This window comes from Actinoplanes utahensis (genome assembly GCF_016862455.1).
Classification (GTDB): Bacteria; Actinomycetota; Actinomycetes; order Mycobacteriales; family Micromonosporaceae; genus Actinoplanes; species Actinoplanes utahensis.
In genome coordinates, this window is record NZ_BOMZ01000082.1 from 1 (window position 1) to 53,964 (window position 53,964).

At 71.9% G+C, this 53,964-nt stretch carries 60 protein-coding genes and 1 riboswitch (1 of these 61 only partly in view); of the genes, 30 read left to right on the forward strand and 30 right to left on the reverse strand.

The annotated features are described in order from the left end of the window. Window positions 1-310, forward strand: a 310-nt coding sequence (locus Aut01nite_RS28125; RefSeq protein ID WP_204037712.1) for a hypothetical protein, incomplete at its 5' end; no start/stop codon positions are given. 106 nt (window positions 311-416) lie between these two features. Here Aut01nite_RS28125 and Aut01nite_RS28130 read toward each other — a convergent pair. Further along, window positions 417-1,655 carry a low temperature requirement protein A gene (locus Aut01nite_RS28130; RefSeq protein ID WP_052163490.1) on the reverse strand — a complete coding sequence of 413 codons (1,239 nt, stop codon included), beginning with the start codon at window positions 1,653-1,655 and terminating at the stop codon, window positions 417-419. A 76-nt stretch (window positions 1,656-1,731) separates the two neighbouring features. On the opposite strand from Aut01nite_RS28130, the gene Aut01nite_RS28135 reads away from it, so the two are divergent. Further along, window positions 1,732-2,526: an alpha/beta fold hydrolase gene (locus tag Aut01nite_RS28135; RefSeq protein WP_052163491.1), complete on the forward strand. Its 795-nt coding sequence runs from the start codon at window positions 1,732-1,734 to the stop codon at window positions 2,524-2,526. Here the strand turns inward: Aut01nite_RS28135 and Aut01nite_RS28140 are convergent. Next, window positions 2,467-3,234 carry a GbsR/MarR family transcriptional regulator gene (locus tag Aut01nite_RS28140; protein ID WP_043524020.1) on the reverse strand — a complete coding sequence of 256 codons (768 nt, stop codon included), beginning with the start codon at window positions 3,232-3,234 and terminating at the stop codon, window positions 2,467-2,469. The two genes, Aut01nite_RS28135 and Aut01nite_RS28140, sit on opposite strands and share 60 nt — an antisense overlap. Window positions 3,235-3,434: 200 nt before the next feature. Here Aut01nite_RS28140 and Aut01nite_RS28145 point away from each other — a divergent pair, with 200 nt between their 5' ends. Then, complete coding sequence (locus tag Aut01nite_RS28145; protein WP_043524021.1) at window positions 3,435-4,103, forward strand: DUF4097 family beta strand repeat-containing protein; 669 nt, start codon at window positions 3,435-3,437, stop codon at window positions 4,101-4,103. A 95-nt stretch (window positions 4,104-4,198) separates the two neighbouring features. Next, complete coding sequence (locus Aut01nite_RS28150) at window positions 4,199-4,645, forward strand: lamin tail domain-containing protein (protein WP_043524022.1); 447 nt, start codon at window positions 4,199-4,201, stop codon at window positions 4,643-4,645. Between the two features lie 41 nt (window positions 4,646-4,686). Here Aut01nite_RS28150 and Aut01nite_RS28155 read toward each other — a convergent pair whose 3' ends face one another. From Aut01nite_RS28155 to Aut01nite_RS28165, 3 genes are all read right to left on the reverse strand, one after another. Beyond that, complete coding sequence (locus Aut01nite_RS28155) at window positions 4,687-5,727, reverse strand: ABC transporter permease (RefSeq protein ID WP_152628602.1); 1,041 nt, start codon at window positions 5,725-5,727, stop codon at window positions 4,687-4,689. Window positions 5,728-5,786: 59 nt separating this feature from the next. Beyond that, complete coding sequence (locus Aut01nite_RS28160) at window positions 5,787-5,960, reverse strand: CsbD family protein (protein WP_043524024.1); 174 nt, start codon at window positions 5,958-5,960, stop codon at window positions 5,787-5,789. A 63-nt stretch (window positions 5,961-6,023) separates the two neighbouring features. Then, on the reverse strand, window positions 6,024-7,079 hold the full coding sequence (locus Aut01nite_RS28165) for a LacI family DNA-binding transcriptional regulator (RefSeq protein WP_043524026.1): 1,056 nt from the start codon (window positions 7,077-7,079) through the stop codon (window positions 6,024-6,026). Between the two features lie 137 nt (window positions 7,080-7,216). On the opposite strand from Aut01nite_RS28165, the gene Aut01nite_RS28170 reads away from it, so the two are divergent. The 6 genes from Aut01nite_RS28170 to Aut01nite_RS28195 are packed head-to-tail and all read left to right on the forward strand — an operon-like array spanning window position 7,217 to window position 15,644. Beyond that, window positions 7,217-8,515 (forward strand): ABC transporter substrate-binding protein, encoded by a 1,299-nt coding sequence (locus Aut01nite_RS28170; protein ID WP_043524027.1) that lies wholly within the window; start codon window positions 7,217-7,219, stop codon window positions 8,513-8,515. A gap of 2 nt (window positions 8,516-8,517) precedes the next feature. After that, window positions 8,518-9,432: a carbohydrate ABC transporter permease gene (locus tag Aut01nite_RS28175; protein ID WP_083998714.1), complete on the forward strand. Its 915-nt coding sequence runs from the start codon at window positions 8,518-8,520 to the stop codon at window positions 9,430-9,432. Beyond that, the gene (locus tag Aut01nite_RS28180; RefSeq protein WP_043524028.1) at window positions 9,432-10,238 is read left to right on the forward strand and encodes a carbohydrate ABC transporter permease; all 807 of its coding nucleotides are present in this window, start codon (window positions 9,432-9,434) and stop codon (window positions 10,236-10,238) included. Before Aut01nite_RS28175 ends, Aut01nite_RS28180 begins: the two co-directional genes overlap by 1 nt. A 6-nt stretch (window positions 10,239-10,244) precedes the next feature. Continuing rightward, on the forward strand, window positions 10,245-12,116 hold the full coding sequence (locus tag Aut01nite_RS28185) for a glycoside hydrolase family 127 protein (RefSeq protein ID WP_052163492.1): 1,872 nt from the start codon (window positions 10,245-10,247) through the stop codon (window positions 12,114-12,116). Window positions 12,117-12,128: 12 nt separating this feature from the next. Continuing rightward, entirely contained in the window at window positions 12,129-14,609 is a 2,481-nt protein-coding gene (locus tag Aut01nite_RS28190; RefSeq protein ID WP_201775476.1) for a beta-L-arabinofuranosidase domain-containing protein, read from the forward strand. Between the two features lie 3 nt (window positions 14,610-14,612). After that, window positions 14,613-15,644 (forward strand): LacI family DNA-binding transcriptional regulator, encoded by a 1,032-nt coding sequence (locus Aut01nite_RS28195; RefSeq protein ID WP_052163493.1) that lies wholly within the window; start codon window positions 14,613-14,615, stop codon window positions 15,642-15,644. Here Aut01nite_RS28195 and Aut01nite_RS28200 read toward each other — a convergent pair. Continuing rightward, entirely contained in the window at window positions 15,586-16,524 is a 939-nt protein-coding gene (locus tag Aut01nite_RS28200) for a DUF1152 domain-containing protein (protein WP_043524159.1), read from the reverse strand. The two genes, Aut01nite_RS28195 and Aut01nite_RS28200, sit on opposite strands and share 59 nt — an antisense overlap. A 150-nt stretch (window positions 16,525-16,674) precedes the next feature. On the opposite strand from Aut01nite_RS28200, the gene Aut01nite_RS28205 reads away from it, so the two are divergent. Then, on the forward strand, window positions 16,675-16,905 hold the full coding sequence (locus Aut01nite_RS28205; RefSeq protein ID WP_043524029.1) for a hypothetical protein: 231 nt from the start codon (window positions 16,675-16,677) through the stop codon (window positions 16,903-16,905). 55 nt (window positions 16,906-16,960) lie between these two features. Here the strand turns inward: Aut01nite_RS28205 and Aut01nite_RS28210 are convergent, their stop codons facing one another. Both Aut01nite_RS28210 and Aut01nite_RS28215 read right to left on the reverse strand, forming a co-directional pair. Continuing rightward, the gene (locus Aut01nite_RS28210) at window positions 16,961-18,124 is read right to left on the reverse strand and encodes a CaiB/BaiF CoA transferase family protein (protein WP_043524160.1); all 1,164 of its coding nucleotides are present in this window, start codon (window positions 18,122-18,124) and stop codon (window positions 16,961-16,963) included. Window positions 18,125-18,149: 25 nt separating this feature from the next. Beyond that, complete coding sequence (locus Aut01nite_RS28215) at window positions 18,150-19,070, reverse strand: hypothetical protein (RefSeq protein ID WP_152628603.1); 921 nt, start codon at window positions 19,068-19,070, stop codon at window positions 18,150-18,152. A gap of 199 nt (window positions 19,071-19,269) precedes the next feature. Here Aut01nite_RS28215 and Aut01nite_RS28220 point away from each other — a divergent pair, with 199 nt between their 5' ends. The 3 genes from Aut01nite_RS28220 (at window position 19,270) to Aut01nite_RS28230 (ending at window position 20,630) form a co-directional block, all read left to right on the forward strand. Beyond that, window positions 19,270-19,443, forward strand: a complete 174-nt coding sequence (locus tag Aut01nite_RS28220; protein ID WP_173476653.1) for a hypothetical protein — start codon at window positions 19,270-19,272, stop codon at window positions 19,441-19,443. 39 nt (window positions 19,444-19,482) lie between these two features. Further along, entirely contained in the window at window positions 19,483-20,214 is a 732-nt protein-coding gene (locus Aut01nite_RS28225; RefSeq protein ID WP_043524031.1) for a CPBP family intramembrane glutamic endopeptidase, read from the forward strand. 116 nt (window positions 20,215-20,330) lie between these two features. Next, entirely contained in the window at window positions 20,331-20,630 is a 300-nt protein-coding gene (locus tag Aut01nite_RS28230) for a MerR family transcriptional regulator (RefSeq protein WP_268871696.1), read from the forward strand. Between the two features lie 92 nt (window positions 20,631-20,722). Here Aut01nite_RS28230 and Aut01nite_RS28235 read toward each other — a convergent pair whose 3' ends face one another. Then, complete coding sequence (locus tag Aut01nite_RS28235; protein WP_152628604.1) at window positions 20,723-21,076, reverse strand: hypothetical protein; 354 nt, start codon at window positions 21,074-21,076, stop codon at window positions 20,723-20,725. 121 nt (window positions 21,077-21,197) lie between these two features. Here Aut01nite_RS28235 and Aut01nite_RS28240 point away from each other — a divergent pair, with 121 nt between their 5' ends. Further along, on the forward strand, window positions 21,198-21,518 hold the full coding sequence (locus Aut01nite_RS28240) for a hypothetical protein (RefSeq protein WP_052163495.1): 321 nt from the start codon (window positions 21,198-21,200) through the stop codon (window positions 21,516-21,518). Between the two features lie 404 nt (window positions 21,519-21,922). Here the strand turns inward: Aut01nite_RS28240 and Aut01nite_RS28245 are convergent, their stop codons facing one another. From Aut01nite_RS28245 to Aut01nite_RS28255, 3 genes are all read right to left on the reverse strand, one after another. Next, window positions 21,923-22,246, reverse strand: a complete 324-nt coding sequence (locus Aut01nite_RS28245; protein ID WP_043524032.1) for an STAS domain-containing protein — start codon at window positions 22,244-22,246, stop codon at window positions 21,923-21,925. Between the two features lie 462 nt (window positions 22,247-22,708). Next, the gene (locus tag Aut01nite_RS28250; RefSeq protein WP_043524033.1) at window positions 22,709-23,683 is read right to left on the reverse strand and encodes a pectate lyase family protein; all 975 of its coding nucleotides are present in this window, start codon (window positions 23,681-23,683) and stop codon (window positions 22,709-22,711) included. Window positions 23,684-23,853: 170 nt separating this feature from the next. Beyond that, window positions 23,854-24,630, reverse strand: a complete 777-nt coding sequence (locus Aut01nite_RS28255) for an inositol monophosphatase family protein (RefSeq protein WP_043524034.1) — start codon at window positions 24,628-24,630, stop codon at window positions 23,854-23,856. A gap of 133 nt (window positions 24,631-24,763) precedes the next feature. Here Aut01nite_RS28255 and Aut01nite_RS28260 point away from each other — a divergent pair, with 133 nt between their 5' ends. Next, window positions 24,764-25,432, forward strand: a complete 669-nt coding sequence (locus Aut01nite_RS28260; protein ID WP_043524035.1) for an esterase/lipase family protein — start codon at window positions 24,764-24,766, stop codon at window positions 25,430-25,432. A 117-nt stretch (window positions 25,433-25,549) separates the two neighbouring features. Further along, window positions 25,550-25,978 (forward strand): PPOX class F420-dependent oxidoreductase, encoded by a 429-nt coding sequence (locus Aut01nite_RS28265; RefSeq protein WP_043524037.1) that lies wholly within the window; start codon window positions 25,550-25,552, stop codon window positions 25,976-25,978. A 28-nt stretch (window positions 25,979-26,006) separates the two neighbouring features. Here the strand turns inward: Aut01nite_RS28265 and Aut01nite_RS28270 are convergent, their stop codons facing one another. From Aut01nite_RS28270 to Aut01nite_RS28295, 6 genes are all read right to left on the reverse strand, one after another. Then, the gene (locus Aut01nite_RS28270) at window positions 26,007-26,177 is read right to left on the reverse strand and encodes an SDR family oxidoreductase (protein ID WP_161790603.1); all 171 of its coding nucleotides are present in this window, start codon (window positions 26,175-26,177) and stop codon (window positions 26,007-26,009) included. A 288-nt stretch (window positions 26,178-26,465) separates the two neighbouring features. Beyond that, on the reverse strand, window positions 26,466-27,602 hold the full coding sequence (locus tag Aut01nite_RS28275; protein ID WP_052163496.1) for a hypothetical protein: 1,137 nt from the start codon (window positions 27,600-27,602) through the stop codon (window positions 26,466-26,468). A gap of 305 nt (window positions 27,603-27,907) precedes the next feature. Further along, window positions 27,908-28,237, reverse strand: coding sequence for a hypothetical protein (locus tag Aut01nite_RS28280; RefSeq protein ID WP_152628605.1), 330 nt, complete (start codon window positions 28,235-28,237; stop codon window positions 27,908-27,910). A gap of 15 nt (window positions 28,238-28,252) precedes the next feature. Then, entirely contained in the window at window positions 28,253-28,894 is a 642-nt protein-coding gene (locus Aut01nite_RS28285; protein WP_043524041.1) for a nucleotidyl transferase AbiEii/AbiGii toxin family protein, read from the reverse strand. Beyond that, window positions 28,891-29,229: a hypothetical protein gene (locus tag Aut01nite_RS28290; protein ID WP_043524042.1), complete on the reverse strand. Its 339-nt coding sequence runs from the start codon at window positions 29,227-29,229 to the stop codon at window positions 28,891-28,893. Before Aut01nite_RS28290 ends, Aut01nite_RS28285 begins: the two co-directional genes overlap by 4 nt. A 71-nt stretch (window positions 29,230-29,300) precedes the next feature. Then, window positions 29,301-29,627, reverse strand: coding sequence for a hypothetical protein (locus tag Aut01nite_RS28295; RefSeq protein WP_152628606.1), 327 nt, complete (start codon window positions 29,625-29,627; stop codon window positions 29,301-29,303). A 56-nt stretch (window positions 29,628-29,683) separates the two neighbouring features. On the opposite strand from Aut01nite_RS28295, the gene Aut01nite_RS28300 reads away from it, so the two are divergent. Next, window positions 29,684-30,025 (forward strand): hypothetical protein, encoded by a 342-nt coding sequence (locus Aut01nite_RS28300; RefSeq protein ID WP_043524044.1) that lies wholly within the window; start codon window positions 29,684-29,686, stop codon window positions 30,023-30,025. 47 nt (window positions 30,026-30,072) lie between these two features. On the opposite strand, the gene Aut01nite_RS28305 is transcribed toward Aut01nite_RS28300, so the two are convergent. Further along, window positions 30,073-30,831 carry an SDR family oxidoreductase gene (locus Aut01nite_RS28305; protein ID WP_043524045.1) on the reverse strand — a complete coding sequence of 253 codons (759 nt, stop codon included), beginning with the start codon at window positions 30,829-30,831 and terminating at the stop codon, window positions 30,073-30,075. Between the two features lie 104 nt (window positions 30,832-30,935). Here Aut01nite_RS28305 and Aut01nite_RS28310 point away from each other — a divergent pair, with 104 nt between their 5' ends. Next, the gene (locus Aut01nite_RS28310) at window positions 30,936-31,781 is read left to right on the forward strand and encodes a helix-turn-helix domain-containing protein (RefSeq protein WP_201775477.1); all 846 of its coding nucleotides are present in this window, start codon (window positions 30,936-30,938) and stop codon (window positions 31,779-31,781) included. A gap of 67 nt (window positions 31,782-31,848) precedes the next feature. Further along, the gene (locus tag Aut01nite_RS28315) at window positions 31,849-32,310 is read left to right on the forward strand and encodes a nuclear transport factor 2 family protein (protein ID WP_201775478.1); all 462 of its coding nucleotides are present in this window, start codon (window positions 31,849-31,851) and stop codon (window positions 32,308-32,310) included. A gap of 12 nt (window positions 32,311-32,322) precedes the next feature. Here the strand turns inward: Aut01nite_RS28315 and Aut01nite_RS28320 are convergent, their stop codons facing one another. From Aut01nite_RS28320 to Aut01nite_RS28335, 4 genes are all read right to left on the reverse strand, one after another. Beyond that, window positions 32,323-32,574 (reverse strand): hypothetical protein, encoded by a 252-nt coding sequence (locus Aut01nite_RS28320; protein ID WP_052163497.1) that lies wholly within the window; start codon window positions 32,572-32,574, stop codon window positions 32,323-32,325. Between the two features lie 313 nt (window positions 32,575-32,887). Further along, the gene (locus tag Aut01nite_RS28325; protein WP_043524049.1) at window positions 32,888-33,469 is read right to left on the reverse strand and encodes a pentapeptide repeat-containing protein; all 582 of its coding nucleotides are present in this window, start codon (window positions 33,467-33,469) and stop codon (window positions 32,888-32,890) included. Beyond that, window positions 33,466-34,473 (reverse strand): aldo/keto reductase, encoded by a 1,008-nt coding sequence (locus tag Aut01nite_RS28330; protein WP_043524050.1) that lies wholly within the window; start codon window positions 34,471-34,473, stop codon window positions 33,466-33,468. The genes Aut01nite_RS28325 and Aut01nite_RS28330 overlap by 4 nt, the downstream gene beginning before the upstream one ends. A 59-nt stretch (window positions 34,474-34,532) precedes the next feature. Beyond that, on the reverse strand, window positions 34,533-39,698 hold the full coding sequence (locus tag Aut01nite_RS28335; protein ID WP_052163498.1) for a HEAT repeat domain-containing protein: 5,166 nt from the start codon (window positions 39,696-39,698) through the stop codon (window positions 34,533-34,535). 50 nt (window positions 39,699-39,748) lie between these two features. On the opposite strand from Aut01nite_RS28335, the gene Aut01nite_RS28340 reads away from it, so the two are divergent. Then, window positions 39,749-40,414, forward strand: a complete 666-nt coding sequence (locus Aut01nite_RS28340; RefSeq protein WP_043524051.1) for a polymorphic toxin type 27 domain-containing protein — start codon at window positions 39,749-39,751, stop codon at window positions 40,412-40,414. Between the two features lie 350 nt (window positions 40,415-40,764). Here the strand turns inward: Aut01nite_RS28340 and Aut01nite_RS28345 are convergent, their stop codons facing one another. The 4 genes from Aut01nite_RS28345 to mgrA are packed head-to-tail and all read right to left on the reverse strand — an operon-like array spanning window position 40,765 to window position 44,375. Continuing rightward, window positions 40,765-41,937 carry a serpin family protein gene (locus tag Aut01nite_RS28345; protein WP_043524052.1) on the reverse strand — a complete coding sequence of 391 codons (1,173 nt, stop codon included), beginning with the start codon at window positions 41,935-41,937 and terminating at the stop codon, window positions 40,765-40,767. Next, window positions 41,930-42,691 (reverse strand): nucleotidyltransferase domain-containing protein, encoded by a 762-nt coding sequence (locus tag Aut01nite_RS28350; protein ID WP_043524054.1) that lies wholly within the window; start codon window positions 42,689-42,691, stop codon window positions 41,930-41,932. The genes Aut01nite_RS28345 and Aut01nite_RS28350 overlap by 8 nt, the downstream gene beginning before the upstream one ends. Next, window positions 42,688-43,362 (reverse strand): nucleotidyltransferase domain-containing protein, encoded by a 675-nt coding sequence (locus Aut01nite_RS28355; protein ID WP_043524055.1) that lies wholly within the window; start codon window positions 43,360-43,362, stop codon window positions 42,688-42,690. The genes Aut01nite_RS28350 and Aut01nite_RS28355 overlap by 4 nt, the downstream gene beginning before the upstream one ends. A 17-nt stretch (window positions 43,363-43,379) precedes the next feature. Then, window positions 43,380-44,375 (reverse strand): L-glyceraldehyde 3-phosphate reductase, encoded by a 996-nt coding sequence (gene mgrA, locus Aut01nite_RS28360; RefSeq protein WP_043524056.1) that lies wholly within the window; start codon window positions 44,373-44,375, stop codon window positions 43,380-43,382. Between the two features lie 61 nt (window positions 44,376-44,436). Next, window positions 44,437-44,527: riboswitch (glycine riboswitch) on the forward strand. Between the two features lie 78 nt (window positions 44,528-44,605). On the opposite strand from mgrA, the gene gcvP reads away from it, so the two are divergent. Beyond that, on the forward strand, window positions 44,606-47,410 hold the full coding sequence (gcvP, locus tag Aut01nite_RS28365) for an aminomethyl-transferring glycine dehydrogenase (protein ID WP_043524057.1): 2,805 nt from the start codon (window positions 44,606-44,608) through the stop codon (window positions 47,408-47,410). 95 nt (window positions 47,411-47,505) lie between these two features. On the opposite strand, the gene Aut01nite_RS28370 is transcribed toward gcvP, so the two are convergent. Further along, the gene (locus Aut01nite_RS28370; RefSeq protein ID WP_043524058.1) at window positions 47,506-47,706 is read right to left on the reverse strand and encodes a DUF5999 family protein; all 201 of its coding nucleotides are present in this window, start codon (window positions 47,704-47,706) and stop codon (window positions 47,506-47,508) included. A gap of 119 nt (window positions 47,707-47,825) precedes the next feature. Here Aut01nite_RS28370 and Aut01nite_RS28375 point away from each other — a divergent pair, with 119 nt between their 5' ends. From Aut01nite_RS28375 to Aut01nite_RS28400, 6 genes are all read left to right on the forward strand, one after another. Further along, window positions 47,826-49,037, forward strand: coding sequence for a chorismate-binding protein (locus Aut01nite_RS28375; protein ID WP_052163499.1), 1,212 nt, complete (start codon window positions 47,826-47,828; stop codon window positions 49,035-49,037). 163 nt (window positions 49,038-49,200) lie between these two features. Further along, complete coding sequence (locus Aut01nite_RS28380; protein ID WP_236642625.1) at window positions 49,201-49,746, forward strand: sigma-70 family RNA polymerase sigma factor; 546 nt, start codon at window positions 49,201-49,203, stop codon at window positions 49,744-49,746. A 37-nt stretch (window positions 49,747-49,783) separates the two neighbouring features. Next, a complete protein-coding gene (locus Aut01nite_RS28385; RefSeq protein ID WP_043524060.1) occupies window positions 49,784-50,272 on the forward strand; it encodes a peptide deformylase in 489 nt (162 codons plus the stop codon). A gap of 221 nt (window positions 50,273-50,493) precedes the next feature. After that, on the forward strand, window positions 50,494-51,021 hold the full coding sequence (locus Aut01nite_RS28390; protein ID WP_236642626.1) for a class I SAM-dependent methyltransferase: 528 nt from the start codon (window positions 50,494-50,496) through the stop codon (window positions 51,019-51,021). A 69-nt stretch (window positions 51,022-51,090) separates the two neighbouring features. Beyond that, window positions 51,091-51,567, forward strand: a complete 477-nt coding sequence (locus tag Aut01nite_RS28395; protein WP_052163500.1) for a hypothetical protein — start codon at window positions 51,091-51,093, stop codon at window positions 51,565-51,567. Window positions 51,568-51,627: 60 nt separating this feature from the next. Next, on the forward strand, window positions 51,628-51,957 hold the full coding sequence (locus Aut01nite_RS28400; RefSeq protein WP_152628607.1) for a hypothetical protein: 330 nt from the start codon (window positions 51,628-51,630) through the stop codon (window positions 51,955-51,957). A gap of 21 nt (window positions 51,958-51,978) precedes the next feature. On the opposite strand, the gene Aut01nite_RS28405 is transcribed toward Aut01nite_RS28400, so the two are convergent. Beyond that, the gene (locus Aut01nite_RS28405; RefSeq protein WP_043524063.1) at window positions 51,979-52,371 is read right to left on the reverse strand and encodes a VOC family protein; all 393 of its coding nucleotides are present in this window, start codon (window positions 52,369-52,371) and stop codon (window positions 51,979-51,981) included. 82 nt (window positions 52,372-52,453) lie between these two features. Here Aut01nite_RS28405 and Aut01nite_RS28410 point away from each other — a divergent pair, with 82 nt between their 5' ends. Both Aut01nite_RS28410 and Aut01nite_RS28415 read left to right on the forward strand, forming a co-directional pair. Further along, window positions 52,454-53,173, forward strand: a complete 720-nt coding sequence (locus tag Aut01nite_RS28410) for an FKBP-type peptidyl-prolyl cis-trans isomerase (protein WP_236642627.1) — start codon at window positions 52,454-52,456, stop codon at window positions 53,171-53,173. A 222-nt stretch (window positions 53,174-53,395) separates the two neighbouring features. Continuing rightward, a complete protein-coding gene (locus tag Aut01nite_RS28415) occupies window positions 53,396-53,791 on the forward strand; it encodes a VOC family protein (protein WP_043524064.1) in 396 nt (131 codons plus the stop codon). Window positions 53,792-53,794: 3 nt separating this feature from the next. Here Aut01nite_RS28415 and Aut01nite_RS28420 read toward each other — a convergent pair whose 3' ends face one another. Continuing rightward, window positions 53,795-53,964 carry the 3' end of a DUF4240 domain-containing protein gene (locus tag Aut01nite_RS28420; protein ID WP_043524065.1) on the reverse strand. Its footprint extends 355 nt past the window's final position, so only the last 170 of its 525 coding nucleotides appear in the window; its start codon lies off the right edge, out of view — the gene reads right to left on this strand; the stop codon is at window positions 53,795-53,797.

Sequence of the window (53,964 nt, forward strand, 5' to 3'; positions counted from 1 at the left end):
CGAGGTCGACTTCGCGGGCGAGGTGGTCGAGGACGTCGAGGTCGACTTCGCGGGCGAGGTGGTCGAGGACGTCGAGGTCGACTTCGCAGGCGAGGAGGCCGAGGACGTCGAGGACGTAGAGGACGGCGTCGTGGCCGAGGCGGACGCCGCGGCCTCGCTCAGCTTCGCGTTCACCTTGTCGGTGCCGGTGCCGATCAGGGCCTTGGCCTTCTCCTGCGCCTGCACGACCGTGGGGTGCTCGCCGACCTTGCGGGCCGTGGCCGCGATGTTCTCGTACTTCTCGCGGCCCGCCCGGCTACCGAGCACGTAACCGACGGCGACGCCGGCAGCCAGCTTGAGAAATCCCATGAACACTCACTCCAATGTCGAGATCCGGGCGGAGGTACGGGCTTCGACTTGCCCGTACCTCCGTGGGGTCAAACCTTGGCGACCTTGATCTCACCCTGCCGGTGCTGGTGGATGCCGGTGACGACACCCGCGATCAGCACCGCCGCGCACAGCCCGACGAGCACCGGCGGCGCCAGATCCAGCAGCATGATCACGGCGACGGCCGGGATGCCGAGACCCGGCCAGATCAGGACCGCGTGGTAACGCCGGGACAGCACGCCCTGGATGAGGGCCGCGCTGATCAGGTATCCGGCCAGCCCCGCCCCGAGCACCCCGCGGGTCCCGGCGCTGAGATGGCCTTCCGAGCCGTGCACGATGGCGTGTTCCAGCCCGACCGCCACGGCCGCCAGGCTGACGGCGACCGGCAGGTGGGCGTACACGTAGAAGTCGTGGACCCCCTGCCGGGTCCGCTCGCCGCCCTCCTGCACCAGACGCCGTTTCGCGGCGCCGCCGGAGAGATCGAAGTAGGACCACCACAGCGCCGCCGACAGCAGGAACGCGGCGAGCGCGGTCACCACCACACCGCCGCCCCACTTGCCGTCGTGCAGCCCGTGGACGGTTCCGGCCACCGATTCGCCGAGCAGCAGGATGACGAAGAGGCCGAAGCGTTCCGGCAGGTGCTCCATGTGCAGCGGCGGCGCGTCCGGCACCCGGGCGGCCACGGTGGGCCCGATCAGGTCGACCAGCACGCCGACGGCCCACAGGACGTAGCGGCCGGGCGCGGCGACCATCAGGGAGATCAGCCAGAATCCGGCTCCGGCGGAGTGCCCGATCAGGTACGGCATGATCCCGGTCCGGGTCTCCGGCAGGTCCACCCAGACCCGCAGATAACCCACCACAAGCACGATCCGCAGCGTGACGTACCCGAGCGCGAACCAGGTCGCGCCCGAGCCGGTGACCTGGTCGGTGGAGGCGGCCATCACGATGACCCCGCCCATCCCGGTGAGGGTGAGCAGCCGGAAGATGGCGTCGTCGGTGTCGAACCGGTTCGCGTGCAGGGTGGTGCTGGCCCATGCCCACCACCCGACGGCGACGATCGCGGCGAACTTCAGCCCGCCGGCGACGGTCTCGTTCTTCGCCAGCACGTCCGCGCACTGGGCCACGAACAGCACGAACGCCAGGTCGAAGAAGAGTTCCAGCCGGGTGGCGGAGCGGTTGGACTCCTGGTTGACGTCGGGCTCGCGGACGAGTTGCCGTTCCTCCTGGTCCTCTTTATCGAGGCGGGCGCGGTCCTCGGGCGACGGCCCGGCTTTCGGTTCTGCTGACACGGCTTCGCCCTACCCGCGCACGTCTTTGGTCAACCTGGGTAAAGGCCGGTCTGTGAAACTGCGAAAGATCGCCCGCATGGGTACGGGTGACGAGCGCCTGGCCCTCGCGGCGCCCGCCCCGGCCCGCGGGTTCACCAGCCGGTTCCGTGACGTCGGCGGCCTGCGGCTGCACGCCCGGGTCCGGGACGGCTCCGGCGGCCCCGCACATGTGCTGCTGCACGGCCTGGCGGTGTCGCACCGCTATCTGATGCCGACCGCGGCCGCTCTCCCCGGCGACGTCCACGTCCCCGACCTGCCCGGTTTCGGGTTGTCCGCGCGTCCCCGGCGGGTCCTCGACGTCGGCGAGCACGCCGACGTCGTGGCCGCGTGGATGGACGCCGCAGGGCTGAGCTCCGCGACGCTGATGGGCAACTCGTTCGGCTGCCAGGTCGCCGTGGAGATCGCCGTCCGCCGGCCGGACCTGACCGCCGCCCTGGTGCTGGTCGGCCCGACCGTGGATCCGGCCGCCCCGACCCCGGCCGGGCAGGCGTTCCGGTGGCTGCGCGACGTCGCCTACGAGGATCCGCGGCAGGCCCGGATCATCGCCCGCGATCTGCGCGACGCCGGGATCCGCCGGGTGTACCGGACGTTGCGGCACAGCACCCGGCATGCGATCGCCGAGCGGCTGCCGCTGGTCGCCGCGCCGGTGCTGGTGCTGCGGGGCGAGCACGACCGGATCGCCCCGCCGGAATGGGTCGCCGCGCTCACCCCGGACGGCAACCGCGGCACCGTGCCGCTGGCCGCCCACAACGCGATGACCACGGCCGGGCGGTCAATCGCGGCTCTCGCCGTCTCCGCCGCTTCCGCCGGAGGCGTCGGGTACGGGGGGTGACGGCTGGGTGTAGAGCACCGCACGCGCCTGCTCGGCCGCGCGCAGCGTGGTCTCGCTGACGAAGGCGAGGAACCGGGCGATGTTCTCCAGGCGGTTGCCGGCCGGGGTTCCGGAGCCGAGCACGCCCACGCCCTGCCGGGAGGTCTCGACCACCCGGGCCAGGGCCCGGGCGCTGGCCAGGGTCGCCTGGTACCACACGTCGTCGTCGATCAGGTAGCGCTCGCGGCGGCGTTCGTCGCGCTCCCGCCGGACCATGCCCTGGCTCTCCAGGAAGGTGACCGCCTTGGAGATGGACGCCGGGCTGACCTGCAGCCGGGCGGCGAGCTCGGCGGCGGTGAGGCTGCCGGTGTCGGTGATGTAGAGGCACGCGGTCACCCGGGACATCATCCGGGGCATGCCGGACTGGATGAACACGCTGGTCAGCGTCTCCTCATAGGCCGCGACGGCGGCGGCGTCGCGGCCGTGCGCCGGCGGGACCGCGGCCGGTCCCCGGGCGGTGGGCTGCCGCCGGCGGCGGGCCCGGTGCTCGGTGGCGTGGTGGGCCAGGTCGGCACGGTAACCGGTGGGGCCGCCGTTGCGCATCACCTCCCGGGTCACGGTCGAGGTGGGTCGGTCGAGCCGCCGCGCGATCTCCGCGTAGGCGAGACCGTCGGCCAGGCCCAGCGCGATCTGCTGGCGTTCCTGCGGAGTGAGTCTGCCGCCCGGCATCGCAACCTCCCATGGAGCGTTCACCGTCAGTTCATTGCAATGCTATCAGACCCGTCGTTGCATTGAATTCCGAGCCGTTGCAACGATTGCACGCATATGAGCTGCAGCAATGGCTGGATAGTGCAACGAGTCTGTTGTCGATACTTGGAAAGCAACGTAGCTTTTCACTCATCGGAAACAACAAGCCGCAGGAGAGAACGATGCCGAACTTCAACACCCCCGCCGCCGTCGCCGCCGTCCTCGACCTCCCCGCCGGCAACATCCGGATCATCGCCGCGGACCGGGCCGACAGCACCGTCGAGGTCCGCCCCGCGGACGCCGGCAAGGACCGTGACGTGAAGGCCGCCGAGCAGGTCGAGATCGACTACCGTGACGGCGTCCTGCGGGTCACCGCCCCGGTGCGGAATCAGTACTTCGGCGCCTCCGGAGCCGTCGAGGTGACGATCCAGCTGCCCACCGGCTCCCGGATCGAGGCGAAGGCCGCGACCACCGACTTCCGGGCCGTCGGGCGTCTGGGCGAGGTGACGGTCGAGGCGCCGCAGGCCACCGTCAAGATCGACGAGGCGAGCGGAGTGCGGGTCACCGCCTCGGCCGGGGACATCGCGATCGGCCGGCTCACCGGGCCCGCCGAGATCAGCGTCGAGAAGGGCGACATCCGGATCGACGAGGCCGTCCGCGGTGACCTGGCCCTGACCACCACGTACGGCGAGGTGTCCGTCGGTGTCGCCGCCGGCGTCTCGGCGACCCTGGACGCGGGCGCCGCGCACGGCCGGGTGCACAACGCGCTGAGGAACACCGAGGGCGCCGGCGCCCCGGTCACCATCAAGGCCACCAACGGGTACGGCGACATCACGGCCCGCAGCCTCTGACGGCCGACACCCGGGCGTGTGGATTTCGGGCGCGAGAGACGACCGGAGTCCACACGCCGGGTCTACTGGGGGCACCGAGACAACGAGGAGTTCACGTGCGCCGTCTTCTTCCCGCGATCACCGCCGTCACGATCGGGGCCGTCACCGGGCTGGCCTCGCCCGCGCAGGCGGCGCCCGCCCTGCGGTTCCACAGCGCCCAGTACGACTCGCCGGGCACCGACACCCGTACCGTCGCCAGCCTCAACGCCGAGTGGATCTCGCTGGTGAACTCCGGCTCCACCGCCGTCGACCTGACCGGCTGGCGCATCCACGACAAGTCCCGGACCTACACGTTCGGCAAGGTGCGCATTCCGGCCAGGGGTGGCCGGCTGTGGCTGCACACCGGCAAGGGCGCTGACAGCGGAACCCGCCTGTACTGGAACTCCGGCAACTACGTCTGGAACAACACCGGCGACACGGCCACCCTGCTGACCAGGACCGGCGCCACCCATCACACGTGCACCTGGGCCCAGCGAGCCGGCCGCACCGTGGTCGGCTGCTAGATCCGGTGTGGTGGGCCTCGCCTCGCTCCCGAACGCAGGACCTACGGGAGGCCGGCGAGGCTCTTGCGGTGGCGGTAACCGGCGATCAGGTTGACCGCGCCGAGGACCAGGGCGCCGGTTCCGGCGTAGAGAGCCAGCGTCAGGATCGGGGTGCCGATCGGGGCGTCGGGGAAGTAGAGGACGCGGCGGAGCAGGGTGGCGCCGGCGCCGGGTGGCAGGGCCTGGCCGAAGTCGTGCCAGAAGGCCGGCATCAGCGGGCCGGCGGTGGCGGCGCCGCTGATCGGGGCGCCGATCAGGAAGTAGAGGAGGCCGCCGATGCCGGCGCCGGCGGTGCCGATCAGGGACACCAGGGCGCTGGTGGAGGCGGTCGCGGCCAGGTTGATCAGGGCGAGGCCGAGCATCAGTTCGAGGAAGTCGACGTGGTCGCCGACGCCGAAGCCGCGGGCCAGGCCGGCGATCCCGGCGCCGACGCACAGCGCGTAGAGGATCAGGAAGATCAGGGGGAGTTCACCGCGGGCCCAGTCGGCGCGGTAACGGGGGACGAGGCGGCCCAGGCCCATCGAGCCGATCGTGCCGCCGAGGATCACCACCTGCAGCATGATGCCGAGGCCGCCGCCGGCCGAGTCGCCGGACGGCAGGGGAGTGGTCTCGGTGACCGTCGGGGTGGCCCGGCCGGCGAACGCGGTGGTGACCAGGCCGGTCAGTGTGGCGGCGACCTGCGGGGACGCGGCGGTGGACTTGAGCAGTTCGACGCCGGTGGCGGTGACGATCAGGGCGCCGTAGACGTCCAGGCGGCCGATGCCGGTGAGCGCGGCGTCCCGGCTGTCGTACGTGGTGACGTCGAGCGCGTCCCCGGCCTGCTGTTCCAGGCTCTGCCGGGTGCTGTCGGCGCCGACGTAACCGAACGGGATGTGGTGCGGTGTCGGCGCGTGCGAGATGCTCAGCAGCGCCGATCCGAGCAGGGCGACGATCACGACACCGAGGGCGGCGAGCGCCGCCGAGCGTACCCAGAAATGCTGTTCGAGCCGTTTCTCCTCGGCTTTCGGCAGCACCTGGGTGGCGTCGTCGTCCCTGTCTGACACGTACCGAATGCTGTCACGGACCCGGGGACGTGTCCCCGGGTCCGTGGAAACTCAGCGACTCAGGACTTGAAGACGTCCTTGATCTTCTCGCCGGCCTGCTTCAGGTTCGAGGCGCGCTGGTCGGCCTTGCCTTCGGCTTCCAGGCGCTCGTCGTCGGTAGCCTTGCCGACACCTTCCTTGACCTTGCCACCGACCTCTTCAGCCTTGTTGTCGACCTTGTCGTCGAACGCCATCGGGCACCTCCATAGGTCTCAGGTGTACGCAGGAGGAGTACCCCGCCACGGAAGTCCCAACCGTCAGCCGGTGGACTCCCGCGTGACCAGCCGGCATGGCACGGTCTCGGTGCCCGGGGCGAGCGCGCCCGAGGCGGAGGCGCCCGAGGCGGAGGCGCCCGCAGCGGAAGCGCCGGAACGGAGGGTCCCGTCGATCGCGGCGAACAGGCGCTGGGCGGCGAGCCGGCCGAGCTGTTCCAGGTTCATGTCGATGGTGGACAGCGGCGGGCGGGCGTTGGCGGCCAGGATGTTCCAGTTGTCGAAGCCGATCACCGCGACCCGCTGCGGGATGTCGAGTCCTTCCTGGTGGAGCACGTCGAGGACGCCGCGGGCGATCTCGTCGGAGCCGGCGAAGACGGCGTCGACGCCGGGGTCGCGTTCCAGCAGCATGCGAGTGGCGCTGCGGCCCCACGCCTCGGACCAGGATCCGAACCAGACTTGGTCGCCGGCCAGCTGGAGACCCTCCTCGGCGAGCCGGGCGAGGGCGCCGGTCGCGCGGTCCTGGGCGGCGCCGTAGGTGGCGTCGCCGGTGATGTGGGCGATGCGCCGGCGGCCGTGCCGGATCAGGTGGTCGACGGCGAGCCGGCCGCCGCCGACGTTGTCGGTGACCAGGGACAGGTCGGCGGGATCCTCGGACGGCGAATACGCGTAGATGACCGGCACCGGCAGGTCGCGGCCGAGTGAGGGGCGGGCGTCGGGCCGGGCGCCGACCACGATCAGGCCGTCGACCCGGCGGGACAGCAGGGCGCGCAGGTGGTGTTTCTCGCGGATGGCGTCACCGCGGGCGTCGCAGAGGAACACCGAGGTCTGGTCGGAGCCGAACGCGTCCTCGGCGCCCATCAGGATCGGGATGGAGAACCGGCCCTCCAGGTCGGAGGTGAGCAGGCCGACGGTGCCGGTGCGCTGTGTGATCAGGCCCTGGGCCAGCGTGTTCGGCGAGAAGTTGAGCTGCTCGGCGGCGCGGATGACCCGGTCGCGGGTGCTGGCGCGGACCTGGGGCTGGCCGTTCAGCGCTTTGGAGGCGGTCGCGATGGAAACCCCCGCGAGCTGGGCGACGTCACGCAAGGTGACCGGTCCCATCGACGCTCTTGACAACAGTTTTTCCTCCGTATTACGTTCCTGAAAACCTTTTCGGCATCTCTAGATCCGCTTGACCAGGTGCCCAGCGTACCTGCTGACCGCTCGGACCGAAACTCACCGAAAATCGGAGGTACTCCGTGCGCCACAACAGGTTGAGCAGGGCGATCCTGGCCGGGCTGCTCATGACCACGATGGCCGCCTGCGGCGACGGCGGCGCACAGGGCACCGCCGCGCCGCCGGCCGGCGCCGGTGTCGAAGGGGTCGACGACGGCTCGAAACTGACCCTGTGGACCCGGGCGCCGCTGGAGTCGCAGGCGAAGGCCCTGGTGGAGGCGTACAACGCCACGCACAAGAACCAGGTCGAGCTGACCATCGTGCCGAACGACGACTACGTCGCCAAGGTCGGCGCGGCGGCCGGCAGCGGCGACCTGCCCGACCTGTTCGCCGCCGACATCGTCTACGTGCCGAACTGGACGAAGTCCGGCCTGTTCCACGACCTGACCGAGAGCATCGGCCAGCTGTCCTACGCCGACGAGATCAACCAGGGGCACGTGCGGGCCGGAACGTATGAAGGCAGGAAGTACGTGCTCCCGTTCGTGCTCGACCTGTCGGTGATCTTCTGGAACAAGGCGCTCTACCGGGAGGCCGGCCTCGACCCGGAGAAGGGCCCGGCCACCCTGGACGAGTTCAAGGAGCACGCCCTCGCCGTCCAGAAGCTCGGCAGGACGGACGTCCACGGCACCTACTTCGGCGGCAACTGCGGCGGCTGCAACGTCTTCACCTGGTTCCCGATGATCTGGGCCAGTGGTGCGGAGGTGATGGCCGACGACGGCGGGAAGTCGCTGCTCGACGGCGCGGCCGCGCAGAAGGTCTACCGCACGTGGCGGGATCTGCGGGCGGCCGGGGCGATCGCGCCCGGCGCGAAGGACGAGACCGGCGCCACCTGGGTCGCGGCTTTCCAGGAGGGCAAGGTCGGTGTGATGCCGTACCCGGCGACCCTGCTGCAGACGGCGGCCAAGACCGTCGACGTCGGCGTCACCGCGATCCCCGGAGCCTCCGCCGGAACCGGCTCCACCTTCGTCGGCGGTGACGGCATCGGCATCTCCAAGGACTCGGAACTGACCCAGCAGGCGTGGAACTTCCTGTCCTGGCTCACCTCGGAGGCCGCCCAGGTCGAGGTGCTCGCCAAGAACGACAGCAGTGTCGCCCGCACCGACCTGGTGGACAACCGGTACGCCGTCGAGGATCCGCGCGTCGTGACGATCAACAAGACCGCCGCCGCGCCGCAGAGCAGGACCCCGGTCGCCGTCAACTTCCAGCAGGCGTTCAACGCGCCGGGCAGCCCGTGGGTCACCCTCCTGCGCAATCAGGTGTACGGCGACGCGTCGAGCCTCGCCACGGACAACGAGGCCCTGACCAGCGTCCTCGCCCAATAGACATGACGACCAGCCTCACCGGGACCGAGGAGCGCCGTGCTCCGGCCGTACACCGCGAGGTCGTGCGCAAGCGGCGCGGACCGCGACTGACCGGATGGGCCTACGCCGCGCCCACCGCGCTCTTCGTCCTGATCTTCTTCGTGGTGCCGACCGTGCTCGTCGCGCGGATGTCGGTGTCGGACTGGAACCTGTTCGCCGGCGACCGCGGCTACAACGCGCCGGAGAACTTCACCGCCGCCGTCCAGAACCGGCTGTTCTGGCCGGCGGTCGGGTTCACCGTCAAGTACACGCTGGTGACCACGGTGATCCTGCTGGTGCTGGCGCTCGGGCTGGCGCTGCTGGTGCAGGAGTCGAGCCGCTGGTCCGGGTTCCTGCGCACCGCGTTCCTGGTGCCGTCGGCGCTCGGGCTGGCGTCGGCGTCGCTGCTGTTCTACGCCCTCTACTCGCCACAGAGCAGCCCGCTCGGCTTCCTCGGGATCTCGTTCCTCGGCACCCCGGCCGGCGCGCTCTGGTCGACGGTCGTCCTGATCGTGTGGCGGTTCGCCGGGTTCTACATGCTGTTGCTGCTGGTCGGGCTGCAGGGCATCTCCGGCGACGTGTACGAGGCGGCCCGGCTGGACGGCGCGACCCGGTGGCAGACGTTCCGGTACGTCACCCTGCCGCTGCTGCGCTCGTCCCTGGCACTGTGCACGATCCTCTGCGTCACCGGCTCGATGCTCGCCTTCGACCAGTTCTACCTGCTCACCAAGGGCGGGCCGGACAACAGCACGATCACCATCGTTCAGCTCGTCTACAACCTGGCCTTCCAGGGCGCCAACGACCTGGGCCGGGCCGCCGCCCTGTCGATCCTGATCCTCGGCGCGCTCCTGGTCGTCAACCTCGTGCAGTTCCGTGGCCTGCGCGGTAGGGAGAACTGATGTCGCGTACTCCGCGGTATGTGCTCACCGGCGGTCTCGCCGTCCTCTTCCTGGCGCCGCTGCTGTGGGCGGCGATCGCCTCGGTCAGCCCGCAGCCCGGCACCCGGCAGATCGACGGCTGGGGCCTCGGCAACTACCAGACCCTGGCGAACTACCAGGCCGGGATCGGGCAGTACCTGCTCAACTCGACACTGGTCGCCGGGATGACCGTGCTGTTCACCCTGTTCGTGTCGCTGCTCGGCGGCTACGCGTTCGCGATGTTCCGGTTCCCCGGCCGCAACGTGCTGTTCCTGCTCACCCTGGCCATCCTGATGGTCCCGTACGCGACCCTGTTGATCCCGCTCTACGTGCTGCTCAACGACCTCGGCCTGCAGAACTCGCTGGTCGGGCTGTCGCTGGTGCTGACCATGTTCCAGTTGCCGTTCGCGGTGTTCATGATGCGCATCTCGTTCGAGGCGGTGCCCAAGGAGCTCGGCGAGTCGGCGCTCGTCGACGGCTGCGGCAGCCTGCGCGCCCTGCTGCACATCCTGGTCCCGGCGGTGCGGCCGGGCCTGATCACGGTCGGCCTGTTCGCCTTCCTGGCCGCCTGGAACGACTTCATCACCCCGCTCGTGCTGATCAGCGACTCCGGCAAGCTGCCGCTGCCGCTGGCCGTGGCGAACATGCGCCAGCAGGTGATGGGGATCGTCGACTACGGCGCCACCGAGGCCGGCGTGGTCGCCCTGGCACTGCCCTGCATCGTGCTGTTCCTCGCCCTCCAACGGCACTACGTCCGCGGTTTCATGTCCGGCGCACTCAAAGGTTGAGCACCCATGACGATCGAAGAAGTGACCGTGACCGGGGAATGGATCCGGCGCGGCGGCACTCCCGCGGCCCCGAGCACCGGCCGGCTGCGGCCGCTCGGCCTCGGCGAGGTGACCCTGCGCCCCGGCTTCTGGCAGCGGCGGCGTGACGTCAGCCGGACGGCGTCGTTCGCGCACATCGAACACTGGCTGGAGAAGGCCGGCTGGCTGCCCAACTTCGACCTTCCGTCGGGCCTGCGGCGGGGCCGGGAGTTCTCCGACTCCGAGGTCTACAAGTTCCTCGAAGCCCTGGCCTGGGCCGACGATCCCGCGCTCGAGGACCGCTACCGGGCGATCGTGGCCCGGGTCGCCGCCGCCCAGCAGCCCGACGGCTACCTCAACACCAACTTCGGCCGCCCCGGCCAGGCGGCCCGCTACAGCGATCTGGAATGGGGCCACGAGCTCTACTGTCACGGCCACCTGATCCAGGCCGGGGTGGCCCGGGCCCGCACCCACGGCCACGACGACCTGGTGACCGTGGCCGTGCGGGCCGCCGACCACGTCTGTGACACGTTCGGCCCGGACGGCATCGCCTCGGTATGCGGGCACGCGGTGATCGAGACGGCGCTCGTCGAGCTGTACCGGGTCACCGGCGACCGCCGCTACCTGGAACAGGCTCGGCTGTTCATCGACCGGCGCGGCCGGCCGGTGCTCGACGACATCGAGTTCGGGCGCGCCTACTTCCAGGACGACGTGCCGATCCGGGAGGCGCGGTCGCTGCGCGGGCACGCGGTCCGGGCCGTCTATCTTGCGGCCGGCGCTGTCGACCTGGCGGTGGAGACCGGCGACGACGGGCTGCTCGACGCGATCGACAGGCAGTGGCGGCACGCGGCGGCGCGGCGCACCTACCTCACCGGCGGCATCGGATCCCGGCACCAGGACGAAGCCTACGGCGACGACTTCGTGCTCCCGCCGGACCGCGCCTACCAGGAGACCTGCGCCGGTGTCGGCTCGATCATGCTGGCCTGGCGACTGCTGCTGGCGCGCGGCGACGCCCGCTACGCCGACCTGATCGAACGGATCCTGTTCAATATCATCGCCACCTCGCCGGCCGACGACGGCACCCGCTTCTTCTACGCCAACACCCTGCACCAGCGGGTTCCCGGCGCCGAACCGGCGGCCGGCACCCAGGTCCCGCGGGCCGCGTCCAGCCTGCGCGCCTCCTGGTTCGCGGTGTCCTGCTGCCCGACCAACCTGTCGCGCACCTTCGCCAGCCTGGCCGCCTACGTCGCCACCAGCGACGACGACGGCGTGCAGATCCACCAGTACACGCCGGCCTCGATCACCGCGGGCGGCGTCGAACTCGACGTGGACACCGCCTATCCCGACGACGGCCGGGTCACCGTGCGGATCGTCCGCACCCCGGACACGCCGTGGACCCTCGCGCTGCGGATTCCCGGGTGGGCGACGGAGGCGACGGTGGACGGGATTCCGGCGGCTCCGGGCTACGCCCGGATCACCCGCCGCTTCGTCGCCGGGGAGACGATCGTCCTGGATCTCGCGGTCCGGCCCCGGGTCACGGTCGCCGACCCCCGGATCGACGCGGTACGGGGAAGCGTCGCCATCGAACGGGGACCGCTCGTCTACTGCGCCGAGTCCGTCGACCTGCCGCCGGGGGTCGCGCTCGACACGATCCGCCTCGAGCCCGGCACTGACCTGGTCGAACGTGACGGTGCGGTGATCGTCACCGGTCGCGCCGTGCCCGTCGACGACGATGCGTGGCCGTACGCCGCACCCGGGGTTTCTGATGCCGGGACCGCCGTCGAGATCCCGCTGTACCCGTACCACCGCTGGGCCCGTCGTGGCCCGTCGGCCATGCGCGTCTGGATCCCCACCATCTGAAAGGACGTCCCCATGCTGTCCCGTCGTCAGATGCTCCAGGTCGGCGCGGCCACCGCCGCCGCCACTTTTGTCGCACCGCGTGCCGCCGCCGCGGCCCCGGCGTCCTGGAAGGCCGTCCCGTTCGGCCTCGACCGGGTCACCCTGCAACCGAGCGTCTTCACCGAGAAACGGGACCGGATCCTCGCCTACGCCCGCGCCTACCCCGCCGACCGAATCCTGGCGAACTTCCGGGCCGCCGCGGGCCTGGACACGCTCGGCGCGCAACCGCCCGGCGGCTGGGACGACGCGACCGGCAACCTGCGCGGCCACTACAGCGGCCACTTCCTGTCGCTGCTGGCCCAGGCCTGGGCCGGGACCGGCGAGGCGGTCTTCAAGTCCAAGCTCGACTACCTGGTCACCGGGTTGAAGCAGTGCCAGGACGCGTGGGCGGCCCGGGCCGGTCAGCCGGGTTCCGGGCCGGTGCCGCCGACGTGGACGGCCGACGGTCTGGCGCTGTCCGGCAGCGGCCAGTACGTGGGCCTGCCGGACGCCACGATCGACGGCCTGACCCGGGCCACCATCGCGATCCGCCTGCGGATCAGCGAGCTGCGGACCTGGTCACGAGCATTCGACTTCGGTACGGGGACCGGCGTCACCATGTTCCTGACGGTGCACGACGGAACCGGCCCCCGGTTCGCGATCACCACCTCCGGCAGTGGCGGTGAGCAGCGCATCAGCGGCTCCACGCCGCTGCCGGTGGGCCGGTGGGTGGATCTGGCGGTCACTCTCGACGGGCGGGTCGGCACCCTCTACGTCGACGGGGCCGTGGCCGGTACCAACACGGCGATGACGCTGACCCCGGCCGCGCTGGGCGCCCCGAAGAACAACTGGATCGGCCGGTCCCAGTACGCCGATCCGTACCTCAAGGCCACCGTCACCGAGTTCCACCTGGCCGACCGGGCCCTGACCGCCGCCGAACTCGCCGCCGGGGCGCAGGGGAACCTGATCCGCTACCGGTTCGAGGAGACCTCCGGCACGACCGTCCACGACTCGTCCGGCCGCAACCGGCAGGCGGCCGTCGTCACCGGCGTCGGAACGGGAACGCCCGGCCCCAGCCGCGCCGGATTCCTCGCCGCCTACCCGGAGACCCAGTTCATCCAGCTCGAACAGTATGTGACGTATCCCGCGATCTGGGCCCCGTACTACACCTGCCACAAGATCATGCGCGGTTTGCTGGACGCGCACATCCTGACCGGCAACGCCACCGCCCTCACCGTGGCTCGCGGCATGGGGGAGTGGGTGCACAGCCGGCTCAGCCGGCTGCCCCGCGCTCAGCTGGACCGGATGTGGTCGCTCTACATCGCCGGCGAGTACGGCGGCATGAACGAGGTGATGGCCGACCTGGCCGCGCTCACCGGCGACGGCGCCTTCCTGACCACGGCCACGTACTTCGACAACACCCGGCTGCTCGCCGACTGTGTGGCCGGGACCGACACCCTCGACGGCAAGCACGCCAACCAGCACATCCCGCAGTTCCTCGGCTACCTGCGCATGTACGAGCAGGGCGCCGGCGCGGACTACCGGACCGCGGCGGCGAACTTCTACGAGATGGTCGCCGGGCACCGCACCTACGTGCACGGCGGCACCGGCCAGGGCGAGGTGTTCCGCGGCCGGGACGTGATCGCCGGCAGCATCTCCGGCGACACCAACGCCGAGACGTGCGCCGCCTACAACATGCTCAAGCTCGCCCGGAACCTGTTCCTCCACACGCCGGCCGCCCGGTACCTGGACTACTACGAGAAGACCCTGGTCAACCAGATCCTGGCCTCCCGCCGGGACGCCGAGAGCACCGACGATCCGCTGGTCGCCTACATGGTCCCGGTCGGGCCCGGGAGCCGGCGCGGGTACGGCAACATCGGCACCTGCTGCGGCGGCACCGGACTGGAGAACCACACCAAGTACCAGGACACCGTCTACTTCCGGTCACCGGCGAACGACGTCCTCTACGTCAACCTCTACATTCCCTCGACGCTGCGCTGGACCGAACGCGGCGTCACCGTCACCCAGACCGGCGACTACCCCCGCACCCCGTCGTCGACCCTGACGATCACCGGGGCGGCCCGGTTCGACCTGCGGCTCCGAGTGCCGTCGTGGGCGCGGGCCGGGTTCGCCGTCACCGTCAACGGCGGCGCCGTCGACGCCCCGGTGACCGCGGAGGGCTACGCGAGCCTCGACCGGACCTGGGCGGCCGGCGACCGGGTGCAGGTCAGCTTCCCGTACCGGCTGTCGGTCGAGCGGGCCGTCGACGACCCGAGTCTGCAGGCCCTGCTCTACGGCCCGCTCGCCCTGGTCGCCACGTCGTCGTCCACCGGCTACCTGAACCTGCCCGCCGACCTGCCCGGCACCGTCCGGCCGGGACCCCGGCCACTCACCTTCACCAGTGGTGACGTCACGTTCCAGCCGTTCTTCCTCGGCGACACGGCGGCCTACCACGCCTACGTCCGCCGCGCCTGAGCCGTGCGCGCCCCCGTCCTCAAGGACGTCGCCCGGCTCGCCGGCGTGTCGGTGCAGACCGTCTCCCGCGTCGTCAACGACAACCCGAGCGTCCGCCCGGAGACCCGGGCCCGGGTCCGCGCCGCCATGCGAGCCCTGAACTACCAGCCCAACCTGGCCGCCCGCACCCTCGTCACCCGGCGGTCGCGCACCCTCGGAGTGATCACCCCGGTCTCCGGCACGCTGCTGTACGCCGTCGAGGACGCGGCCCGCCGGGCCGGGTACCACATCGGCGTCACCGGCTGCGCCGGCCCGGACGACGGCTTCGTCCGGGCGGCGCTGGCCCGCCTCCGGGACCAGGCGGTCGCCGGGACGATCCTGATCGCGCCGGTCGCCGGGGTCCGGCAGGCGCTCAGCGAGCCGCAGCCGGTGCCGTTCGTGGTGGCCGGTGATCTGCGGGATCTGCCGAGCGTCGCCGTCGACAACGCCCTCGGCGCCCGCCAGGTGACCCGGCACCTGCTGGGCCTCGGCCACCGTACGGTCCACCACGTCTCCGGCCCCGCCGGTGACCCGGAGGCGACGGAACGCCGATCCGGCTGGCAGCAGGCGCTGCTGCGGGCCGGCCGCCCGGTCCCGGCGCCGCTCGCCGGTGACGGCACCGCCCGCTCCGGTTACCTGGCGGGCCGTGGACTCGCCGCCGACCGGTCGGTCACCGCGGTATTCTGCGGCACCGACCATCTGGCCCTCGGTGTGCTCCGTGCGCTCGCCGAAGCCGGCCGTCACGTGCCCGGCGACGTGAGCGTGGCCGGGTTCGGGGACCTGCCGGAGTCGCCCTACCTGTGCCCGCCGCTGACCACCGTCCACCAGGATCTCGACGCGGTCGGCCGGGACGCCGTCGCCGCCCTGCTGCACCGGATCGACACCGGCGGGGACGCCGGGATCCGCCGCCACGCGCCCCGCCTGGTCGTCCGGGCCAGCACCGCCCCGCCGGCCGGCGTCAATGCGGAAATGGCACTCTCGGGCGTGGCTCGATCTCGTCGCGGAACCGTTCGATGATGTGGCTGACCTGCAACATGTCGTCGGTCCCGCGGATCCGGTCCAGGTAGAGCGAGCGGGCCGCCAGCCCGGCCAGGTCGAACGTGAAGTACATCGCCATCAGCGGGTTGACGAAGAGCGGCGAGCCGCCGATGCGCTCGTCCACCGGCACGTCACCGGCCGCTCCGGTCAGGGCCGCCGCGATCTGGCCGTTGACGATGCTCGCCCGGCCCGGCGTGGCGATCCGGGCGTGTTCGACCGCGTCACGGTAGAGCGCCGCCTCCCGGCCGTGGGACGGCACGGTGAACGCGCCCAGATAGGCGCCGTCCCGGTCGAGCGCCGCGATGTTCTCCAGAACCTGCACGTGGTTCACGCCGTGATAGGCGTCCACGCCGAAACCGATCGACGCCACCAGCCTGACCGGCACGGGGGTGGCGGCGACCGCGGCGAGACTCGTCGCGTCCTCCACCGGGGTGCCGAGCGCGGCCTCGTCGCCACGCATCAGAATGTCGGTGCCACCGTCGACGAGAACGATCGCGTCGAGGTCGAGGCGTCTCGCCAGCCGCCGGTATGCACGGCGCAACGGCCGGACGCCGGTGCGCGGGAACGCGTACACGGTCGACGGCAGGGCGTGCCGGCGCAACCATCGAGCCAGGGTGCGCTCCGGGAAGTAGACCTCGTGCGACGCGGTGTCCGCGGTGACCGCCGCGACGCCCTCGTCCCGCCGGAACCCCTGCTCCAGCCCGTAGAGGTTCACCAGCGACAGACTGCCGAAATGCACGGTCCGGCCGGCCGCCATCAGGGACAGGCCGAGCGGCAGGCCGGCGTAGACGTCGAAACCGCCGCCCGCCCCGGCGATCAGCACCCGCCGGGCGTCACCCAGCGCCTCGAAGAACGGCATCCGCCACACCGCGTCATGATGCCCACCATGGTCGCCGTCCGCAGCCGGATATTCGAACCGGTCGCTCCCGGATCCGCTCGGCGTCCGCATCGGTCCGCCCGGCTCGCCTCGGGGCTGCCGGATCCGTCGGGGCTTCTCTAGGCTGGCGGCATGCGACAGGCGCTCAAGGATCTGACGTTCACCGAGCACTCCGAATGGTTCGGACTGGGGCCGCTGGCTCTCGCCGTGCCGGCCGGTGTCCGGGCGTTCCTGACGGACGATTCGTTCGCCCGCGCGGTCTGGATCGCCATCTCCGCCGTCCTGCTGACCCTCTGCGCCGTCTACGTGATCTGGTCCCGGCGAACGCGCTCCGCGGAGACGACCGGGCCGGAAGCCCGTTAGCCCGCTCTCGGACCCCGCATCATGCGCCGGCGCGTGGGTCGTACCAGGAAGGTCTTCAGGAAGAGCGGCCCGGGTGGGGCAGCGGCGTCCCGGCGGGCCGGGTGAGCCAGCCGCGGACCGCCGGCGTGTGCTCGCCGAGAGCGGGCGGGGATGACGGCGGTGCGGTGGACGCGCGGGTGTAGGTGATCGGATGGCGGATCTGGGAGTCGCCGGACGGCAGGGTGACCAGCGGGTCCAGGCCGTGGGCGGTGGCGTGGGCGATCGCGTCGCCGATGTCGCCGACCAGGCCGGCGGGGACACCCGCCGCGGTCAGCCGTTGTTCCCAACGGGCGGCGGTGTCGGCGGCCAGGGCCTGTTCCAGCGCGGTGACCAGGGCCGCCCGGTGCGCGACACGGTCCGCGTTGGTGGCGAAGCGGGGGTCGGCGGCCAGCCCGGGAACACCGATCTCGGTGCACAGGCGGGTGAACTGGCGGTCGTTGCCGCAGGCCACGGCGATCGGGGCGTCGGCGCAGCGCAGCGTCTCGTACGGGGCTATCGACGGGTGCCGGTTGCCCATCCGGGCCGGGGCGACGCCCGTGGTCAGGAAGTCGGCGGCCTGGTTGACGAGGCCGCCGAGCAGGCTGGACAGCAGGTTCACCTGCACGTGGTCGCCCTGGCCGGTACGGGCCCGCCGGTGCAGTGCGGCCAGGATGCCGATCGTGGCGTCCTTGGCGGTCAGCACGTCGACGAGCGCCACCCCGACCTTGGTGGGTTCGCCGCCGGGGTCGCCGGTGATGCTCATCAGGCCGCCGACCGCCTGCACCACGAAGTCGTAGCCGGGCAGGTCGGTGTCCGGGCCGAAACCGGTGACCGTGCAGTAGACGACGGCCGGGTTGATCGCCGAGACGGTGTCGTAGCCGAGCCCGAAGGAGTCCATCCCGGCCGGCCGCAGGTTGTGGATCAGCACGTCGGCGCGGGCGGCCAACTCCCGCGCGGCGTCCCGGTCGTCCGGGCGGGACAGGTCCAGGGCCAGGCTGTACTTGCCGCGGTTCAGCCCGTCGAAGTACGCCGACGAACCGGCCGTCCACGGCGGACCCCAGCCGCGGGTGTCGTCGCCGCTGCCGGGGCGTTCCACCTTCACCACCGTGGCGCCCAGGTCGGCCAGGGTCATGGTGGCCAGCGGGCCGGCGAGGACGCGGCTGAAGTCGGCCACCAGGAGGCCGTCCAGGGGAGCGGTCATCTTCGGACCGTACACACCGGGGTGGTCAGTCGCGTCCGATCTTCAGGGAGCCGATGCCGGCTTCGGCGTCGATGTCGAGGCCGGGCCGGTCGTTCGGGTCGCCGTCGCGGACCGTCTCGCCGCCGCGGACCCCGCCCCTGTCGTGGCCGTAGACGGTCAGCGCGCCGGCGCCGCCGCCCAGCGCCACCGTGACCGGCACCTTCTCGGAGGTGCTGATCCGCCAGGTGTGCACGCCCGCCCCCATCCGCAGCCGCCAGACGACGGTGTCGCTGAGCAGCACGTCGACCCGTCCGGAGCCGGAATCGGAGCCGTCCGGTTCGGTGCGGACCCGGAGGGTGCCGTCGGTGAACCGGGCGTCCACGTCGAGACCGGAGTCCTTCGGGGTGGTGACGCGGAAGGTGGCGCCGTCCAGGTCGGCGGTGCGTACGGAGAGTTCGGTGACGCCGGTGACCAGCTCGAAGCGGGCGGCGGTGATCGGGGGCGGAGGTTTCGGCGGGGCGGTGGTGGGAGCCTTCGGCGCCGGCGCCTCGGCCGTCGGGGCGGGCGGCGGTTCGGCGGGTGACTCGCTGGGGGCGAGACTGACCGGGACGACGGCCGTCGTCGGGGCGGCCGCGACGGGCCGGGGTTCCTCGGGCCCGGTCAGGGGCCGGGACAGCAGGAACGTGCCGACCGTGACGACGGCGGCCAGCAGGGTGGCGAGGACGGCCGGGCGACGGTTTCCGGTCGTGACGGTGGTGGCCCCGGGTCCGCTCGGTTCCGGCGGCTGTCGCCCGGCGTCCGGCCAGTAGTCGGCGATGTTCGGCAGGTTCAGCGGCGGGCGCCGGGACACGGCGGCGGCTGGCGGCGTGAACGGATCCGGGTCGGCGACCGGCTCCGCGTGCCCCTGCACGTATCCCGCGATCCGCAACCGCGGGCGCGGCTCGCCGTCCGCACCGTTCCGCTTCACCACGCCGTCCCCCAGGACCGTCGATGTGATTCCCCGTGCAGGGTACGGACACACAGAGTCGACGGTTCAAAGGGCGACGGATCGATGACGGACGGTACGCGTGTGGGCGGTCAGGCCTCGTCGCCGAGCGCGATCAGGATCTCCCGCAGCGCCTCGATCGCCGCCCGGCTCGTCTCCGGCCCGGGCCGCCTCCTCCGCCTTGGCGATCCCGGCGGGGAACACCGGCGCGATCGTCACCTGCCTGGGCACGTCCGATGTGCACACCGTCATAGTCGACGGCCGGATCGTCAAGCGTGCCGGCCGGCTGACCGCCCTCGACCTGCCCGAACTCCGCCGTGCCAACGCGGAGCGACTTACACGTTTCGTTGCGTAACGAGCGGATTGTGCCGGCGCAGGATAGGCTCCTTTCCTCGTGTCCTCCGGTAACCTCCACCTCTCCCGCCGCCGGCTCGCTCTCGTCCTCGGAGCGGTCGTGGTCATACTGGCCGCGGTCAATGTCGCGAACCGGTTCGGCCCGCCCGGAACCGGCCTGGTCGCCGGTCCCCTGGTCGCCCTCGTGCTGGTCCTGCTCGGCAGGCGGGCCGGCCTCACCTGGCACGATCTCGGGCTGTCCCGCAGCACCCTGCTGCCCGGCCTGAAATGGGCGATCGGATCGGTCGCCGTGGTCGCCGTCGTCTACGCGATCGGGGCGGCCGTCCCGTTCACCCGGCCCGCCTTCCAGGACGTCCGCTACCACCTGCACCTGAGCGCCGCCCTGCTGACCGCGTTCGTGGTGGTCCCGCTCGGCACGGTCCTCCTCGAGGAGGTGGCGTTCCGCGGCGTGCTGCTGGGGCTGGTCAACCGGCACCGCGGCGCGGTCTGGGCCAGCGTCACCTCGTCGGTCCTGTTCGGCCTGTGGCACATCCTGCCGTCGCTGCGCCTGAACAGCGCGAACGAGGCCGTCGGCTCGGCGTTCGGCACCGGCGTCACCGGTCAGTTCCTGGCCGTCGCCGGGGCCGTCGGGTTCACCGCCCTGGCCGGCCTGCTGCTGTGCGAGCTGCGCCGCCGCAGCGGCAGCCTGCTCGCCACCGCGGCCCTGCACTGGGCCACCAACGGCCTCGGCCTGCTGATCACCGCCGGGCTGGCCACCGTCCGTTTCTCCTGACGTACCGCTCGAGTCTCCGCAGATCCTCGTCCCGCGCCGGCCACCGTCCGGTCCGCGCACGCCGGCACCTGGGCACGTGATCATCGCCGTGTGACGGCGAGGGGAACCTGCTCCGGATCGGCGACGCGGCCGCGGCGGCCGGGACGACCCCACGGGCGGTGCGCTACTACGAGGCCGACGGGCTGCTGCCGCCGCCCGGGCGGACGTCGGCGGACCGGCGGGTCCACACCGGCAAGGACATCGTGCGGGTACGGGTGATCCGCGAACTGCCGTCCCTCGGCCTGACCGTCGCCGACCTCCGCGCCTGCGCCGACCGTCTCGACCTGCTCGACGGCGACGCCCTGCCGGCCGGGTCGGCGCGCCCGGAGCCCGCGCCGACCCGGCCGGGGTCGCCGCCCGCCGTATCGCCACCCTGACCGCCGAGATCACCCGGCTCACCGGGCTCCGCGACCGGCTCGCCGCCCTGCCCGGCGTCCAGGGCGGCGAGGGGCCACCGTCCGGCTGAGGACTACTTGCACGCCTCGGCGAACTTGGTGCTCGCCTTGCTGAAGGCGCCCGCGTCCGGGACCTCGGTCGCGCCCGAGCTGAGGATCCGCCCGAAGTCGTCCATCGAGGCGGCCAGCTCGTTCGCCGCCGTCTCCACGTCGCCGCCGGCCTTCTTGCCCTCTTCACGGACCTTGGCGGCGCCGTCGGTGTACGTCTTGGCGAGCCCCGTCGGGTCGGCGATCTGCCCCATGCCCTTGCTGGTGATGCCCTTCAGCTCGGCCGTGATCGCCTCGCAGGCGGCGGAGTCCCCACCGGAACAGCCCGTCACCATCGTGGCGAACATGACGGCAGTGACGGCAACCTTGAGTGAACGCAAGGTCCCTCCCCGTGTTGATGTTGATGAATATGTGAGCAGGCACCGTAACAGCGCGACCCGCCCTCCCGCCGGTAGGGTCCGATTCCCGCCACTTCCCCTCGGCCGCCGTCCGGGAGCACCCATGACCCCACCCGAGCACTCGGTGAACCTGACCTACGCCCTGTCGGACGACGGCTTCGGGGCCCCCGGCGAGCGCGACGCGGTGCGTGCCCACCAGGCGCGCCTGGCGGACGTCATCGAGGCGGCGGGCGCCGGCGAGGTCGACGGCCACGAGTTCGGCGGCGGCCGGGTGGTGATCTTCGCGTACGGGCCCGATGCGGACCGGCTCTTCGCGGCGATGGAGCCGCACCTGCGGGCCCTGCCGAACCGGCCGGCCCATGCCGTGCTCCGGTACGGCGATGTGGACGACCCCACCGCCACCGAGCGCCGTGTGGAGCTGTGACCCGGATTCTTCTCGACGTTCTGTGGGACGTCGCCGTCCTGGACCGGCGAGACCGCGACGATCATCAGCAGGGCGGTGAGCACCTGCCGGGGCGCCAGGTGCTCCGGCGGATGAGCGCAGGCGCAGGTTGCAGGCGACGGTGACCGGGAGGGCGAAGCCGAGGCCGATCACGGTGCCGGTCATCCGGTCCCCGGCGCCGGCGGCGGGCGAGGCGAGGCTCCGCCACACCTGGAGGATCAGGAGCACGAGGAACAGGCTGTCCTCCAGGGCGAGACCGCTGCCGTTCCACCGCCGTTCGACCGGGAAGTCCAGGCGCGGTGATCAAGCACGAGTTCTTGTCGTACCCGAGCGGCATGATGTCGGCATGCCGCTCGCGGGACCGGCTCAGGCGTTCCGGGTGGTGGTTACAGAATGTGACGGATACGGCTCAGGGGGACACCGGCGGCGGTGAGGAGGCCGGCGAGACTCGCGGAGGTGTGATCGAGGAAGACGGCGACCTGATGATCGTCGCCGAGGAGGCAGGCGGCGGCGAGGGTGCCCAGGTTGATCGCGTCGAGTTCACGGATGTCGGCCAGGTCGAGGACCAGACGGGCGGGGCGGGTGTGCCGGATGGTGTGGACCAGGGTCCGCTGCAGGCCGGCGGCGTCGTCGGGGTCGAGAAGGCCGTGGGGGTGGATCACGATGGTGCCGTCGGAGTTGGTGATGACGTCAAGGGTGCTGGCGCCCATCGCGGAAACCTTCCGTTAACCGGATCTTTGCGCGGCGTCAACGTTAAGGCGTCCGGCGGGGTGCGTCGAGCGAAGTCGGGAAAGTTCACCTGGGCATAGCGCGTTCACAGGTCGACGGTGACACTCGGTGAGGGGATGGCGGGATGGCGGGATGGCGGGATGGCGAAAGGGGCGCCCCGCACGAGACGGCCACGGCGGGCGGAAAGGGCGCTCTTGCATGAGGCGGTCGCGGCGGGCGGCAAACGATGCAGTCCCGGGCGATGCAGTCCCGGGCGATGCAGTCCCGGGCGAGGCAGGGCCGGAGCGGGTGAGCACGAGCAGCGCGAAGACGAAGCCGAAAAAGGCGGCAAAAGGGCGGCCTTGAGCGAACCGGGCGGGGCGGAGGGCGGCTGCTATACCGCGTACCACGCAAAGGGGTGCCCGCTCGCCGTGAGCGGGCACCGCCGTGAGGTGATCGCCTGCCTAGATCTTGCCGGTGCCCGCCCCGGCGGTCACCGTGGCCTTGACCGTGTTGTTGGCCTCCGGGGTGTAGGAGTAGGGGATCGCGGCGACGCTGGCGCCGTTGCGGACCTGCTCGGTGCCGGAGTTGACCCGGTAGTTGTTGAGGACCTTCAGGTTGCCCGGGTCCGAGTCGCCGGTCTGGGTCACCGTCGGGGTGGCGACGTTCTCGAAGTAGTTGCGTTCGACGAAGACGCCGGCGTTCTCGGTGGAGGCGACGCCGTACGACCCGATGTTGCTGTAGTAGTTGTTCAGCACGTGGACCGGGTTCGCGAACCGGACCCGGGGGTGGCGCTGGCCGGTGCCCTCGAACCAGTTGTGCACATAGGTGACGCGCAGGCGCCCGGTGTCCTGGGAGGCGTTGTCGTCGCTGTGGCCGAGCAGCATCGACTTGTCGTGGTGGTGCAGGCGGTTCCAGGAGACCGTGATGAAGTCCGAGCCGCGCTTGATGTCGATCAGGCCGTCGTAGCCGTTGGACAGGTCGTTGTGGTCGATCCACACGTTCGTCGTGCTGTCCTGGATGTTGATCGAGTCGTCGCCCGCGTTGCGGAACACCAGGTTGCGGATGATCACGTTGCGGACGCTGTCCAGGTTGAGGCCGCCGCCGGTGATCCCGGAGCCGGACCCGACGCCGATGATCGTCTTGTTGGAGGCGACCGCGTACATGCCGGAGATGCTGATCAGGCCGGACACCCGGACGGTCTGGGACGTGCCGGAGCTCAGCGCCGACTTGAGCGCCGACGCCGTCGTCACGGTGACCACCGTGGACGGCGAGCCGCCGGTGGTCCCGCCGTTGAGGCCGGCGTAACCGACCGGGCTGTTCTCGTAGGCCAGGGCCGGGGACGCGCCGGCCACGGTGAGGCCACCGGCGGCCAGAGCGCTCGCCGCCAGGGTTGCGAGGACGGTGCGGCGGCGGGGGCGGAACGATGATGCGGACATGGGGTTCCTTCCGTGGGGGACGGATCGGATCGACGGAAGACGCTGCCCGCTGGCCGGGGGATTCGACCGTACGCTGCGGGTAAGCGCTTTCCCCGGCCGACGGTAAGCGCTGCAATCGACACTTGTCAATGGGCCCGATGTTCGCGTCCCGCCGGCGCGGCCGGCCGGGGTCAGGCGGCGGCGCGGACCCGTTCGGCCAGCTCCGGCCACAGTGCCGGGCCCGCGCCGATGGTCAGCTCGGTGGAGAAGTCCGGGCCGTGACCGCCGAGGACCACCCCGGCCTCCCGCGCGATCAGCGCGCCGGCGGCGATGTCCCACAGCTTCGTGTCCAGTGCCAGCCCGCCGTCCAGGCGGCCGCAGGCCTGATAGACCAGGTTCAGTGCGGCGGGGATCCGGCGGATGTCCCCGGACAGCGGCAGCAGCTCGCGGATCACCCGGCCGGCCCGGTCCTTCGTCCGCGGGTTCGGCTGGAAGCTGACACCGATCAGGGCCTCGGCCAGCGGCGGCCCGCTCGACGCCCGGATCGGCTCGCCGTCGAGGAACGCGCCGCCGCCGTCGAGAGCGCTGAATGTCTCACCCGCGGCGGGATCGTGCACGATCGCCATCCGGGCGTGATCGCCCTGGTAGAGCGCGATGCACACCGACCACGGGCCGGTGCGGCTGATGTAGTTGCGGGTGCCGTCCAGCGGATCGACCACCCAGGACCAGCCGCTGTCGCCCGGCCTGCCGTGCCCCTCCTCGGCCTGGACGGCGTCGTCCGGCCAGGCCGCGGTCACCGCGTCGACGATCAGGCGCTCGCTGGCGATGTCGACGTCCGAGACGACGTCGTTGGCGTGCGCTTTCGGGGCGCCCATCGTCAGGGTGTCACGGCGGTCCAGCTGGAGCCGGCCCGCCCGCACGGCCAGGTCGGCGGCGAGGTCACGGGCGGCGATGAGATCTCGATCCATCCCGGCAACGCTATCCGACCGGTCCCGGCCTCGCGCCGGAACACCGGGCGCATCGACACCGGCGATTTCACGGATGTGTGGGGGATGTTTCGGCGCCGACGATGCAGGGACCCCGCGATCCCCTGGAGGTTCCATGCGCCGTCGACTCCTCGTCCTCCTCACCGCGGTGCTGACCGTGCTCGCCCTGAGCCCGGCCCTGCCGGCCGCGGCGGCGCCCAGCACCCCGGTGATCTTCGTGCACGGTTACACCGGCAGCGCCTCGAACTGGACGACCGCGATGTCGGTGTTCCGGGCCGGTGGATATTCGAGCAGCCGGCTCTTCGCGTACGAGTACGACTCCTACGGCGACAACATCACCAACGCGCAGGGTCTGGCCTCCTACGTCAGCCAGGTTCGGGCGCGCACCGGCGCCGCCCAGGTGGACATCGTGAACCACTCGATGGGCGGCCTGGTCAGCCAGTGGTACCTCAAGCAGTTGGGCGGCGCGCAGTACGTCCGGCACCTGGCGTCGATCGCCGGCGCGAACCACGGGACCACGGCCGCCGGAGCCTGCCTGATCTACGTCACGTGCCAGCAGATGTATCCCGGCTCGTCGTTCATCGCCACGATCAGCGCCGGTGACGAGACGCCGGGCGGCACGAGGTACGGAACCTGGTACTCGCCGTGCGACGGGGTCATCCTCCCGTACACCAGCACGATCCTCAGCGGCGCGACCAACAACCATGTGGCCTGCGAGACCCACCTCGGGTTCCTGGCCGACACCGTCACCCTGACCCGGATCCGATCCTTCCTCGCCACCTGATCCGTGACCGGTCCCGGGCCGGCGCCGCGTTCCCGCGACGGGTGCGCGGCGCCGGCCCGGGTTCGCTCGATCGGATGGTCGCCGTCGTCCGTGTCGGACTTCGGGCAGAATGATCCGATGGCTACGGCGATGAGCGACACCGAGGTCCGCGCGTTCCTCACGGCGGGCACCCGGACCGGAAAACTGGCGACGGTACGAGCGGACGGGTCCCCGCACGTGGTGCCGATCTGGTTCGTGCTCGACGGCGACGACCTGGTCTTCAACACCGGCGCCGACACCGTCAAGGGCCGCGCGCTGGCCCGGGACGGCCGGGCCGTGGTGTGCGCCGACCAGGAGACCGCGCCGTACGCCTACGTCACCGTCCGTGGCACCGCCACCCTGAGCACCGACCTCGCCGAGATGCGCACCTGGGCCACGAAGATCGCCGGCCGTTACATGGGCCCCGAGCGGGCCGACGAGTACGGCGCCCGCAACGCCGTCGAGGGCGAGCTGCTGGTCCGCCTCAGGATGGAGAAGGTCACCGGCTTCACCGGCGTCGCCGACTGAGCCGGGCGGCGTAACCGGTTCCCGGCTGTCAGAGTCCGGCGACCATGCGTTCGAGGGCGCCGGGCGCGATCCGCAGCATCGCCGGCATCAGTCTGGTCCGGCCCGGCAGCGCCATCGGCCGGCGTTGCCGAAGTGCTGTGAGCGTTGCCGCCGCGACCTCGGCCGGTGGCAGTTTCGGGCCGGTGGCGGCGGCGTTCATCGGGGTGTCCGTGGTCGGGGGAGGTTCCTCCGGTGATCAGAACTACCTGCCGTCGACGACGGCGACCTGCCGGCCGGCGCCGATCCCGCCCTGCTCGCCCGATATCTCATGACCGTGGCCAACGGGATCGCCGTCCAGGCCGCCGGCGGAGCCGGCCGGGAGGAACTACAGCTGGTGGCCGACATGGCACTACAGGCGTGGCCCCCGGTAGGCCCCTGACCGCGGCACGTCCAACGTGCCCCGATCGTGCCCATCGGCTCGCCGGCCGGCTCAGGCCGCTGTCGAGCGTCAGGCCGCGCCGGCCTCGGGCAGGGTCCGGGTGTCCACTCCGGCCCGCCGGTTCATCGCCGCGTACAGGCGGTGCCGGTGAGCCAGCGACGGCGCGGCCGGGCGCGGATCGCGGATCCTCCGGCGGCCCAGCCTCTCCCACGAGCGTTCCGGGCAGTCGCCGCGCCGGCTGCGGAAATCGGTGTACGGCACCGGAGTCAGCTCCAGTGAGAGCCACGCGTCCGTGGTCAGCACCCGGTGCCATTCAGCGAGGGTGAGCCGCAGCTGCTGCTCGGGCCGCGCCGGTTCGCCGGCGGTCGTGACGGTCAGGACGGTCGCGTGGCCGGCGGCCCGGTCCCACACGACGACCGGCCGGTCCTTGTGGTTGCCGTCCTCGTCGACGATCACCGCGTTCCAGACCTCGCCCGGTTCCGGCGGCCAGCTCGCGATGCCCGGCGGCAACGGCCAGGACGGTGGGCCCCGGCGCAGCCACTTCCGCAGCCGCAGGCCGCCGAGCAGCAGCGCGAACACTCCGGCCGCGGCGATCGCGCCGATCAGCAGGGTCTCGGCGAGCCGCCAGAGGCCGGGAGCCCGCAGGTCGAACGGCCCGTGCAGCCACGCCCCGGCGACGGCGATCGCGAGCAGGATCGTGCCGTCGCGGAGCAGCAGCACCGGCCAGTAGCCGGTGTCGACCACCCGCCAGCAGGCCAGGAAGCCGGCGGTCGCGATCAGCGAGACGAGCCAGATCCGCGGAAGCTGCGAGCGCAGGGGTACGTCCGGGGCCGCGGCCGCCCGGGTCGCACCGGCCACGATCAGCAGCAGCAGCGCGGCCCGCCCGGCGATCCACAGGTGCCACGGCTTCCACCAGGGCGGGCTGATCCGCCGGACCAGTGCGAACGCCACCAGCGGCGCCGGGACCAGAATGGCCGCGGCCAGCGCCCAGTCGCCGAACAGCTCGACCCGGTCCGGCTCGGCCAGCAGCGCCGCCGGTTCCGGCAGCGGCAGCGATCCGATCAGGACGGTGAGCGGCGCGCCCAGGCCCGCCCACCCGTACCGGCGGGGCCTGCGGAACTTCTGATGCACGAAGAACCGGTTCCCCGGCCCGGACGTGACCAGCGCCATCAGCAGGACCGATCCGAGCACCACGACCCGCAGCATGCGTTCCCCCGTCGTTCGATCGACGGTCGATGCTGCTGGCGGCGTGACGGTGTCCGTCGCACAGCCGGTCCGGGCCGTACCCCCATCGAGGCAGTCCGCCACCTCCGGTGTGTGTATCGGAGCCGAACTCGGCACACCGCAATGGACGGGACTTTGCTGTCGGCGGCTCGGATGCTCCGTGTGGGGCCGCTTCGGCCCGGAGGCCGCGAGGAAGACCGTGCGGGTACGCCTGCCGCGCGCCGACTCATGGGAACGGCCATGGTTCTGCGGGACGGGGTGGCCCGTACCAGATGGGGGTCTCGGTCTCAATCGATCGGCGGGCCCAGCCGCAGGATGCGCCGCGCACGCCGGCGGTCCAGCCACCGCGGCTCGGGGGCGTCGACCGGGTCGCCGGCGCTCGCCATCTCGATCACCAGGGTCAGCCAGAAGCCGATGGCGCTGAGGATGTTGCGCAGCCGGCCGGGTTCGGGAGCGCCGACCGGCAGGACCGTTTCCGCCCACCGCCAGGCCACCCACGCCACCTCCGGGTCAGGATGCCGGCGGCGGGAACGGCTCAGCGACACGACCTCCTTGCGGGTGGCGGCGGGAAGCTGCCACCACTGTCGCAACAGGGCGAGGCGGGTCTCGTTGTTCATGGCGAGCATTGTGCTTCATGCCCGCGGCCAGCCGGCCAGGCGGGCGCGGAGAACGTCGATGGCTTGCCGGTCCAGGCCGTAGAGCAGGAACCTCGCATCGTCGAGGCGGTCCAGGTAGCGGCCGGCGTCGGCGATGTCCTCCGGGTCGAGCGCCGGATCGGCGGCGTGCGCGAGTTCGAGGACCCGGTCCAGCGGATAGCGCTCCAGGGCGGCGGCGACGTCGATGTAGTCGCGGACCTCGCGCCGGTTGACCAGTGCGGCGACCTTCGTGGCGACCAGATCGTCCAGGTGCATGACCGGACCGAAATCCATCACCACCGGGGCGCGGTGCCGGTCCAGGCGGCACAGGGTCAGGCGCAGCGCCCGGTGTTCGCCGGCGACCAGGAACTCCTGGATGTCGGCGTCCATCCCCTCGAACAGCTCGTCACCCTCCTCACGGACCACCCGGTACCCGGCGGCGGTCAGCGCGGAGGTCACCTCCCCGGCCGCGGCGGCCACCCCACCGGCGGTGTCGGTGAACAGGTCCAGGTCCTCGGTCGGGCGCGACACCAGGCCGTTGACCAGCCAGGCCACCCCGCCACCGAGCACGAAGCCGTGCTTGTCGGCGACGGCCAGAGCGATCCGGGCGATGTCGCGGTAGAAATCGTCGACGCTCACCCGGCGCGTTTCCGCAGGCGGGGGTGACGGGCCTCCCAGGCGGCGCGGACACCGCGGGGCAGGTTGAGCTCCGGCCAGACGCGGGCCAGGACGGCGCCGTTCAGGTAGGCCCGGAGCTCCTCGGCGCGGATCGCCTCGCGCAGCACGTTCTCATACATCCACAGCAGCATCGTGTGCTGGCTCAGATCGAAGGCGCACTGCGGCTGCCACCACAGGCGCAACGGCAGCTCGACCAGGCCGGTGGTGGGGCCGCGCAGCTCGCCCAGGGTGCCCGCCACGACCACGGGCCGGTGCGGCCGGGCGAGGTGGGTGACGGGGGCGGTGCTCACGGTCATGTCATCAGCCTAAACCGACACACCGTACCGAAGGCAAACGCCTAGAGTCCTAGGCCGGTCCAGCGGGTGTGTCAGGTGAGGTAGCAGGCGGAACGGCACATCGGGCAGAAAGCGTGCTTCGCCGTCGAAGTCACCTCGAAACCGCACCGGCGGCAGCTGCCGATACGGGTCAGGCCCTCCTCCGAGGCCGGATCGTCGCCGGGCCAGGCCACCACCTCCATCGTCAGCCCCGGCACCTCGGCGTTGGCGGTGACGGCGGCGAGCACCAGCGCGGTCCGGCTGCCGGGAAACCCCTCGTCGCGTTCCGGCAGCACCCGCCCCAGCACGTCCAGCAGCACCGGCATCGGCAGGGCCCGCAGCTCGGCGGCGAGCCGTTCCGGGACGGCGTCATCGGTCATGCCCGGCACGGTATCGATGCTCATCGTGCTGGGGGAAGCCCGCTACCGTAGCGATCATGACGGAGACCCCCGCGCAGCGGCGCTACCGTGACGACGCCCGACTGCTGGCCGGGATCGGCGAGCAGGTGGCCGCCCAGACCGGGCCGGTCACCGTGCGCCTGCCGCAGGAGGTCGCCGAGGCGGCCGTCCGGGCCTGGCAGCGCGACGAGACCGACCCGCCGGGGCCGGAGTCCGGAGAGCAGGCGTACGTGCGGGCCTTCGCGGCGTCGCTCGCCCTCATCGGCCTGGCGATCGACGAGGCGGACGGCGACGTCGTGGTGACCCTGGACCCGGCCCGGGCGGCCGCGGCGGTGTTCGCCCACGAGTGCGCCACCGACGGCCTGCTCGATCGCTCCTGAGCGAGGTCCGCCGCGAAGGCTTCGCGGCGGACCTCCGGCGCGGGAGGTCAGGCCTGGGGCGTAGGAAGCACGATCAGCTGCCGCAGGTTGACGTGGCGCGGCCGGGACACGGTGTACGCGACCAGATCGGCCACGTCGCGCGCGCTCAGGGCCGGCAGCGCCTGGTACATCTCACCCACCCGCCCGTGGATGTCCGGATTGTCGATGTGCCCGCTCAGTTCGGTGTCGGTGAGGCCGGGCTCGATGTTGGTGACCCGGACCATCTCCGCGCCGAGCTCCGGGCGCAGCGCCGTGGACAGCTGGGTCACCCCGGCCTTCGTCGCCGCGTAGACGGCGAAGGCCGGGAACGGGACGTGCGCGGCGATGGAGGAGACGTTCACCAGGTCAGCGGGCCGGCCCTCGGCGGCGGCGGCACGCAACCCCGGCAGGAACTCCCGGATGATGCGGAGCGTACCCGTCAGATTGGTGTCGATCATGCGGGTCCACTCGTCTTCACGGCCGTCGCCGATCGGGTTCGGCAGCATCACCCCGGCCGCGTTGACGACCAGGTCCGCGGGGCCGAACGCGGCGGTGACCCGGTCGGCGGCGGAGCGTACCGAAGCCGGATCGGTGATGTCCACCGGAACCGCCAGCGCCACGCCCCCGGCTGCCTCGATCTTCGCGGCGACGTCGTCGAGGCGATCCCGGCGGCGCGACAACAGGGCGACCCGGGCGCCGGCGGCGGCGAGGAGTTCGGCGGTGGCGGCGCCGATGCCACTGGCCGCCCCGGTGATGACGGCGGTGCGGTTCTGCAGTTCGTAGGTCATGCCGATCAGCGTCGCCGGATTCGCGATGGTCAGGCAGAGGCCTGTCGGTACCTGGGTCTGACAGAACCAGGATGCGGATTCCGGCGGGGGGCAGAATGGCGGGCATGACTGCGTCGGAGACCGACATCGGAACGTTCCTGCGGGCCCGGCGGGCCGCCATCCGGCCGGAGCAGGTGGGTCTGCCCGCGCTGGGCCGGCGGCGGGTGCCCGGTCTGCGCCGCGAGGAACTGGCGCAACTCGCCGGAGTCAGCCCCGACTACTACATCCGCCTGGAACAGGGCCGCAGCCGTAACGTGTCGGACGCGGTGCTGCACTCCGTCGCCCGAGTCCTCGGCCTCGACCGGACCGAGATGGAGCACCTGCACAACCTGGCTCGTCCCCGCGCCACCGGATGCGCGCTGCGGCGGGTCCGTCCCGGAGTGCAGGCGCTGCTGGACATGATGGAGACGGTGCCGGCGTTCGTGCTCGGCCGGCGCCTCGACGTGCTGGCCTGGAACGCGCTCGGTGACGCCGTCAACGGGTTCAGCTCCTGGCCGGCCGCCCGCCGCAACATCATCCAGCAGGTCTTCTTCGACCCGGCGGCGCGGACGTTGTACCCACAGTGGGAGACGGTGGCCGCCGAGTCCGTCGCGCACCTGCAACTCGACGCGGGACGGCATCCCGGCGACCCGTTGCTGGCCGCCATGGTCGGCGAGCTGACGATCGGCAGCCCCGAGTTCGCGCGGATGTGGGCGGCCCAGCGGGTGCGGGAGAAGTCCTCCGGGGTCAAGGTGCTGCACCACCCGCTGGTCGGCGAGATGGAGTTCGGGTACGAGACCCTCGCCGTGGCCGGTGAGCCCGACCAGGCGCTGGTGACCTACACCGCCGCGCCGGGCAGCCCGGCCCACGAAGCGTTGCGCCTGCTGTCCAGCTGGAACGCCCCGGCCCCCATCCGCACGACCACCCCGTGACGCTGTCGTCCCATGGCGGGCCGGCCCCTGCGTGGTGCGACGGGGGTCGATGGCGCAAGATTCTCTGATGCGTTTCAAGATCATTATTGCGGGCCTCGCCGTCGGGACTCTCGGGGCCGGTTGCGGCGCGGCCGATGACGCCACGGGTCCGGCAGCCGTACCGCCGTCGGTGACAGGGCCGTCGAGCAGCGCTCCGCAGCCGTCCGCGCCGGCGACGTCGGCGAGTTCCGGGGACGAGCTCAGGATTGCGGTGCAGGCCTACAGCGATGCCTTCCTCACCGGGGACGCGAAGACGGCGTACGGATTGCTGTCCGAGCGGTGCCGCAAGCGGATGTCCCCGGCGGAGTTCACCGGCATCGTCGAAGCGGCCGGGAAGATGTACGGCAGCGCCCTCCCGCTGGCGACCTACTCCGCCAAGGTGTCCGACGACCTGGCCCGCGTCACCTACACCTACGCGATCAAGGCGATCAACCAGGAGGCCGAGCCCTGGACCCGCGAGGACGGACGCTGGCACCAGGACGACTGCTGACCCCGGGCACCGTCACTGCTCGTATGTGGCGAAGGGGTGGTCGAAAGAAGTGGGGCAGCGAAGGACGTACAGGTCCCAGCCGCGTCCGATCTGAATCTGTGGGGGATTGCCGAAGCCGCCCGCGGGCTCCTCGACCGGCCGCCAGCTGTCGTGGTTGTACCACTCACCGGACGCCACGGTGAGCAGCGGGACCATCGTGACCCCGCATTCCGCGCAGTCGGCCGTCTCTCGCCCACTGACCGGGAAGGCCGCGTGACCACCCACTTTCCATCCCACCGTGAGCGACAGATCGTCTGCGTAGTCGGCCCCGTCCGGCTCCCATGCCTCGATCCGTTCGCTCAGGTCGGCTCCGGGAAGATCGACGTGACATCGAGCGGCCGGGGTGGCGTGGTGCGGGTCATCGGCGACCGTCAGCCTTCCCAGTCGAGCTGGTGGTCGGGGACGCCGGCGGCGTGCCCTCCTGGTCGAGGCGGTAGACGCGGGTGAGCCGGACACCCGGCGGGGCGAACACGGCGCCGGGGCGGAGACCGTCGCCGATCAGCGTTCCGGTGGCGGGCAGGGGTGGGTCCTTCCGGAGTCAGGCGTCGCGGATCTGCAGGCCCAGGGACATCGCGAGGACGACGGCCTGGTCGGCGGTGATCACGGCGTCGCGCAGCTCGATGCTTCGCGGGTCGAAGGCGTGCAGGTCGGTGCCGCGCAGGTCGCAGCCGGTGAAGTCGGCGCCGGTGAGCTGGGCGGCGGACAGGTCCAGGCCGCGCATCGTGCCGTTGCGGCAGCGGACCCCGGTCAGGTCGGCCTCACGCATGCGCACCCCGGTGAAGGTGGCGCTGCCCAGGTCGGCCCGGGTCAGCGTGACGAACGACCAGTCACCACCGTCGACCGTGGTCAGGTCGAAGGAGCAGCCCTCGAAACCGCTGCCCACCGCCTTGCAGTCGGTGAGCGTGGCGTCGAAGAGGTTGCAGTTGACGAAACGGCAGTTCAGATAGGCCACGTCGACCTGCCGAGAGCAGTTGAACCGGGCGTCGCGGAAGACGCACCCGGAGAACTCGACGCCCTCCAGGTCGGTCTCGCACAGGTCGAGCCCGGAGAACTGCACCTCCTCGTGCCGGCGCAGCTTTCCCGCGCCGGCGTCCCAGTCACGGGTGGTGAGCGTCTTCACGCCGGGCGCCGTGGGGAACGGGCCAGGTACGGATGCGGGTACGGCGCCTGCTGCTCCCCGGCGGCGGTCAGCTGTTCCAGGTGCTTGTCGCCGAGGGCCCAGCCGGTGGCGCCGAGGTTGTCGGTGAGCTGGTCGACGGTCCGGGCGCCGACGATCGGGGCGGTCACCCCGGGCCGCTGCAGCAGCCACCGCAACGCCACCTGCGCCGGGGTCCGGCCGGTCTCGTCGGCGACGGCGATCAGCGTGTCGGTGACCGTCCAGGTCCGCTCGTCGACGCTGTTCTCCCAGTTGCCCAGCCACGGCTGCTGGTCGCCGTCCCACCGGGTGCCGGCCGGCGCCGCCGTCATGCCCCGCCGGTACTTGCCGGTCAGCCAGCCGCCGCGCATCGGCGACCACGGGATGATGCCGACCCCCTCGTTGCGGCACACGGGCACCAGCTCGTGCTCGATGTCCCGGTCGATCAGGTTGTAGAGCGGCTGCGCCGCCACGAACGGCTCCCACCCGCGGAACCGGGCGACGTCCACCGACTTCTGCAGCTGCCACGCGGCGTAGTTGCTGACCCCGAGATAGCGGACCAGACCGGTACGGACCAGCTGGTCCAGCGTCGACAGGGTCTCCTCGATCGGCGTCGACTCGTCGAAACAGTGCAGCTGGTACAGGTCGATGTAGTCGGTGCCGAGCCGCCGCAGGCTGTCGTGCACCGCCGCGATCAGATGCTTGCGTGACGCCCCGTGATCGTTCGCCGCGTCGCCGGTGCCCCAGAACCCCTTCGTGGCCACCACCAGGGCGTCGCGCCGCCGCGACGGCAGCCAGCGGCCGATGATCTCCTCGGAGGCGCCGCCCCCGTACACGTCGGCGGTGTCGATGAAGTCACCCCCGGCCTCCACGTAGGCGTCGAGGATGGCGTGGGACGCCGCCTCGTCCGCCTCCTTGCCGAAGGTCATCGTCCCGAGGCAGAGCTCGCTCACCCGGAGCCCACTGTTCCCGACATACCGGTATTCCATGAATCCGATCTTTGCAGTGGAACCGGGCCGCTGCCACCACGACGCGGTTCCGGAACACCTCACCCTTGCGTACGCTCGGTGATCCGGTCCAGGACGCCGGTGTAGTGGTGACGCCGGTCCGGGCGGGCGTGCCGGGCCGCGGACGTGAGAGCCGGAACAGCCGGCGGACCGATCCGGATCAGAGCGTCGGCGGCACTCCGGCGGACCGTGGGACCGCGGTGGGTGAGCAGCCGGACGAGGGCCGGGACCGCGGGCCGGTAACCGGCGTAACCGAGGGCACGGACCGCCGACCGGACCAGTCCGGCATCCGCATCGTCCAGCAACAGCATGGTCTGTTCCAGGTAGGTGGCGTGGTCCAGGACCTTGCGGCCGATCCGGTGGGCGTGCAGGCGCAGCCGCTTCTCCGGCCGTCGCAGCAGTTCGGCCAGCAGCGTCGTGAGGTCGAGGCCGTCGGCGCGGCCGTCCTCGTGCGCTTCCGCGAGGCGGGTGAGCGCCTGCCGGGCCTGCTCGGTGTGACCGGTACGGATCAGATTGATCAGGTTTTCGCTGGACGGTCCGGCATCGTCCGCTGGTTGAGGGCGTTCACGGAGCGCGGCGATCGCGGCGGCGTCGTCGTGAACGGCCGCCGGATCGCGCAGCGGCCCGTCCACGAACGTGAGCCGTTCACCGTGCCCGGCGGCTCTGCACCGCCGATCGATCCGTTCCAGGGCCGGGGTACGCAGCAGCGGCAGATCCGTGATCAGGTCGAGGAAGCCCCAGCCCCCGGCATCGAGACGGTCCTGCAGGAGGGCGGCGACCGTGTCGGCGTGCCCGGGATGACGCCGTACCGCCTGTTCCACCGCCGTCCGTGTGGCCGGCCCGCCGTGCTCCCACCATCGGATCAGCATCGGGAGCAGGCGGTGCATCCCGTCGGCGTCCAGGTACAGCGCCAGCCGGGCCGCCCGCTCGCGTACGCCGTCGCCCTCGAGATCCTCCTCGTCGAAGCCGGTCAGCGTCTCGGCGAGCCCGGCAGTGACCGCAACGTCGGCCCGCCCGTGCAGGTACGCGCTCAGCACCGCCCGCCGGATCTCCGGCTCCGGCCAGTCCCGCAACGCTGTGGCGGCCGCGTCACGGCGGTCGGCGGCGGGCGCGCCGAGCCGGGCGAGCAGGCGTTCGCGTTGCGCGGCCGAGCGGGGCTGGTCCAGGTCTCCGTCCTTCGGGGTACGGGGTACCGGCGCCGGCTGCCGGGTCTCCTCGGCGATGGTCCACGGTGGCGCGCCGACCGGCTGGAGAGCCTCCATCCAGTCCAGCATCGCGGCGCGGACGTCACCGTCAGCCGCCGGAAACGCCCCGATGAGCGCGTCGATGCGCTCCCTCGACGAGATCGCCTGGTCGTCGTGGGCCCGGAACGCGGCAAGGCCCCGGGGCGTGCGGACGGCGTCGTGCAGCGCCAGCCGCCACACCTCGGCATCGGCGAGACCGGGCGTCGGGCCGACAGCCGTGCGGGATGTGACCGCGGAGGGGGTGGCGGCGTCGAGACCGGGGATCAGAGGGACCGCCGTGCGGGATGTGACCGCGGAGGGGGTGGCGCCGTCGAGACCGGGCGTCAGGGCGACGGCCGTGCGGGATGGGGTGGCGGCGAGGGCGGCCGCGGGGGAGGGGGCGAAGGCTTCGCGGAGGACGGCGGTCTCGGCGGTCCACGGGTCGGGGCCCAGCCGGGCCGCATCGATGGCCTGCTCCACGTCGGCGCGGGTGAGGACGGCGCCGCACCGCCGCAGCAGCGGCAGCGTGGATCGGCGGCCGGCCGCCGTCGCCGGTGCCGTGCGGATGCGGGAGACGATGCCGAGCGCGCGGGCGGCATCCAGGACCGGCGCGACCGCTTCGAGCACGGCGAGGAGGTCGTCGCGGTCCGTACCGGACGCGACTGCCAGCCCCTCGGCGACGGTCTCGGCGGCCCCTGCGATCGTGCTGATCTCCGAGTCCGTCCACGGGGCCGGGCAGATCCGCAGCGCCCATCCCAGGGCGGCCGGCTCGGCCTCGGCCAGGCGCAGCCAGCCGGCGAGCATCGGCCGCAGCCGTTCGCGCTGCTCCCGGCCCAGATCCTCGGGCCGGCGCGACACCAGACGCCGGGCGGTCACCTCGTCCCAGCCGTCGAGGGTCAGGGTGTCGACGTCGTCGTCGATCGGCCCGCGGCCGGCCGGGACGGGGATGCCGAGGACGGTCAGCTCCTCCACGGTTCCGGAGCTGAGCCCGATCCGGCCGTCGACGACCATGCCGAGCAGCAGCGACGCGACCGGCGAACCCTGCCGGGCGAGGGCGCCGACGGCCCGGGTCGACAAAGACCGGGAAAGGGCGCCGAGCAACATCTCCCGGGTACGGTCGTCGCGAGCCTGTTCGGCCGCCGCGAGGACGGTGGCGGCGTAGGCGTCGCCGAGGATCGCGCGGAGTGCCCCGATGAGAGCGACCCGCAGTCCCGGATTGTCGTGGTGGCCGAGCCAGAACAGCAACGCGGGCACCGCCGCCGGGCCGCCCGCGACGGCCAGCACTTCGGCGGCGGTCTTCTTGACGTTCATGGCCGGGTGCTCGAGAGCGGCCGCGATCACCGGGGCGGCCCAGTGGGCGCGGATCTCGCCGAGCGCCAGGAGAGCCTGCCGGGCGGTCGGGGCGTCACGGGCGGCGGCCAGCACGATCAGGCTCGCCGACAGCGCGTGCGCGCCGTCGCCGGCGGGGTCTGCGGCCAGCAGGGCGATGACGTGTTTACGGACGTGCCGGTCCCGGTGGCGCAGCAACCGGTGAACCCGGGCGCGGGTTCCCCGATACGGCGCCCGGCGCAGCAGGTCCAGGAGCACGGCCTGCTCACCGCTGGACCGGCCGGGCCGGTCCAGCAGATCCAGAGCGATGGTCGCGACGAGCGCGTCACCGGCCTCGTCCGGGCCGGCCGCTTCACGCAGGCAGTACGGCCGCAGACTGCCGCGCTCGTGAAGACGACGGCCCAGCCCACGCAGCGCGGTGACGACCTCATCGGGCACTACGGGCTCAGCGGCCGGCCGAACCTCCCCGGAAACCATGCCGGACGGCTTCGAGCCGGAGGCCATGGTGCGGGTGAGGGCCGAGCCTGAGGCGGCGGTGCGGGAGGACGCCGACTGGGAGGCGACGGTGCCGGAGGACGCCGGCTGGGAGGCCGCGGTGCGAGTGAGCGCCGAGTCTGAGGCGACGGTGCGGGAGAGGACCGAGTCGGAGGCCACCGTGCCGGACAGTGCCGCGAGATCGGCCACGAGACGCAGCAGGATGTCGGTGATGGCCGGGAGGGTGGAGCCGTCGCCGTTGCGGGCCAGCCCGATCAGCGTCCGCACCGGATCGTCCGGGTCGGCTGCGGCGCTCAACAGGGCCAGTTCGCGGGGATCGGCGGCGCCGAGGTCGGCCCGGATCCGGGCCGGAAGATCACGAGGGTTCAGGCGGGCCAGGATCGTCTGACGCCGGCCGGGTTCGTCACTGAGATGCCACAGCAGCTCCAGCGCCCGGCCCCGAACCGCCCGCAGATGGACGGCGATCACACCGTCGCTGGTCTGGCTCGTGCCGATCCTGTCGGGCAGGGCGGCGACGGCATCGTTGTTCGTCTGGGTCATGCCGATCCTGTCGGGCACGGCGGCCAGGGCATCATTGTTCGTCTGGGCCATGCCGAGCCCGTCGGACAGGGCGGCCACGGTCGGCGCACCGCCGATGGCTTCGAGCGCGGTCAACGACGCCGAGGGTGCTCGGGGCAGCATGTCGAGGACCGCTGTCTCGGCCGGGAGGTGCCGCAACGCGACGATCGCGGTCAGGAACGGCTCCGGATCCGCTGCCACCGGCAGGACGGCGGTGATGGCGTCACCGATCGGCAGATCGTCACCGCCCTGCCGGGCCAGACCGGTCAGCAGCGCGAGTCGCCGGGGCCATCGGGGATCATCGGGTCCCGCGGTCACCAGCGCGTCGAAAGCCGCCCGCCGGCACGTGTAAAGGATGGTGGCCACCTCGTCCGCGGCGATGGTGTGGTCGGCGAGTGCCATTTCCACGATCGCCGCCGCGTCGCCGTCGCCCGGGAACACCCCGCGCCGGTGCATCGCCCGCAGGCATGCCGTCACCGGCCCACCGAACAGCAGCGGGTCCGCCCCGGCGTATCCGGTGATCTCCGGAAGAGCATCCCGCCCGGCCAGTTCACCGAGCGCCCGCAGCGCCTCCTGCCGCGACCGTGGCGGCATCGCCTCATCGGCGATCACGTCCCGCAGCAGGTCGTCGTGGCCGTGCCGGGCCGCGACGAGGACAGCGGCCTCGATCACGGCGGGATCCGGGACCGGCGATCCGGCGGTGAGTAGCGGACGGATGCGCTGGGCCGGCTGCGGGGCGAGCGCCGCCCACGGCTCGGCGAGTTCCCGCAGCACGGCGACGATCACTTCGTCGCTCGTGGCCCCGAACAGCCCACTCCGGCGCGCTGCGGCTCGCGTCGAGCCCGGCTGCTCTCCGTGGTGTTCCGGTGCCCGCGGGCCGGTGTTGGGGATGTCGGCGTGTGCTGGAGGCAGCAGGCGGGCGATGTGGGCACGGGCCTGTGCCGGGGACAGCAAGCCGGTGTGCAGCGCCTCGCGGGCCACTCGCAGTGCCGCGCCGTGCAGCACCGGGTCGGGGGCAGCGGCCAGTTCGCGCAGCAGGTCGTCGGGCTGGGCGGCGTCGGCGGCGGTCAGCCCGGCCACCGCCTGGTATAGCGGTTCCCCTACCGGTTCGTCCCGGATCACCGACGGCCGGTCGAGGATCTCCGCCCGCAGCCAGGCGACCCGCACCGGAGCCGGCAGCCCGGCGTCCCGCCAGGAGGGCCAAGCGGGCGGGGACGGCGAGGAGGGCGAGGACGGCGAGGAAGGCGGGGACGGCGAGGAGGCCGAGGACGGCGAGGACGGCGAGGAGGGTGAGGAAGGTGAGGAGGGCCGGTCGATGTGCGCCCCGAGCCGCTGGTACAGCCCCGCGAGCAGCAGTGCCGTCTCCGGTGGCCCGTCCACGGTGCGGGGGAGCAGCCCGGCGTACTGGGACCCGCCGGTCCGGTTGCGCCCGAGGAACTCCCGCAGACGATCGAGGCCGAGGTGCCGCAGCCGCGGGTCGTCGTGGCGGACGAGCAGCCGCATCACCTCCGGGCTGCATTCGTCCACGCCGAGGTGGGCGGTGAGCCAGCCGAGGTCGCCGCGCCGGATCGCGTCTCGTACCGGCTCGCGTACCGCTGTCATGCCGCCCGATGGTAGTGACGGCCGTCAGCCACGCCGATAGATTTTCCACTGTGACACGGACGCTGCGCGGCATCGGGGACTTCGGGACGGTGGATGTCTGCGCGTTCGTGAGCGGCGGAGAACCCGATCATGAGACGGTCGCCTATCTGCGCTCCGGCACTCCGTTCGTGTGGTCGACGAGCCTTTCCCCCTGCCTGCTGTGCGGTCGACGGACCAGCACGGCGGTCCTGACCGACGGTGAGCGTTACGTCTGGCCGGAAAGCCTGATCCACTACGTCGGGGAACACGGCGTCCGGCTGCCGGTGAGTTTGCGGGGCACGCCCGGGCCGGTGGACGCCGACCGGTTCGCGGAGGGCCTGCTCACCACCGGTGAGGTGACGATCGACGATGACTGGTGGTCGGCGCAGCGCCGCGACGCCGTACGTCATCTGCCGGGTTGTCCCCGCAGCCCGGTGCGCTGCTCGTGGCAGCTGCCGCGGAACGCCGACATCTGGGTCGACGGCGTGTGGCCCGGTGATGTGGCGACGATGGCCCGGCTGCGGCGGCTGTTCGGGGCGGCTTGGCCGTTCTCCGAGCTGCACGCCCGGATCGCGGACCAGCCGTTCCGGGTCGCCGTGAACGGCGACCCGGTCGCCCTCAACAGGGAGTCCGGCCTGCGTGACCACCTGTTCTACGGCGCGCCGGGCGCGCTGCTGCCGGTGACCACGGACGTCTAGTGCCGCTACGGCGAATCCGGGCTCGGAGCGGTTCCGGGTGGTCGCGGTTCTGTCCGGCTGGTTGTCACGGCTGTCTCAGCGCCGCTGAGACAGCCGTGACAACCAGCCGGGGGTGACCGGGACGCGCATGCATGAGCCGCACCGGGCGGCCGGTCGTGCGGGAACGCCTGCAGCAGCCGCCGCGAGTCACGGGACCGTGCGTGGCCCGTACCGAAGCATGGTGTGAGAGAAGTGCGGCGGACCGGAAGTGGACAGCTGCGGGGGCGGTTGGTGGCCGCCGTGAGGCACGGTGCGTGGCCCGTGCCGGAGCATGGTGAGACAAGCGCCGCGGACCGGAAGCGGGCGCGGTTCTAGTGGCCGCCGCGGTGGGACTCGGGCAGGTCCTCCGGCTCGGTGACCCAGGCGGAGAAGACCGGCACACCGTGCCACGGGCTGTCCGGGGCGGCGTCGGTGAAGGCGACGACCGCGTACGGATGCCCGAACCGTAGCTCCACCGACCGCACCAGGCGGGGGGCCGGCGCGCCGCCCCGGGCGGCGAAACCGGTCACCGCGGCCGCCTCGAACCCGTACCGCCCGAACGTGGCGGTCGCCGACTGTCGTGCCTGGAAACCACCGCCGCCGGTCAGCGGCGCCAGGGTCCGTGCCGCGGCGTCGAAGCCGAGACCGGGCCCGGCCAGTTCGTGGTCGCTGGTGGCCGACCAGCAGGGCAGCACGGCCTGGCAGGAGTCGCCGCCGGACGACATCTCCTCCCGGGCGTCCCACAGCGCCGTCTCGCCCAGCGGCAGCGCGGACAGCGGCGTGCGGGCGGCGGCGCCGATCGCGTAGGCCGCGGCGAGCACCCGGCCCGGCTCGACGCCGGGCGCGGCGGCCACCGACATCACCCGCAGCGTTCCCGGCGCGCCGGGCAGGGTCGCCGGCGCCGCGTGCACGATGACGTCACCGGCCTGCGCCGTGGTCGCCACGTACGCGTCGTGGCCGTGCCGCGGCGTCCGCAGCACCGTCGACAACCGGGACGCCCAGGGGCTCGCCGGGCCGAGCGCCCGGGCCGGGGCGGGCCGGAACGGCGTGTCCCAGCGGACCTTCGTCGCGAGCGCGCTGCCCATCACCAGCGCCGTCCGCGGCGGCACCGAGACCGGGAACCGCTTGATCAGGCCGAAGGTGTTCGCGCGTGCCCACCGGTCCAGATCGTCCTGGCCGCGCAGCGGTTCGACGGCTGTCGCCGACGGCAGGCCGGCCTGCCAGCGGGCCAGCGCGGCCCGGTCGACGTGACCGGAGTGCCAGACGGCGGTCGCCGCGGCGACCAGCGGGTGCGGGGCGGTGAGCAGCGTCCCGGCCACGTCGGCGGCCTGTGACGGGCTGACGCCGAGGGCTTCGGTGAGCCCCGGGTCGGGGTCGGGCGTGGCGGAGGCGGTGAGCGCCGGCAGCAGCCAGGCGCCGAGCGGTGAGGCGACATGGTGCTCGCCGCCGGCGACGGCGTGCACGCGCTGCGCGTAGCGGCCCACCGCGGCGATCCAGTCATTCATCCGCGGCTCCGATCAGTCGGGTGTGGACGACGATGTCGTGCAGCGTCGCCACAGCGCCCGGATCGGCGTACCCCGGGAGATGGGTTCGATCTCGGGCCTCCTCCAGTTCGGCGCGCAGCGCCGGCACGTCCGCCGCCAACCGCGCCGCCGCGAATGCCGGTAACGGTCCGTGTTCGGCCTCGCGCTTCGCGGCGATCAGCTCGGGCACGTAGGAGATCGCCGCGCCGAGCACGCCGAGGTCGCATTCGAGTTCGCCGGTGCGCATCAGATGGATGCCGGTGAGCAGCACCCGCAGCGTGTAGAGGGCGGGCTTGAGCTGCCCGGTCTTGTGGTAGAGCCGTTCCTGGGTGGCGGCGAACCCGAGGTAGTGGTGGGCGTGGTTGCTGGTGAGCAGCCCGGGCGCGACGGCTTTGAGCTCCGCGTGCACGTCCGAGGTGACGACCACGAGCGGTGACAGCAGCTGTTCCAGAACGTAGCCGTTGCGGCTGTTCAGCAGCTTCGCGAACTTCAGCAGATCATGGCTGACCACGTCGAGTTCGACACCGTCGCGCACGCCGGAATGTTGCAGAGTGTCCGGCCCGGTGCGCAGGCCCACGACCTCCGCCGGCGGCAGCACATGCGAGGCGCGCAGGTCCAGGTCCGAGTCCCGGGAGGCGAAACCGTACAGATGCGCGCCGCTCACGGTCGCGAAGAGCAGGGGATACGGCAGGGTGGTGGCGGCCTCGGCGGCCCACTGCGGGATGTCGAGGGTCACCGCAGATTCCTTTCGCGTACGGCCACCAGCACCCGATCCACCGCGTTCACGTCCGGCCGCCGGGGCAGGGACGTGTGGGCGGCCGCCTCGGCGAGATCGTTCTGGAGCCGGCCGGCCCACGCGGCCACCTCGGGCCACGGGCGCTCGCCACGGCGTACCGCGAGAAGCTCTTCTCTCTGATCCGACACGTCGACGAGCACCTCGCCGGTGCGCAGCACGTGGGCGCCGGCCGTCAGCAGCCGGATCATGTGCATCGCCTGCTTGAAGTCGACCTCGCCGGTCCGCTCCCGCCGGTTCGCCAGCTTGGCGAGCTGGTCACGGGCATAGCTGCCGTAGCTGTCGGCCACCCGCTGGGACAGGAACGAGTGCCGCACCGCACGCAGCGCGTGACCGTCGTCGGTGATCGACTCGACGAGCGGGGACCACAGCACTTCGAGGACGGTCGGGTTGGCCTGCAGCGCGAGCGTGCAGAACCGCTCGAACTCCCAGGAGAACTGCTCCTCGGCCGGCCCGTCCAGGTGGGTGGGCGGTTTGGTGAGCGTCCAGAACGCCCGGGTCGGCGCGACGAACACACCCCGGCGGTCGTGGTCGGAGTCCGGGCGGTGCAGACCGTAGGCCCGGGATCCGACCACGACCGCGAGGGCCGTGTGCCGTTCGACAAAGTCGATCATGACGCCGGAGGGTAAACCTAAAGGTCAAGCACCGTCGCGTCGATTTCGTCGAGCTCGCTCTGGTCGATGCTCAGGTTGCCGAGCGCGGCCACGTTGTTCTCCAGCTGCTCCACGCTCGACGCGCCGATGATCAGGCTGGTCATCCGCTCGTCGCGCAGCGCCCAGGCCAGCGCGAACTGGGCGAGCGTCTGCCCGCGCCGCTTCGCGATGTCGTTGAGCGTGTGCAGCCGGGCCACGGTCTTGTTGTCCAGCGCGCTCTCGTTGAGGAACACGCTGGTCCGGATCCGCGAGTCGTCCGGGATGCCCTTGAGGTAACGGTCGGTGAGCAGGCCCTGCTGCAACGGGCTGAACGCGATGCAGCCGGCCCCGGCCGCCTCGAGGGTGTCGAGCAGCCGGTCGTGCTCGATCCACCGGTTCAGCATCGAGTACGACGGCTGATGGATCAGCAGCGGCGTGCCCAGCTCGCGCAGGATGTCGGCGGCCCGGGCCGCCTGCTCGCTCTTGTAGTTGCTGATGCCGACGTACAGCGCCTTGCCGGACCGGACGATCGCGTCCAGCGCGGTCATCGTCTCCTCGAGGGGCGTCTCCGGGTCGGGCCGGTGGTGGTAGAAGACGTCGACGTAGTCCAGACCCATCCGCTTCAGCGACTGATCCAGCGACGAGATCAGGTACTTGCGGGAGCCCCAGTCCCCGTACGGGCCGTCCCACATGGTGTAACCGGCCTTCGACGAGATGATCAGCTCGTCGCGGTGGTGCTTGAGGTCGGCCTCCAGGATCCGCCCGAAGTTCGTCTCGGCGCTGCCCGGCGGCGGCCCGTAGTTGTTGGCCAGGTCGAAGTGGGTCACGCCCAGGTCGAAGGCACGGCGGACGATGTCGCGCTGGCGGTCGGCGGGACGGCCGTCACCGAAGTTGTGCCAGAGGCCGAGGCTGATGGCGGGGAGCTTGAGACCGCTGCGACCAGCACGCCGGTAGATCATTTCGGCGTAGCGGTCGGCGGCAGGGGTGTACGTCACATCGCACACCCTAGGACTCCCGGTCCCGCCCCCGTTCGCTGGTAGGTTGACTGTTGCCGGCAACACCCATGCGGGAGAGACCCTGGAGACAGGGCGCCGAAGAGGCAAATCCTCCCCGGAAACTTTCAGGCAAAGCGAACCGCGTGGGCAGGCGACTCTGAAGTACCCGATGTCTGGGTATGACAGAGGGGGAGGTCTGTCATCTGACCTTCTCACGCCAGGAGTCGCCCATGACGTCCCCGTTCGTTCCCCGCCACATCGGCCCGGACGCCGACGAGCAGGCCCAGATGCTCAAGGCCATCGGGTACGGCTCGGTCGACGACCTGATGGAGGCGGCCATCCCGTCCTCGATCCGGTTCCGGGGCGAGCTGAACCTGCCGGCCGGCGCCTCCGAGGAGGAGACGATCGCCGAGCTGCGCGCGATCGCCGACCGCAACGTCGTGGCCACGCCGATGATCGGCCTCGGCTACTACAAAACCCACACGCCAGCGGTGATCAAGCGGAACGTGCTGGAGAACCCCGCCTGGTACACGGCGTACACGCCGTACCAGCCGGAGATCAGCCAGGGCCGCCTGGAAGCGCTGCTCAACTTCCAGACCATGGTCACCGACCTCACCGGGATGACCACGGCCAACGCCTCCATGCTCGACGAGGCGACGGCGGTCGCGGAGGCCATGACGCTCGCGCGCCGCGCCTCCAAGAACAAGAGCAGTGTGTACGCCGTCGACGCCGACACCTTCCCGCAGACGCTGTCGGTGCTGCGGACCCGCGCCGAACCGCTCGGTATCACGATCGTCCTCGTCGACCTGGACGGCGGCGAGCTGCCGGACGACTACTTCGGGCTGCACCTGCAGTACCCGGGCGCCTCCGGCGCCATCCGGGACCACGCCGCCCTGGTCGAGGCCGCCCACGCCAAGGGGGCCCTGGTCACCGTCGCCGCCGACCTGCTCGCGCTCACCCTGCTGCGCACCCCCGGCGAGATCGGGGCGGACATCGCGGCCGGCACCACCCAGCGCTTCGGGGTGCCGCTCGGGTTCGGTGGCCCGCACGCCGGATATCTGGCCGTGCGCGCCGGTCTCGAACGGTCGCTGCCCGGCCGGCTGGTCGGCGTGTCCAAGGACGCCGACGGCAACCAGGCGTACCGGCTCGCCCTGCAGACCCGCGAGCAGCACATCCGCCGTGAGAAGGCGACCAGCAACATCTGCACCGCCCAGGTGCTGCTGGCCGTGATGGCCAGCATGTACGCGGTCTACCACGGCCCCGCCGGCCTCCGGCGGATCGCCGAACACGCCCATGACCGGGCCTCCCACATCGCCGGGGCGCTGCGCGAGGCCGGTATCGAGGTGCCGGCCGCGAGCTTCTTCGACACGGTGACTGCCGTGGTCCCGGGCCGGGCCGCGGAGATCGTCGCCGCAGCCGCCGCCCGGGGTATCGAGCTGCGCCTGGTCGACGCCGACCGGGTGTCGGTGTCGTGTGACGAGACGACGACCGCCGCGCACGTGGAGGCCGTGATCGAGTCCTTCGGCGCCGGGTGGGAGGGCGTGTTCCCGGTGGCTGGTTTCATCGGCCGGAGTACCGAATACCTGACCCACCCGGTGTTCAACACCCACCACTCCGAGACCAGCATGCTGCGTTACCTGCGCAGACTCTCGGACCGGGATTACGCCCTGGACCGCGGCATGATCCCGCTCGGCTCGTGCACGATGAAACTCAACGCCACCACCGAGATGGAAGCGGTGACCTGGCCCGAGTTCGCCAACATCCACCCCTTCGCCCCGAAGACCCAGACCGAGGGGTACGAACACCTCGTCGCCCAGCTGGAGGCCTGGCTCGCCGAGATCACCGGCTACGACGCGGTCAGTGTCCAGCCGAACGCCGGCTCCCAGGGTGAGCTGGCCGGCCTCCTGGCGATCCGCGGGTACCACCGCTCCCGCGGCGAGGCCCACCGCGACGTCTGCCTGATCCCGTCCAGCGCGCACGGCACCAACGCCGCCAGCGCCGTGATGGCCGGCATGCGGGTCGTGGTGGTGGCCTGCGACGCCGACGGCAACGTCGACCTCGCCGACCTGGACGCGAAGATCGAGAAGCACCGGGACGCACTGTCCGCGATCATGGTGACCTACCCGTCCACCCACGGCGTCTACGAGACCGGCATCGCCGACCTGTGCGCCAAGGTCCACGAGGCCGGCGGCCAGGTGTACGTGGACGGCGCCAACCTGAACGCCCTCGTCGGTTACGCCCGGCCGGGGAAGTTCGGCGCCGATGTGTCCCACCTCAACCTGCACAAGACGTTCTGCATCCCGCACGGCGGCGGCGGCCCGGGTGTCGGCCCGGTCGCGGTCGGCGCGCACCTCGCCGACTTCCTGCCCGGCGACCCGGTGCTGCAGGGCGACCACCACGCCGTGTCGGCGGCGGCGCACGGCTCGGCGGGCATCCTGCCGATCTCCTGGGCGTACATCCGGATGATGGGCCCGGACGGCCTCACCGCGGCGACCGCCACGGCGGTGCTGGCCGCCAACTACGTCGCGGCCCGGCTGCGGGAGCACTACCCGGTGCTGTACGCGGGCGAGCACGGTCTCGTCGCCCACGAGTGCATCCTCGACCTGCGCCCGATCACCAAGGCCACCGGCGTGAGCGTCGACGACGTGGCGAAGCGGCTGATCGACTACGGCTTCCACGCCCCGACCATGTCGTTCCCGGTCGCCGGCACCCTCATGGTGGAGCCGACCGAGAGCGAGGACCTGGCCGAACTGGACCGGTTCATCGCCGCGATGATCGCCATCAAGAGCGAGATCGACAAGGTCGCGGCGGGGGAGTGGCCGGCCGGGGACAACCCCCTGGCCAACGCGCCGCACACCGCGTCGTCGGTGACCGTGGACGAGTGGACGCACCCGTACTCACGCTCCGTGGCGGGTTTCCCGGAGGGTGTGGACCGGACGGCGAAGTACTGGCCGCCGGTTCGGCGCATCGACGGGGCCTACGGCGACCGGAACCTGGTGTGTTCCTGCCCGTCGCCCGAGGCGTTCGAGGACTGACCGGGATCGCGCAGGTCGCGGTCGTCACTGATCGCGGCCTGCGCCGCCGTCGTAGTCGTCGATTGATTACGCTGCGTCGCGTAGGGGAGGATTCCTCAAGCTGCCAGGGCGTGCACGGCCGGTCCGCGGTGCGGTTCGATCATCGTGCCGTCCGGCAGCAGCTCACCGGTGTCCTCGAAGATGATGACGCCGTTGCAGAGCAGGCTCCATCCTTGCTCCCGGAAGGTCGCGATGATGAGCGCGGCCTCACGGTCGGTGGCGTCGGCTGGAGGGCAGGGGATCAGGTGCTGGCACATCGGTTTTACTCCGGTCGGGGCTGTGTGAAGGTTCACAACTGCGGTGACGAACGTTACCTCACATCGAACGACAACGGTGCAACCCGGTGACGGCGTCGGCTCACGGTTCATCGACTCATATGGTCCACGCCGGGACGGTCTTCGACCACTCTCCGCTACCTCCGATCGGTCGTCCGCCGGGTGCGCCGACCGGCTGTCAGGGCCGCCACCATGCGTTGTGCGTGTTTCGATGGCATCAGGGTGATCCCGGTGACCCTGCTGAGCTTCTCGCCGGGTTCCTTGCCGACAACGGACTGCCGGTGCGAAACCTTGGCCGAACGGGTGACCAGGACAGGCCGATCGGCGATGGTGAAATCTGTGGGGCAGCACTCTACGTGTCGGCGGATGCCGGTTCTGTGATGGCTGGTGGGGCACCCGGCGCGCCGACGCCGGTGCCCGTCGTCCCGGACGTGTACGCCGTCGTCTACGCCCACGGCGCACCTGTCGCGCCGTCCCCCGCGAGTGGCCCCTGGAGTCTCGGGCCGTGGCGCGAGAGCTGGAGCCGCGACGAGCACGCTGAAGCGGTTCAGCGGGTGCGGGCGGCGATCGGGCGGGGCGACGTCTATCAGGTGAACGTCGTCGGGCACGCGTCGGCGCCGTACCGCGGCGATCCCGCGGCGGCGCTGCGCCGGGTGGCGGGGCTGGCCGGCGCCCGGTACGGCGGGGTGCTCGCCGGGGACGGCTGGGCGATGGCCACGGCCTCGCCGGAGACGCTCGTCGAGGTGCGGGACGGCCGGGTGATCACCCGGCCGATCAAGGGCACCCGGCCGGCCACCGAGGCGGGCCGCCGTGAACTCCTCGCCTCGGCGAAGGAACGCGCCGAACACGTCATGATCGTCGACCTGGAGCGCAACGACCTGGCCCGGCTGCCCGGGACGGGCCCGGTCCGGGTGGACGAGCTCTTCGCCGTACGCGAATGGTCCGGTCTGTGGCAGGCCGAATCGGTCGTCTCCGCGCCGCTGGACGGTGCGGTCGGCCTCGCGGCGCTGCTCCGGGCCGTCTGCCCCGGCGGCAGCGTGACCGGCGCCCCGAAACTCGCCGCGCTGCGGCAGATCGCCGCCCTCGAACCGGTCGGCCGCGGCGTCAGCATGGGCGCCCTCGGCTGGCTCGGCCACGACCACCTGGATCTCGGCCTGAGCATCCGCACCGTCGCCACCGACGGCGACCGGGTACACGTCTGGGCCGGTGGCGGCATCACCATCGACAGCGACCCGATCGCCGAGGTCGACGAGGCCGCCGCCAAATCCGCTCCCGTGCGTGCGGCGTTACGGGGCCCCACAGTCCGTTCATAGCCCTCTCCGAGCCGTCTCTACCGGATGCGTGCCACGGTCGTCGCGAACCGCCCCCACGGAAGGGGCCGGAGCGCGTACTTTGACGCGCGCAGCACCAGGAAAGCGCTCCACAGTGGCACGCAGCCGGTGCCGTGGTGCGGTCACGAGAGGCGACATCACGGACATGTTGGACACAATCGAACAACCGGTGACACCCCGGCGGGCCACCCGGTCCCGCCTCCGGATGCACGTCGACTTCACGCGCTTCGCCAGCGCCTCCTCCGCCCGGTTGCAGAGCAGCGCCTTCCAGCTCTGCCGCGACTGGCACCTGGCCCAGGACCTCACCCAGACCACCCTGGCCAAACTGTTCCTGAGCTGGGAGCGTGCGGTCGACAGCGACAACCTTTGGGCGTACGCGCAGAAGGTCCTGCTCCGCGTCTACCTGGACCACCGCCGGCGCCGCAGCTCCAGTGAGACCGTGCCCGGCGTGCTGCGCGAACCGGGGTACACGATGAGCCCCGAACTGCGGCTCACCCTGCTCGACGCGCTCGCCGAACTGCCCGGCAGGGACCGGGCGATCGTGATGATGCGGTACTTCGCCGACCTCAGCGTCGAACAGGTCGCCCACGACCTCGACGTGCCGGTCACCGTGGTGAAGAGCCAGACCCGCCGCTCGCTGATCAAACTCCGCCACATGCTGCTCCGCGAACGGCCCGCCCTGTTCGCCTGACCGCACCGCGATGTAACGACCAGGTAGCCTCTCAGGCATGACAGTTCGGCCCATTCGGCTCTACGGCGACCCGGTCCTGCGCACCCCCGCCGACGAGGTCACCGACTTCGACGCCCAGCTCCGGGAGATCGTCCGCGACCTGGAGGACACCGTCCGTGAACCCGGGCGTGCCGGGGTGGCCGGCCCGCAGATCGGCGTCAGCCTCCGCGTCTTCTCCTACAACGTCGGCGGCCGCATCGGCCACCTGGTCAACCCGGTCCTGAGCGACTTCGCCGGCGAGCAGACCGACGAGGAGGGGTGCCTGTCACTGCCCGGCCTCGGCTATCCCACCCGGCGATACGAATCGGTCACCGCCCGCGGCTTCGACCAGCACGGCTCACCCGTGGTGATCGAGGGGACCGGCTTCCTGGCCCGCGCCCTCCAGCACGAGACCGACCACCTCGACGGCCGCCTCTACGTCGACACCCTGACCGGCGACGTCCGCCGTCAGGCCCTCCGCGAGATGCGCCGGGTCCTGCCCCGATGACCCCCGTACCCCCACCTTCTCCTTCTTCCCCTTCGCCTTCGGCGGGTGACGCCCGTCCTCCCTCTTCGCCTTCGGCGGGTGACGCCCGTCCTCCCTCTTCGCCCTCGGCGGCAGACGCCCGTCGCCTGGCCGCCAGCTCGCTTGCGGCCGGCGATGCCACCGGTTGGTTCGAGCGGTTGTACGCGCAGTCGCGTGCCGGGAACGCCGAGGTCCCGTGGGACGTGCCCGAACCCAGTGCCCACCTGCGCGCCCTGGACCTGCCCGCCGGCGAGGGCCGCCGCGCGCTGGTCGTGGGCTGCGGTCCCGGCCGCGACGCCGAGCACCTCGCCGCCCTCGGGTACCGCACGACCGCCTTCGACATCTCCGCCACCGCCATCGACCTGGCCCGCGAACGGCACCCCGGCACTCCGGTCGACTACGTCGTCGCCGACCTTCTGGACCCGCCGGCCGCCTGGCGGCACGCCTTCGACCTGGTCCTGGAGAGCAACAACGTCCAGGCCCTCCCCAGGGAGATCCGTGCCGCCGCGATCGGCGCCGTCGGCGCCTTCGTGGCCCCCGGCGGCACGCTGATCGTCCTGGCCGCCGCCACCACCCGCCTCGACAGCGACGGCAGCGGGCCGCCCTGGCCGCTGACACGCACCGAGATCGACGCCTTCGCCACCGACGGCCTGCGCCTGCTCTCCGTCTCCCAGGTCGCCGCCCCGGCCACCACCCTGCCGACCCGCTGGCAGGCCCTCTTCACCCGCTGACCCCGCCCCGCCGCGGCTCTCGCCACCGCGGCCTGAATGCCGGTGGCGCGGGATCGGTAGGGTTTCGGCGTGGGCATGTACCTGGTCAGCGTCGACGGCCCGGACTGGGCGGAGCGTGAGTTCGCGCCTTTCCTCGACGAAGCGCTCGCCGCGCGGGGCCTGCCGGGCTGTCCCGGGCCGCCGGCGAGGATCGCGGACTTCGAGGAGAAGCTCATCCCGAGGATGGACGACTTCGCCGGCCTCTGTGCGCGGCACGGCGTCGCGGAGTTCCTGGACGCCACCCTGTTCGTGCCGGTCGACTTTCCCGGACTGATCGAGATCCCGGTGGAGACGTCGTTCGACGACGTGACGCACGTCTTCAGCGCCCAGCGCCTGCGTGCGGCGATCGCTCCGCTCGCCGCCGAGGTCGGTCTGCCCGCCGTGCTGCCGAGCGGTCCACTCGCGCTGACCCGGGCGATCGAGGACCCGGTCACCTTCTATGTGGCGCTGTTCCAGCAGGCGGCCGGGCACGCCCTGCGAAACGGCTGCCCGCTGACCTACGTCTGACCGGCGGATCCGGACGTTCGGGGGATCAGCTCCGGTCCCCGTACCACCAAGATGTTGATCATGAATTTGTCCGGAGGGATCTCCCGTGCGCGGCTCAGCGGCCCCGCTGTCGCCGTCGCCTTCGCGGTCCTGCTCGTCTTCGCCGGCTACACGCTGATGGACGGGGCGTACCTGATGTCCAACGCCTGTTTCGACGACACCGGCCAGATCGTCTGTCCGGCGAAGGGCCCGGACCGGCTCCGCCCACTGCCCGCCGCGACCGTGCTGCTCGGCCTCTGCGCCGGTCTCGCCGCCCTGCCGGCCGGTGGCCGCGCCCGCATCCCCGCCCTGATCACCGGCTTCGTGCTGGTCACGGCGGCCCTCACCGCCAGCCGCCTGATGGTGGCGTGACACGCTGTCCGAGGCGTGCGCTCACGCCTTGCCCAGCAGGTCCCAGCGGTTTCCGGCGATGTCCAGGAAGACCGCGACACGACCATGGGATTCGGTACGGGGCTCCCGTACGAAAGTGACGCCCGCCTCGACCATCCGCTGGTAGGTGGCGTCGAAGTCGTCGACGTCCAGGAAGAAACCGACCCGGCCGGCGGTCTGCCGGCCGACGGCGGCGCTCTGCCGGTCACCGTCGGCGCGGGCCAGCAGCAGCCCGGTCTGGGCGCCGGGCGGCCGGACGACGACCCAGCGTTTCGGCCGGCCGTCGTCGGTGAGCGACGGGGAGTCCTCGACGAGATCGAATCCGAGCACGCCGGTGAAGAAGGCGATGGCCGGGTCGTACTCGTCGACGATCAGGGTGACCAGGTCGATACGCATCCCGGCAGCGTACGTATCCGCGCCTGCCGTGCGACCCCGGCATGGTCGGCGGGTTCACAGGCGGGTGTTCTATTGTCGGACCGTGCCCGATTCCGCAGTGAGCCGCAGCAACGCGGCAGCCCCACGTGCCGCCGCCGGTCCGTCGCGCAACAGCGCCGGTGGCCCGCCGCTGAAGACGAAAGCCGAGAAACGGGCCGAGGCCAAGGCCGCCAAGGCGCGCGCCCGGGCGATGCGGAAACGCCGCGAGATGCTGACCGTCGCCGGCGCCGCGGCCGCGGTGATCGCCGTGGTCGTCGGTCTGGTGCTGTGGGTCGACAGTTCCTCGCCGTCGTCGCCGGCCACGACCGCCGCCAGCGCCGGCGCGGAAGCCGCCGCCGCTCCCACCGCGACCGCACCGGCTGCCGCGTTCCCGCCGGTTCCCGAGGGCGCCGACCCGGCCCTCAGCAAGAAACCGGCCGCGACCGCCGGCACCGGCAAGGTCACCGAGCTCAAGACGACGACCGTGATCGAGGGCAAGGGCCCGGCGGTCCAGTCCGGTCAGACGATCAACGTGAACTATGTGGGCGTCACCTACGCCGACGGCAAGGAGTTCGACTCCTCGTGGAGCCGGTCCGAGCCGTTCAGCTTCCAGGTCGGCGCCGGCAACGTCATCCAGGGCTGGGACAAGGGCCTGATCGGCGTCAAGGTCGGCAGCCGCGTCCAGCTCGACATCCCGGCCGCCCAGGCCTACGGCGACAACCCGACCGGCGGCCGGCCCGCCGGCGCCCTCCGCTTCGTCGTCGACGTCCTCGCCGCCGCCTGACCCAGCACCCCGACACCGGCTGGTTGTCCGTGCTGTCTCAGGCCGCTGAGACAGCACTGACAACCAGGCGGTCCCGCCCACGCCGCCGCGGCCGGTCGGTGTCGAAGGCCCCTCCGCGAACCATACGAGGGCAGCGGCACATCCGCTCGTGACTTCCCCGCACCGGCCGGACGGCAGCGATAATCGGTGGCGGGGAGCGGGCCGGGGCTGGATGATCCGGCGGTGACCGCCTACATCTCGCACACCACGGTCGATGCGATCGACGCGTACGCGCAGGCCCGCTGGTGGCGGAACGTCCTGGACTGGGTGGAGGACCCGGACGACCCGAACCTGCCCGGCCACGAGGAGTGCCTGATCAGCTCCCGGGACGGGCGCAGCCACCTGCTGTTCATCGCGGTTCCGGAGGACAAGAAGGTCAAGAACCGGATTCACTTCGACCTGCGGCCGGTCGAGGGGACCCGCGACGAGGAACTGGCACGCCTGCTCGAACGAGGCGCCACCGAGGTCGCCGACCTGCGCCGGCCCGACGGCACCGGCTGGGTGACGCTGGCCGACCCGGAGGGCAACGAATTCTGCATCACCCGGGGCGACGCCGAACGCGCTGCTCAGGGACGGTGACGGTCAACCCTCCAGGAGGGCGGCCAGGCGCGGCATCCGCTGCCGCATGCGGTCGGCGTCGTCGAAGTCCCAGGCCGGCCCGAGGTCCGGGTAACGGCCGGTGACGGGTGGCTGCGCCGACCCGGTGAGTTCGGCGTACGCGAGGAACGCCACTCCGAACATCTCCTCCGACT

What these genes read in the sequence shown, in the direction of transcription:
- Aut01nite_RS28275 (WP_052163496.1), bottom strand. Translation starts at nt 27,602, where the DNA reads ATGCTGCGGGTCGTGGTGCTCGGATCGGTCCTGCTGATGGCGCTGGTC.
- Aut01nite_RS28355 (WP_043524055.1), bottom strand. Translation starts at nt 43,362, where the DNA reads ATGATCGACTTTGTCGAACGGCACACGGCCCTCGCGGTCGTGGTCGGA.
- Aut01nite_RS28290 (WP_043524042.1), bottom strand. Translation starts at nt 29,229, where the DNA reads ATGACCGTGAGCACCGCCCCCGTCACCCACCTCGCCCGGCCGCACCGG.
- Aut01nite_RS28200 (WP_043524159.1), bottom strand. Translation starts at nt 16,524, where the DNA reads ATGCCGTTCTTCGAGGCGCTGGGTGACGCCCGGCGGGTGCTGATCGCC.
- Aut01nite_RS28205 (WP_043524029.1), top strand. Translation starts at nt 16,675, where the DNA reads ATGCGACAGGCGCTCAAGGATCTGACGTTCACCGAGCACTCCGAATGG.
- Aut01nite_RS28330 (WP_043524050.1), bottom strand. Translation starts at nt 34,473, where the DNA reads ATGGAATACCGGTATGTCGGGAACAGTGGGCTCCGGGTGAGCGAGCTC.
- Aut01nite_RS28240 (WP_052163495.1), top strand. Translation starts at nt 21,198, where the DNA reads ATGACCCCACCCGAGCACTCGGTGAACCTGACCTACGCCCTGTCGGAC.
- Aut01nite_RS28180 (WP_043524028.1), top strand. Translation starts at nt 9,432, where the DNA reads ATGTCGCGTACTCCGCGGTATGTGCTCACCGGCGGTCTCGCCGTCCTC.
- gcvP (WP_043524057.1), top strand. Translation starts at nt 44,606, where the DNA reads ATGACGTCCCCGTTCGTTCCCCGCCACATCGGCCCGGACGCCGACGAG.
- Aut01nite_RS28250 (WP_043524033.1), bottom strand. Translation starts at nt 23,683, where the DNA reads ATGTCCGCATCATCGTTCCGCCCCCGCCGCCGCACCGTCCTCGCAACC.
- Aut01nite_RS28185 (WP_052163492.1), top strand. Translation starts at nt 10,245, where the DNA reads ATGACGATCGAAGAAGTGACCGTGACCGGGGAATGGATCCGGCGCGGC.
- Aut01nite_RS28345 (WP_043524052.1), bottom strand. Translation starts at nt 41,937, where the DNA reads ATGAATGACTGGATCGCCGCGGTGGGCCGCTACGCGCAGCGCGTGCAC.
- Aut01nite_RS28385 (WP_043524060.1), top strand. Translation starts at nt 49,784, where the DNA reads ATGACAGTTCGGCCCATTCGGCTCTACGGCGACCCGGTCCTGCGCACC.
- Aut01nite_RS28380 (WP_236642625.1), top strand. Translation starts at nt 49,201, where the DNA reads ATGTTGGACACAATCGAACAACCGGTGACACCCCGGCGGGCCACCCGG.
- Aut01nite_RS28335 (WP_052163498.1), bottom strand. Translation starts at nt 39,698, where the DNA reads ATGACAGCGGTACGCGAGCCGGTACGAGACGCGATCCGGCGCGGCGAC.
- Aut01nite_RS28190 (WP_201775476.1), top strand. Translation starts at nt 12,129, where the DNA reads ATGCTGTCCCGTCGTCAGATGCTCCAGGTCGGCGCGGCCACCGCCGCC.
- Aut01nite_RS28280 (WP_152628605.1), bottom strand. Translation starts at nt 28,237, where the DNA reads ATGAACAACGAGACCCGCCTCGCCCTGTTGCGACAGTGGTGGCAGCTT.
- Aut01nite_RS28310 (WP_201775477.1), top strand. Translation starts at nt 30,936, where the DNA reads ATGACTGCGTCGGAGACCGACATCGGAACGTTCCTGCGGGCCCGGCGG.
- Aut01nite_RS28145 (WP_043524021.1), top strand. Translation starts at nt 3,435, where the DNA reads ATGCCGAACTTCAACACCCCCGCCGCCGTCGCCGCCGTCCTCGACCTC.
- Aut01nite_RS28160 (WP_043524024.1), bottom strand. Translation starts at nt 5,960, where the DNA reads ATGGCGTTCGACGACAAGGTCGACAACAAGGCTGAAGAGGTCGGTGGC.
- Aut01nite_RS28140 (WP_043524020.1), bottom strand. Translation starts at nt 3,234, where the DNA reads ATGCCGGGCGGCAGACTCACTCCGCAGGAACGCCAGCAGATCGCGCTG.
- Aut01nite_RS28375 (WP_052163499.1), top strand. Translation starts at nt 47,826, where the DNA reads ATGGTCCACGCCGGGACGGTCTTCGACCACTCTCCGCTACCTCCGATC.
- Aut01nite_RS28260 (WP_043524035.1), top strand. Translation starts at nt 24,764, where the DNA reads ATGCGCCGTCGACTCCTCGTCCTCCTCACCGCGGTGCTGACCGTGCTC.
- Aut01nite_RS28305 (WP_043524045.1), bottom strand. Translation starts at nt 30,831, where the DNA reads ATGACCTACGAACTGCAGAACCGCACCGCCGTCATCACCGGGGCGGCC.
- Aut01nite_RS28300 (WP_043524044.1), top strand. Translation starts at nt 29,684, where the DNA reads ATGACGGAGACCCCCGCGCAGCGGCGCTACCGTGACGACGCCCGACTG.
- Aut01nite_RS28245 (WP_043524032.1), bottom strand. Translation starts at nt 22,246, where the DNA reads ATGGGCGCCAGCACCCTTGACGTCATCACCAACTCCGACGGCACCATC.
- Aut01nite_RS28370 (WP_043524058.1), bottom strand. Translation starts at nt 47,706, where the DNA reads ATGTGCCAGCACCTGATCCCCTGCCCTCCAGCCGACGCCACCGACCGT.
- Aut01nite_RS28400 (WP_152628607.1), top strand. Translation starts at nt 51,628, where the DNA reads ATGAATTTGTCCGGAGGGATCTCCCGTGCGCGGCTCAGCGGCCCCGCT.
- Aut01nite_RS28270 (WP_161790603.1), bottom strand. Translation starts at nt 26,177, where the DNA reads ATGAACGCCGCCGCCACCGGCCCGAAACTGCCACCGGCCGAGGTCGCG.
- Aut01nite_RS28165 (WP_043524026.1), bottom strand. Translation starts at nt 7,079, where the DNA reads ATGGGACCGGTCACCTTGCGTGACGTCGCCCAGCTCGCGGGGGTTTCC.
- Aut01nite_RS28135 (WP_052163491.1), top strand. Translation starts at nt 1,732, where the DNA reads ATGGGTACGGGTGACGAGCGCCTGGCCCTCGCGGCGCCCGCCCCGGCC.
- Aut01nite_RS28315 (WP_201775478.1), top strand. Translation starts at nt 31,849, where the DNA reads ATGCGTTTCAAGATCATTATTGCGGGCCTCGCCGTCGGGACTCTCGGG.
- Aut01nite_RS28210 (WP_043524160.1), bottom strand. Translation starts at nt 18,124, where the DNA reads ATGACCGCTCCCCTGGACGGCCTCCTGGTGGCCGACTTCAGCCGCGTC.
- Aut01nite_RS28175 (WP_083998714.1), top strand. Translation starts at nt 8,518, where the DNA reads ATGACGACCAGCCTCACCGGGACCGAGGAGCGCCGTGCTCCGGCCGTA.
- Aut01nite_RS28405 (WP_043524063.1), bottom strand. Translation starts at nt 52,371, where the DNA reads ATGCGTATCGACCTGGTCACCCTGATCGTCGACGAGTACGACCCGGCC.
- Aut01nite_RS28265 (WP_043524037.1), top strand. Translation starts at nt 25,550, where the DNA reads ATGGCTACGGCGATGAGCGACACCGAGGTCCGCGCGTTCCTCACGGCG.
- Aut01nite_RS28255 (WP_043524034.1), bottom strand. Translation starts at nt 24,630, where the DNA reads ATGGATCGAGATCTCATCGCCGCCCGTGACCTCGCCGCCGACCTGGCC.
- Aut01nite_RS28295 (WP_152628606.1), bottom strand. Translation starts at nt 29,627, where the DNA reads ATGACCGATGACGCCGTCCCGGAACGGCTCGCCGCCGAGCTGCGGGCC.